At 69.0% G+C, this 57,671-nt stretch carries 43 protein-coding genes, 1 other RNA gene and 4 pseudogenes (2 of these 48 cut by a window edge); 33 read left to right on the top strand and 15 right to left on the bottom strand.

Going from position 1 to position 57,671, the window contains the following annotated elements; translation table 11 throughout:
- The 9 genes from ftsE to dacB form a co-directional block, all read left to right on the top strand.
- Positions 1 to 176: the end of a cell division ATP-binding protein FtsE gene (gene ftsE, locus PBV52_RS17840; protein WP_274239363.1), read on the top strand. The gene continues 514 nt to the left of window position 1, outside the view; only the last 176 of its 690 coding nucleotides appear in the window; its start codon lies off the left edge, out of view; the stop codon is at positions 174 to 176.
- Positions 177 to 212: 36 nt separating this feature from the next.
- Positions 213 to 1,130, top strand: a complete 918-nt coding sequence (gene ftsX, locus PBV52_RS17835; RefSeq protein WP_274239362.1) for a permease-like cell division protein FtsX — start codon at positions 213 to 215, stop codon at positions 1,128 to 1,130.
- 67 nt (positions 1,131 to 1,197) lie between these two features.
- Positions 1,198 to 2,364, top strand: coding sequence for a S41 family peptidase (locus PBV52_RS17830; protein WP_274239361.1), 1,167 nt, complete (start codon positions 1,198 to 1,200; stop codon positions 2,362 to 2,364).
- Between the two features lie 59 nt (positions 2,365 to 2,423).
- Complete coding sequence (gene smpB / locus PBV52_RS17825) at positions 2,424 to 2,966, top strand: SsrA-binding protein SmpB (RefSeq protein WP_274249430.1); 543 nt, start codon at positions 2,424 to 2,426, stop codon at positions 2,964 to 2,966.
- A 118-nt stretch (positions 2,967 to 3,084) separates the two neighbouring features.
- Positions 3,085 to 3,453: a transfer-messenger RNA gene (gene ssrA / locus PBV52_RS17820) on the top strand.
- 110 nt (positions 3,454 to 3,563) lie between these two features.
- Positions 3,564 to 4,871 carry a hypothetical protein gene (locus PBV52_RS17815; protein WP_274239360.1) on the top strand — a complete coding sequence of 436 codons (1,308 nt, stop codon included), beginning with the start codon at positions 3,564 to 3,566 and terminating at the stop codon, positions 4,869 to 4,871.
- Positions 4,872 to 4,938: 67 nt separating this feature from the next.
- Entirely contained in the window at positions 4,939 to 5,961 is a 1,023-nt protein-coding gene (locus PBV52_RS17810; RefSeq protein ID WP_274239359.1) for a DUF4232 domain-containing protein, read from the top strand.
- Between the two features lie 77 nt (positions 5,962 to 6,038).
- Positions 6,039 to 7,022: a PHB depolymerase family esterase gene (locus PBV52_RS17805; protein ID WP_274239358.1), complete on the top strand. Its 984-nt coding sequence runs from the start codon at positions 6,039 to 6,041 to the stop codon at positions 7,020 to 7,022.
- A gap of 49 nt (positions 7,023 to 7,071) precedes the next feature.
- A complete protein-coding gene (gene dacB / locus PBV52_RS17800) occupies positions 7,072 to 8,667 on the top strand; it encodes a D-alanyl-D-alanine carboxypeptidase/D-alanyl-D-alanine-endopeptidase (protein WP_274239357.1) in 1,596 nt (531 codons plus the stop codon).
- Between the two features lie 430 nt (positions 8,668 to 9,097).
- On the opposite strand, the gene PBV52_RS17795 is transcribed toward dacB, so the two are convergent.
- Together PBV52_RS17795 and yicI are read right to left on the bottom strand one after the other, a co-directional pair.
- Complete coding sequence (locus PBV52_RS17795) at positions 9,098 to 10,108, bottom strand: LacI family DNA-binding transcriptional regulator (RefSeq protein WP_274239356.1); 1,011 nt, start codon at positions 10,106 to 10,108, stop codon at positions 9,098 to 9,100.
- Positions 10,108 to 12,360 carry an alpha-xylosidase gene (gene yicI / locus PBV52_RS17790; RefSeq protein ID WP_274239355.1) on the bottom strand — a complete coding sequence of 751 codons (2,253 nt, stop codon included), beginning with the start codon at positions 12,358 to 12,360 and terminating at the stop codon, positions 10,108 to 10,110. The genes PBV52_RS17795 and yicI overlap by 1 nt, the downstream gene beginning before the upstream one ends.
- Positions 12,361 to 12,506: 146 nt before the next feature.
- Here yicI and PBV52_RS17785 point away from each other — a divergent pair, with 146 nt between their 5' ends.
- A complete protein-coding gene (locus tag PBV52_RS17785; RefSeq protein ID WP_274239354.1) occupies positions 12,507 to 13,880 on the top strand; it encodes a cytochrome P450 in 1,374 nt (457 codons plus the stop codon).
- 77 nt (positions 13,881 to 13,957) lie between these two features.
- Here PBV52_RS17785 and PBV52_RS17780 read toward each other — a convergent pair whose 3' ends face one another.
- Entirely contained in the window at positions 13,958 to 15,253 is a 1,296-nt protein-coding gene (locus PBV52_RS17780) for an MFS transporter (RefSeq protein WP_274239353.1), read from the bottom strand.
- A gap of 82 nt (positions 15,254 to 15,335) precedes the next feature.
- Between PBV52_RS17780 and PBV52_RS17775 the strand changes: the two genes are divergently transcribed.
- From PBV52_RS17775 to PBV52_RS17760, 4 genes are all read left to right on the top strand, one after another.
- Positions 15,336 to 16,301, top strand: a complete 966-nt coding sequence (locus PBV52_RS17775) for a LysR family transcriptional regulator (protein WP_274239352.1) — start codon at positions 15,336 to 15,338, stop codon at positions 16,299 to 16,301.
- 525 nt (positions 16,302 to 16,826) lie between these two features.
- Positions 16,827 to 18,752, top strand: coding sequence for a transglycosylase domain-containing protein (locus PBV52_RS17770; RefSeq protein ID WP_373921883.1), 1,926 nt, complete (start codon positions 16,827 to 16,829; stop codon positions 18,750 to 18,752).
- Positions 18,753 to 18,815: 63 nt separating this feature from the next.
- Positions 18,816 to 20,135, top strand: coding sequence for a hypothetical protein (locus PBV52_RS17765; protein ID WP_274239351.1), 1,320 nt, complete (start codon positions 18,816 to 18,818; stop codon positions 20,133 to 20,135).
- 113 nt (positions 20,136 to 20,248) lie between these two features.
- Positions 20,249 to 21,427: an amidase domain-containing protein gene (locus tag PBV52_RS17760; RefSeq protein WP_274239350.1), complete on the top strand. Its 1,179-nt coding sequence runs from the start codon at positions 20,249 to 20,251 to the stop codon at positions 21,425 to 21,427.
- An 87-nt stretch (positions 21,428 to 21,514) separates the two neighbouring features.
- On the opposite strand, the gene PBV52_RS17755 is transcribed toward PBV52_RS17760, so the two are convergent.
- Both PBV52_RS17755 and PBV52_RS17750 read right to left on the bottom strand, forming a co-directional pair.
- Positions 21,515 to 23,923 (bottom strand): proprotein convertase P-domain-containing protein, encoded by a 2,409-nt coding sequence (locus tag PBV52_RS17755; RefSeq protein WP_274239349.1) that lies wholly within the window; start codon positions 23,921 to 23,923, stop codon positions 21,515 to 21,517.
- A 98-nt stretch (positions 23,924 to 24,021) separates the two neighbouring features.
- Positions 24,022 to 25,611: a phospholipase A2 gene (locus PBV52_RS17750; protein ID WP_274239348.1), complete on the bottom strand. Its 1,590-nt coding sequence runs from the start codon at positions 25,609 to 25,611 to the stop codon at positions 24,022 to 24,024.
- Positions 25,612 to 25,830: 219 nt separating this feature from the next.
- On the opposite strand from PBV52_RS17750, the gene PBV52_RS17745 reads away from it, so the two are divergent.
- Positions 25,831 to 26,565, top strand: coding sequence for a hypothetical protein (locus tag PBV52_RS17745; RefSeq protein WP_274239347.1), 735 nt, complete (start codon positions 25,831 to 25,833; stop codon positions 26,563 to 26,565).
- A gap of 256 nt (positions 26,566 to 26,821) precedes the next feature.
- Positions 26,822 to 27,028: a hypothetical protein gene (locus PBV52_RS17740; RefSeq protein ID WP_274239346.1), complete on the top strand. Its 207-nt coding sequence runs from the start codon at positions 26,822 to 26,824 to the stop codon at positions 27,026 to 27,028.
- 48 nt (positions 27,029 to 27,076) lie between these two features.
- On the opposite strand, the pseudogene PBV52_RS17735 reads toward PBV52_RS17740, so the two are convergent.
- Both PBV52_RS17735 and PBV52_RS17730 read right to left on the bottom strand, forming a co-directional pair.
- Positions 27,077 to 27,265, bottom strand: a pseudogene (locus tag PBV52_RS17735) (DUF1048 domain-containing protein); the annotation flags it as partial.
- Between the two features lie 109 nt (positions 27,266 to 27,374).
- Positions 27,375 to 28,070, bottom strand: a complete 696-nt coding sequence (locus PBV52_RS17730; RefSeq protein ID WP_274239345.1) for an SDR family NAD(P)-dependent oxidoreductase — start codon at positions 28,068 to 28,070, stop codon at positions 27,375 to 27,377.
- 102 nt (positions 28,071 to 28,172) lie between these two features.
- Here PBV52_RS17730 and PBV52_RS17725 point away from each other — a divergent pair, with 102 nt between their 5' ends.
- Positions 28,173 to 29,051, top strand: coding sequence for a helix-turn-helix transcriptional regulator (locus tag PBV52_RS17725; protein ID WP_274239344.1), 879 nt, complete (start codon positions 28,173 to 28,175; stop codon positions 29,049 to 29,051).
- Positions 29,052 to 29,297: 246 nt separating this feature from the next.
- On the opposite strand, the gene PBV52_RS17720 is transcribed toward PBV52_RS17725, so the two are convergent.
- Entirely contained in the window at positions 29,298 to 29,903 is a 606-nt protein-coding gene (locus tag PBV52_RS17720; protein ID WP_274239343.1) for a TIGR03086 family metal-binding protein, read from the bottom strand.
- A 232-nt stretch (positions 29,904 to 30,135) separates the two neighbouring features.
- Positions 30,136 to 33,615 (bottom strand): DNRLRE domain-containing protein, encoded by a 3,480-nt coding sequence (locus PBV52_RS17715; RefSeq protein ID WP_274239342.1) that lies wholly within the window; start codon positions 33,613 to 33,615, stop codon positions 30,136 to 30,138.
- 569 nt (positions 33,616 to 34,184) lie between these two features.
- Between PBV52_RS17715 and PBV52_RS17710 the strand changes: the two genes are divergently transcribed.
- Both PBV52_RS17710 and PBV52_RS17705 read left to right on the top strand, forming a co-directional pair.
- A complete protein-coding gene (locus PBV52_RS17710) occupies positions 34,185 to 41,360 on the top strand; it encodes a polymorphic toxin-type HINT domain-containing protein (RefSeq protein WP_373921882.1) in 7,176 nt (2,391 codons plus the stop codon).
- A complete protein-coding gene (locus PBV52_RS17705) occupies positions 41,357 to 41,761 on the top strand; it encodes a hypothetical protein (protein WP_274239341.1) in 405 nt (134 codons plus the stop codon). The genes PBV52_RS17710 and PBV52_RS17705 overlap by 4 nt, the downstream gene beginning before the upstream one ends.
- 133 nt (positions 41,762 to 41,894) lie before the next feature.
- On the opposite strand, the gene PBV52_RS17700 is transcribed toward PBV52_RS17705, so the two are convergent.
- From PBV52_RS17700 to PBV52_RS17690, 3 genes are read right to left on the bottom strand one after another with little or no spacing between them, the layout of a single operon-like run.
- Positions 41,895 to 43,178 carry a site-specific integrase gene (locus PBV52_RS17700; protein WP_274239340.1) on the bottom strand — a complete coding sequence of 428 codons (1,284 nt, stop codon included), beginning with the start codon at positions 43,176 to 43,178 and terminating at the stop codon, positions 41,895 to 41,897.
- Positions 43,178 to 43,366, bottom strand: a complete 189-nt coding sequence (locus tag PBV52_RS17695) for a helix-turn-helix domain-containing protein (protein WP_274239339.1) — start codon at positions 43,364 to 43,366, stop codon at positions 43,178 to 43,180. Before PBV52_RS17695 ends, PBV52_RS17700 begins: the two co-directional genes overlap by 1 nt.
- Positions 43,363 to 45,093 carry a replication initiator gene (locus tag PBV52_RS17690; RefSeq protein ID WP_274239338.1) on the bottom strand — a complete coding sequence of 577 codons (1,731 nt, stop codon included), beginning with the start codon at positions 45,091 to 45,093 and terminating at the stop codon, positions 43,363 to 43,365. Before PBV52_RS17690 ends, PBV52_RS17695 begins: the two co-directional genes overlap by 4 nt.
- Before the next feature lie 310 nt (positions 45,094 to 45,403).
- Here PBV52_RS17690 and PBV52_RS17685 point away from each other — a divergent pair, with 310 nt between their 5' ends.
- The 6 genes and pseudogenes from PBV52_RS17685 to PBV52_RS51745 all read left to right on the top strand — a co-directional run bounded on the left by PBV52_RS17685 (position 45,404) and on the right by PBV52_RS51745 (position 48,396).
- On the top strand, positions 45,404 to 45,844 hold the full coding sequence (locus tag PBV52_RS17685; RefSeq protein WP_274239337.1) for a winged helix-turn-helix domain-containing protein: 441 nt from the start codon (positions 45,404 to 45,406) through the stop codon (positions 45,842 to 45,844).
- A 637-nt stretch (positions 45,845 to 46,481) separates the two neighbouring features.
- Positions 46,482 to 46,865, top strand: a complete 384-nt coding sequence (locus PBV52_RS17680; protein ID WP_274239336.1) for a type II toxin-antitoxin system RelE/ParE family toxin — start codon at positions 46,482 to 46,484, stop codon at positions 46,863 to 46,865.
- A complete protein-coding gene (locus tag PBV52_RS17675; protein ID WP_274239335.1) occupies positions 46,862 to 47,200 on the top strand; it encodes a helix-turn-helix domain-containing protein in 339 nt (112 codons plus the stop codon). The genes PBV52_RS17680 and PBV52_RS17675 overlap by 4 nt, the downstream gene beginning before the upstream one ends.
- Before the next feature lie 29 nt (positions 47,201 to 47,229).
- Positions 47,230 to 47,451, top strand: a pseudogene (locus tag PBV52_RS17670) (helix-turn-helix domain-containing protein); the annotation flags it as partial.
- Positions 47,452 to 47,606: 155 nt separating this feature from the next.
- Positions 47,607 to 48,005 (top strand): annotated as a pseudogene (locus PBV52_RS51750) (hypothetical protein); the annotation flags it as partial.
- The gene (locus PBV52_RS51745; RefSeq protein WP_373921881.1) at positions 47,950 to 48,396 is read left to right on the top strand and encodes a DUF5958 family protein; all 447 of its coding nucleotides are present in this window, start codon (positions 47,950 to 47,952) and stop codon (positions 48,394 to 48,396) included. The pseudogene PBV52_RS51750 and the gene PBV52_RS51745, both read left to right, overlap by 56 nt.
- Before the next feature lie 136 nt (positions 48,397 to 48,532).
- Here PBV52_RS51745 and PBV52_RS17665 read toward each other — a convergent pair.
- The 3 genes and pseudogenes from PBV52_RS17665 to PBV52_RS17655 all read right to left on the bottom strand — a co-directional run.
- Positions 48,533 to 48,784 (bottom strand): annotated as a pseudogene (locus tag PBV52_RS17665) (tyrosine-type recombinase/integrase); the annotation flags it as partial.
- Between the two features lie 343 nt (positions 48,785 to 49,127).
- Positions 49,128 to 49,340, bottom strand: coding sequence for a DUF397 domain-containing protein (locus PBV52_RS17660; protein WP_274239334.1), 213 nt, complete (start codon positions 49,338 to 49,340; stop codon positions 49,128 to 49,130).
- 10 nt (positions 49,341 to 49,350) lie between these two features.
- A complete protein-coding gene (locus PBV52_RS17655; protein WP_274239333.1) occupies positions 49,351 to 50,202 on the bottom strand; it encodes a helix-turn-helix transcriptional regulator in 852 nt (283 codons plus the stop codon).
- Positions 50,203 to 50,441: 239 nt separating this feature from the next.
- On the opposite strand from PBV52_RS17655, the gene PBV52_RS17650 reads away from it, so the two are divergent.
- The 8 genes from PBV52_RS17650 to PBV52_RS17615 form a co-directional block, all read left to right on the top strand.
- Positions 50,442 to 50,912, top strand: a complete 471-nt coding sequence (locus PBV52_RS17650; protein ID WP_274239332.1) for an ATP-binding protein — start codon at positions 50,442 to 50,444, stop codon at positions 50,910 to 50,912.
- Between the two features lie 170 nt (positions 50,913 to 51,082).
- Positions 51,083 to 52,102: a hypothetical protein gene (locus PBV52_RS17645; protein WP_274239331.1), complete on the top strand. Its 1,020-nt coding sequence runs from the start codon at positions 51,083 to 51,085 to the stop codon at positions 52,100 to 52,102.
- 256 nt (positions 52,103 to 52,358) lie between these two features.
- The gene (locus PBV52_RS17640) at positions 52,359 to 53,741 is read left to right on the top strand and encodes a NarK/NasA family nitrate transporter (RefSeq protein WP_274239330.1); all 1,383 of its coding nucleotides are present in this window, start codon (positions 52,359 to 52,361) and stop codon (positions 53,739 to 53,741) included.
- Positions 53,742 to 53,906: 165 nt separating this feature from the next.
- Positions 53,907 to 55,058 carry a uroporphyrinogen-III synthase gene (locus PBV52_RS17635; RefSeq protein ID WP_274239329.1) on the top strand — a complete coding sequence of 384 codons (1,152 nt, stop codon included), beginning with the start codon at positions 53,907 to 53,909 and terminating at the stop codon, positions 55,056 to 55,058.
- Between the two features lie 235 nt (positions 55,059 to 55,293).
- The gene (locus PBV52_RS17630) at positions 55,294 to 55,926 is read left to right on the top strand and encodes a CGNR zinc finger domain-containing protein (protein ID WP_274239328.1); all 633 of its coding nucleotides are present in this window, start codon (positions 55,294 to 55,296) and stop codon (positions 55,924 to 55,926) included.
- 319 nt (positions 55,927 to 56,245) lie between these two features.
- Positions 56,246 to 56,767, top strand: a complete 522-nt coding sequence (locus PBV52_RS17625) for a sigma-70 family RNA polymerase sigma factor (RefSeq protein WP_010039908.1) — start codon at positions 56,246 to 56,248, stop codon at positions 56,765 to 56,767.
- Positions 56,767 to 57,594: a zf-HC2 domain-containing protein gene (locus PBV52_RS17620; RefSeq protein ID WP_274239327.1), complete on the top strand. Its 828-nt coding sequence runs from the start codon at positions 56,767 to 56,769 to the stop codon at positions 57,592 to 57,594. The genes PBV52_RS17625 and PBV52_RS17620 overlap by 1 nt, the downstream gene beginning before the upstream one ends.
- Before the next feature lie 69 nt (positions 57,595 to 57,663).
- Positions 57,664 to 57,671, top strand: the start of a protein-coding gene (locus tag PBV52_RS17615; RefSeq protein WP_274239326.1) for a UvrD-helicase domain-containing protein. It continues 2,305 nt past the right edge of the window; 8 of the gene's 2,313 nt are visible here — the first part of the coding sequence; it begins with the start codon at positions 57,664 to 57,666; its stop codon lies off the right edge, out of view.

Below are 57,671 nucleotides of genomic sequence, written 5' to 3'. Positions count from 1 at the left end.
AGACCTCCGTCGGCATCATGAAGCTGCTCGACCGGATCAACCGGACGGGCACCACTGTGGTGATGGCGACGCACGACCAGAACATCGTGGACCAGATGCGCAAGCGCGTCATCGAGCTGGAGAAGGGCCGCCTCGTCCGCGACCAGGCACGCGGCGTCTACGGCTACCAGCACTGACCGCGACCGTCCACGGAAAGGCCTGAAGAAGACGCCATGCGCGCCCAGTTCGTACTCTCCGAGATCGGTGTCGGTCTCCGCCGCAATCTGACGATGACCTTCGCCGTCGTCGTCTCCGTCGCCCTGTCGCTCGCCCTGTTCGGCGGGTCGCTCCTGATGAGCGACCAGGTCAGCACCATGAAGGGCTACTGGTACGACAAGGTCAACGTCTCGGTCTTCCTCTGCAACAAGAGCGACGCCGAGTCCGACCCCAACTGCGCCAAGGGCGCGGTCACCGACGACCAGAAGAAGGAGATCCTCGCCGACCTGGACAAGATGACGGTCGTCGAGAAGGTGACGTACGAGTCGCAGGACCAGGCGTACAAGCACTACAAGGAGCAGTTCGGCGACTCCCCGCTGGCCGCCTCGCTCACGCCGGACCAGATGCAGGAGTCGTACCGGATCAAGCTGAAGGACCCGGAGAAGTACCAGGTCATCGCGACCGCCTTCGACGGGCGCGACGGCGTGCAGTCGGTGCAGGACCAGAAGGGGATCCTGGACAACCTCTTCGGGCTGCTGAACGGCATGAACTGGGCCGCGCGGGCGATCATGGCGCTCATGCTGGTCGTCGCGCTGATGCTGATCGTCAACACCGTGCGGGTGTCCGCGTTCAGCCGTCGGCGCGAAACCGGGATCATGCGTCTGGTCGGCGCCTCCGGCTTCTACATCCAGGCGCCGTTCATCATGGAGGCCGCGGTCGCCGGGCTCATCGGAGGGACGGTCGCCTGTGCCTTCCTGGTGATGGCGCGGTACTTCATCATCGACCACGGCCTGGCCCTGTCGGAGAAACTGACACTGATCAACTTCATCGGCTGGGACGCGGTGTTGACGAAGCTGCCGCTCATCCTCGCGACGAGCCTGCTGATGCCCGCGATGGCGGCGTTCTTCGCGCTGCGCAAGTATCTGAAGGTGTGACCAACGCCGCGGGGGCCGTGCGGGCAACGCACCGTGCGGCCCCTCACGTTGTCCTAGACTCACCGGCATGTCAGGTCGTGACCTGTTCTGTCAGCCCCGTCGCATGCGCCGCGGGGCCGCCCTGACATTGCTCTTCACGAGCGTGCTCGTCGCGGGCGCCGCGACCGGCTCCCTGCCCGGCCCTGACCGGAAATCCTCGGCCGACGCGGCAGGTTCGGCCGCGCCGGCGGGCCGGCACGTCGATGTCGCCGAGGCCGCCGCCGAGGCCATGGCCGCGGGCGAGTCCCCCATGGAGGCCGCCGAGCGCGCGGTCAGCCGCAGCGGGGACCGCTGGGGTGCCGTCTACTCCCAGGGCGAGTACGAGGAGTTCGAGGAGGCCCTCGACGGCGAGTACACCGGCGTCGGGCTGTGGGCGCGGCGCGAGCGGGACGGCCGTATCGAGGTGACCAAGGTGCGGACGGGGTCGCCCGCGGCGGTCGCCGGGATCCGCGCGGGCGACCGGCTGCGCAGCGTGGACGGCGAGAAGGTCGCCGGGCGCCCGGTCACCGAGGTCGTCTCTTTACTGCGCGGTGACGCGACCGACGCGCCCGCCGGTACGGCGGTGAAGCTCGGGCTGGAGCGCGGCACGCGCGCGTGGGACCTCACTCTGCGCCGGGCCACTCTGTCCACCGACTCGGTCACTGTTCGAAAACTCGCCGACGGCATCACCGTCGTCAGGATCGCCTCCTTCACCAAGGGCTCCGGCGACGCCGTCCGCGCCGCCCTGCGCCAGGCCCCGGCCGGCGTCGGCGTCATCCTCGACCTGCGCGGCAACTCCGGCGGCCTGGTCACCGAGGCCGTCACCGCCGCCTCCGCCTTCCTCGACGGCGGCCTGGTCGCCACCTACGACGTCGACGGCGACCAGCGCGCCCTGCACGCCGAACCCGGCGGCGACACCGGCAGACCCCTGGTCGCGCTCGTCGACGGCGGCACGATGAGCGCGGCCGAGCTGCTCACCGGCGCCCTGCAGGACCGTGGCCGCGCGGTCGTGGTGGGCAGCCGCACCTTCGGCAAGGGCTCGGTCCAGATGCCGAGCCGCCTCCCCGGCGGCTCCGTGGCCGAGCTGACCGTCGGGCACTACCGCACCCCCTCGGGACGAGCCGTCGACGGCAGGGGGATCACCCCTGACCTGGACGCCGACCAGCAGGTCGTGGAGCGGGCCGAGACGGTCCTCAGCGGACTCGGCGATTCGTAAATCGGCTTTCCGCGCACCCCCTTCGTAGTGCGAAAATGGACGGCACTATGAGCAAGGGAATGTACGTACCGAAGGAGTCCCAGCCCAAGCAGGGCGGGACGGCCGCGAAGGCCAGGGACGGCGAGAAGGGCGGCAAGCGCAAGATCGTCGCCCAGAACAAGAAGGCCCGGCACGACTACGCGATCATCGACACCTATGAGGCCGGCCTGGTGCTCATGGGCACCGAGGTCAAGTCGCTGCGTGAGGGACGGACGTCGCTGACCGACGGCTTCGTCCAGATCGACCGGGGTGAGGCGTGGCTGCACAACGCCCACATCCCCGAGTATCACCAGGGCAGCTGGACCAACCACTCCGCGCGCCGCAAGCGCAAGCTCCTCCTGCACCGCGAGGAGATCGACAAGCTGGAGGCCAAGTCCCAGGAGACGGGTCACACGATCGTGCCCCTCGCCCTGTACTTCAAGGACGGCCGCGCGAAGGCCGAGATCGCTCTCGCGCGAGGCAAGAAGGAGTACGACAAGCGCCAGACCCTGCGGGAGAAGCAGGACCGGCGGGAGTCGGACCGGGCGATCGCGGCGGCGAAGCGGCGGCAGCGGGCCCAGTAGGCGGCTGCCGGGAATACGCTGGCATCGTCGTGCGTTGGTCACGTACGATGGCACTGCACCTCACAGAGGGTGCGCGCGCCTCGCCGGATCTTTCCGGTGGGGATTGAAAAAAGCACATGGGGATGATCGGTTTCGACAGCGGCTGTTCAAGCAGGGGAAGCGTGTCGAGGAAGCGGCAATGATCTCGTAAACCATATGTCGCAAAAAATAATCGCCAACACCAAGCGCGATTCCTTCGCCCTCGCTGCCTAAGTAGCGACTTGCGAAGTGTCAGCCCGGGGCTGTTCCCGACCCGGATCCTGGCATCAGCTAGGGAACTAAACCTTGATCCCGGTCACGGGGTGAAGAGGGAAATCTAACAGTGACTGGGCCCGTCGGCGACTTGTTCGCGTGATCGCCGGGGCCGAGAAAATCACAGCGAACTGCACACGGAGAAGCCCTGATTCTGCACCGTTGGACGCGGGTTCGATTCCCGCCATCTCCACGATCGGGAGGTTTCCGAACCTCCCAACCCATGTGGGCAAAGGCCTCGCCGCCTCCGGGCAGCGGGGCCTTTGTCATGCCGGTATCGCGAAAGACGGGGGAGCGAAGACGGGGATGACTACGCAGCCGGACGAGCCGTACTACGTGATGTACGACGAGGACTTCGGGCTCAGCGGCCTCGCCGGGAGATCCGGGGCCGCCCCACCCCCACCCCTGCCCTTGCCCGAGGGCGGGATGGAGGGGGACGAGCAGGTCGGGGAGGATGCCCGGCGCCTGCTGGAGTCGTCCCTGCCGGATGACATGATCCGCACGCTGTGGCTGGCCGCCGACCGGGAGCGGTTCGATCCGGTCGCCCGGGGCGCGACCGTGCGTTCCTGGCTGCACGGCTGGTCGCAGGCGTATCCGGCGCGGCCGCCGAAGCGACCGAAGACCTTTGTGAAGTACCGGAGCACCATGTCCGCCGAACCCCGTCGGCCCGTGCTGGTGGAGGAGGAGATGCGGGACGCCGTACTCGCCGAGATCGGGGGTGTCGAGGCGGATGTGGCGCGGGCCGTGCCGCTGCCGGACGTCGTCCCGGTCCTGCGGCGGGCCGTCGTCGAGGCGGGTGCGGACCTCGGATTCCGGTTGCTGCTGCGGATCCTGAAGGCGCACTCCGTGCGGGTCGACAAGGCGCGTTACGGCCGGTTCATCGAGCTCAGCGAGCCTTTCGAGTACTGCTTCGCGGTCGTCCACGACGACCTGGAGGTCGACTGGCCACCCGTCGACCCGGCCCGGCGCGATGCCGACTGGGACTTCGGGCTCTCGGAGCTCGCCGGGCGGTTCGCGCACTGGTACGACGGCACGGCGGATGAGCGCCTGCGCGATGCGGTCGCCGCCGACGACGTCCGGCAGTCGCCGGGCAGCGCCGCCGCCGTTCTGCTGGAGGACGTGACGCGGCTGCTCGCCTCACCGCTGTCCGACGACACGCTCACCACGTTGTGGCTGGCCGCGTGCGACTGCGGCTTGCGGCCCGACCGTCTCGGCATCGACGTACGGCGGTGGCTGGAGCAGATCGCCGAGGTCTGCCGGGAGCGGCTGCGGGAGATCTCGCCGGCCTACCGCCCCGGCCCGGCGCAGGTGCGGGCGGACCTCGCGGACGAGGTGCTGCGCGAACTGCAGGACCTGGAAGCCGAGTTGGCGTCCAGGACCATCCAGCCCCACGGGCAGGGCATACCGGGTGCGGCCGCGGCGCGGGCGCTGGAGCAGGTCGTCGCCCAGGTCGATCCCGACCTCGGCTTCCGTCTGTTCCTGCGGGTCCTGCTCGCGCTGTGGATGCCCCTCACCGAGGAGCAGTACGCCCGCTACCAGGCGCTCGGGGAGCGGTTCGGCTATGGCGAGTTCCACGTATCCCTGGTCGATCAGTTCATCCAGAGTGATCTGTGACACTGCTGTGACCGGAGGTGTGGGTTCCACCACAGCCAGTGCGACCGGATCTTGGTGGGGTGGGCCGATGCCTACCGCCCGCCGTGCCGTTCCCGCCGTCCTCGCCGGTGTCCTGCTGCTCGCCGCGTGTGGTTCCGAGAGCGCCTCGCCGGGCGGTGACGGCCGGGTCGGCGTCGAGGCGTCGTGTCCGTCGGACTTCTCGCCGTACGGCAGTGCGCCGCCGACCGCCGGGCCGCCCGACGGCAGTGGCCGCTCCGGTACGCCGACGCCGCTTCCCCTGCCCTCGCCCGACGGGACGGCCGAGGGCGACGTGGCGGTCACCGGGCTGTACGCCTGGGGGAACGGGAGCGGCTGCGAGGCCGATTTCTCCGCCGACTTCGAGGTCACCAACAGCGGGACGCAGAAGGCCGCTTACACCGTCACCCTCGGGTTCTTCTCGTCGTCCGGAACCATCGTCGACCACGTGGAGCGGACCGTCGCGCCGGTCGGGCCGGGGCGGACCGTGAAGGGCAGCGCCGGCCTGGGGGCGTCGCTCGGGGACGCGTCCGATGTGTCGAACGTCAAGGTGGAGAAGGTGCGCAGCGTTCCCGTCGCCGAGGCGTCGTCCGCCTCGGGGCCGTGCCCCGCGTCCGGGGTGCGCCTCTACGCGGACGAGGGGGACGCCGCCATGGGGCTGCGCGTCGTCGGCCTGCATCTCGTCAACTGCGGCACCCGGACCTACCGGCTCAACGGCTACCCGGAGCTCGAAATCCTCGACGAGGACCACGCCATCGTGGACAGCGTACGGATCCTCCACGGGACCGACCGGATCAGCACCGGTACCGGTGGGAGTGGCAGCCCGCAACCCGTCGTCCTGCGTCCGGGGGAGGCCGCCGAGGCCGGGCTGGCATGGCGCAACACCACCGGCGCCGGCGACCCGGTGAACGCGCCGTATGTCCGCGTGCGGGCGAAGCCCGGGGCCCGCCCCGTGATGGTGGTGCCGGAACTCGACCTCGGGACGACGGGGCAGCTCGGCGTCGGACCGTGGAAGAAGGACGAGACGTACCGGGACCCCGCCGCCACCGCCCCCACCCAGCAGCACACTCAATAAGCCCCTATGACGGACGCGCCCGTTGTGTTGTCCCACCCCATATCGACGGGTCGTTCACGCTTCTACGGTCCCTCCCCATGACCCAGACCAGAGCCGCAAGCCGTCGTATCCCCGTCCTGGCGACCCTTCTCGTCGCCCTGATCGCCGCCATCCTCACGCCCGGCCGGGCCGAGGCGGCCGCCCTCCAGGAAGTCACCGGGTTCGGGTCGAACCCCGGTGCCCTGCGCATGTTCCGGTACGTTCCCGACGGGCTGCCCGCAGGCCGGCCCGTGGTCGTCGCGCTGCACGGCTGCACACAGAACGCCTCCGGCTACGGCACCGGCAGCGGATGGCTCCAGCTCGCCGACCGCTGGGGCTTCTCCGTCGTCCTGCCGCAGCAGCAGACCGCCAACAACGCCTCGTCCTGCTTCAACTGGTTCCAGAGCGGCGACATCGCCCGCGGCCAGGGCGAGGCCGCGTCCGTCGCGCAGATGGTGGACTGGCAGCTCGCGGACGTCTCCGGTGACGCGTCGCGCGTGTATGTCACCGGGCTGTCCGCCGGGGGCGGGATGAGCGCCGTGATGATGGCGGCGTATCCGGAGAGGTTCGCGGCGGGCGGAATCGTCGCCGGGCTGCCGTACGGGTGCGCGCAGGCCGCCGGGTCACCGTACGTGTGCATGTACGTCGGTGCCACGCAGACCCCGCGGCAGTGGGGCGACCGGGTCCGTGCCGCCCGGCCGGGGTACACCGGTCCCTGGCCCACGCTGATCGCCTTCCAGGGCACGGCCGACTACACCGTGAAGCCCGTCAACATGACCGACCTGATGCGGCAGTGGACCGAGGTGCAGGGGGCCGATCAGGCGGCCGACGTGAGTGACACCGTCGCCGGCTATCCGCATCAGGTCTTCCGGGACGCGGGCGGACGTGCCGTCGTGGAGACGTACAGCATCACCGGGATGGGGCACGGGCAGCCCGTCGATCCGGGGAGCGGGAGTGAGCAGTGCGGGAGCGCCGGGGCGTATGTCCTCGACGTGAACCTGTGTGCCGCGTACCGGATGGGGCGGGCCTGGGGGCTGGGCTGAGCCGACGTGCTCTGTCGCCGTGGGCGGTTGTCCGGGATGCTGCTGAAACATGAGCAGACCCGTGAGCGATTCCGGGAGAGGCATCAACTCCCGTAGAAGATTATGGATTTGGCCCGTCGCCGTGGCGCTCGTCGCCGCCGTCCTCGGCCCCGGCGCGCAGGCCGGTGCGGATGCCGACCGAAGTGGCCTGCCGGAGGCCATCGACACCGTCCTGGGCGATGCGCGGATGGAGGGCGGCGTGGCGAGCGTCGTGGTCGCGGATGCCCGCACCGGTGAGCTCCTCTACCAGCACCTGCCCTCCACCCGCCTGATGCCCGCCTCCAACACCAAGCTCCCCACGTCGGCCGCCGCGATGGAGATCCTCGGCCCCGAGTACCGGTTCACGACGGACGTGCTGTCGACCGGCCGACGGCAGGGCTCCGTGCTGTACGGCGACCTCTACCTGCGCGGCACCGGCGATCCGACTCTGCTCGACAAGGACTACGACCGGCTCGCCGCCGACGTCGCCGCGTCCGGCGTCACCCGCGTCGCCGGGCGGCTGGTCGCCGACGACACCCGGTTCGACGACCAGCGTCTCGGCCGTTCCTGGGCCGCCGACGACGAGTCCTCCTACTACTCGGCCCAGATCAGCGCCCTCAGCGTGGCCCCGGACACCGACTACGACACCGGGACCGTGATCGTCACGGTCGCGCCGGGGGAGGAGGCCGGTGACGAACCGGTCGTCACGGTCACGCCCGACACCGACTACGTCGACCTCGACGTGCGGGCCACGACCGTCGCCGCCGGCGGGGCGAACGACCTCACCGTGGAGCGGGAGCACGGCACGAACACCATCGTCGTCAGCGGGACGACACCCGTCGGCGGGGCAGGCACGAAGGAGTGGGCCACCGTCTGGGAGCCCACCGGATACGCCGCCGCCGTCTTCCGGGACGCGCTCGCGGAGCACGGCGTCAAGGTCACCGGCCCGACCCGCCTGGGCCGCCAGACCCCGGCGACCGCAAGGGAGTTGGCCTCGCACGACTCCATGCCCCTCAAGGACCTGCTCGTCCCGTTCATGAAGCTCTCCAACAACATGCACGCCGAGATCCTCACCAAGGCCATGGGCTACGAGGCGTCGAAGCAGGGGAGTTGGAGCGCCGGGCTGGCTGCCGTCAGCGGCTACCTCAAGGGCATCGGCGTCGACTCCGGCAAGGTGCGGCAGGTCGACGGCTCCGGGCTCTCGCGGATGAACAACTTCCCGGCCGGACAGCTCGTCGAGCTCCTCCTCGCCGTGCGCGCCGAGCCCTGGTACGCCGACTGGTACCGGTCGCTGCCGGTCGCCTGCGCCCCGGACCGGTTCGTCGGGGGCACATTGCGGTCGCGGATGTGCGGTACGGCTGCGGCGCTCAACGCCCGTGCGAAGACCGGGTCGTTGACGGGAGCGTCGGGACTGTCCGGGTACGTCACGGATGCCGGGGGACGGGAACTCGTCTACGGCATCGTCCTCAACAACTATCTGGCCTCGTCCGTGAAGCCGTTGGAGGACGCGATCGTGGTGACGTTGGCCAAGTCGACTGCCGAGGCGGCCGGTTCGGCCTCGATCCGCAGAGCAGCCGGGACGAACACCGGCGTCGAGTGCAGTTGGCGTAAGCCGGAGACTTGCTGATTACGCACCGCAAGGGATCAGTGACCGACAGTCTGGCCCCGTGACGCACCCGATGGGTGCGTCCTCCCTTCACTCCGGGCCCCTCCTCTTCGGGGCCCGGCCCGACGAGAGCGGTCCCGGGAGCCTGTAAGGCCGCCTCACGTCGAAGGGAGGACGCCCCCATATGGGCTGTCACGAGGAGCAGAAACCGACTCTCGTCATGCGGCTGATCCGGCTCTTGCCGGAGCGCGCGGCAAAGCACGCGAGGAGGTGGCTGCTCTGGTGGCTCAGCAGGAGCCTGTCGGATATCCCCATAAGGCGTGGGGATATCCGACAGGCTCCTGCTGAGCTCGGGCCTCCGCCTGAGTAAAGCATTCCCGGCCCAGACGGCGCCCTCTGCATCCAAGTACAGCACACGAGCCCCCCACCCGGCAGCACGATCAGCCACCGTTCACGCAACCGCCCGCCGCCCCGTACTCCCCCTCTCCGTCATCCTCGGCGCCAGCAACGTCGCCTCCGATACGCCCTTCCCGTCCAGCTTCTTCACCAGCAGCTCCACCGCCCGCGCCCCCACCTCCGCGGCAGGCAGCGCGATCGACGTCACCGGCACCCGCAGCGACTCGGCCAGCTCATCCGGGCAGATCGCGGTGACCGACAGATCGCCCGGCACCCGCAGCCCGAGCTGCTCGAAGGCATCGATCAGCGGCTCCAGGATCGCCTCGTTGTGGACGACGACCCCCGTCAACGCCGGCTGCTCCCGCAGCAGTTGCTCGGCGACCGCACGTGCCGCCGCGGGCGACGCCTCGCACGGATGTACGGCGGAGGCGAGCCGCCCCCGATCCGCGGCGGACGTGAACCCCTGCACCACCCGATGAGCGAACGCCGTCCCCCGCACATACACCTCCGGCGGCGACCCCACCAGCGCCACCACCCGGTGCCCCAGCCGCGCCAGATGCTCCACGCAGGCTTCACCCGCCGCCATGAAGTCGAGGTCGATGCAGGTCAGCCCCTCGGACGCGGCCGGGAACCCGATCATCACGGACGGCCGGTCCAGGCCCCGCAGCAGAGGCAGCCTCGGATCGTTCAGCTGCACGTCCATGACGATCAGCGCGTCCACCAACGCCGTGTCCACGACCCGCCGCAGTCCCTCCTCGCCCTCCTCCTGGGTCAGCAGCAGCACGTCATGGTCGTACTGGCGAGCCGTGGTCACCACCGACACCGCGAACTGCATCACCACCGGCACATTGATCCCGGCCCGCAGCGGCACCATCAGCGCCAGCACGTTCGATCTTCTGCCGGCCAGTGCGCGGGCGCCGGCGTGCGGGCGGTAGCCCAGTTCGCGGATGGACTCCTCGACACGGCGCCGGGTCTCCTCGGAGATCGGGCGCTTGCCGCTGACGACATACGAGACCGTGCTGGGGGAGACCCCGGCATGCCGCGCCACATCCGTGATCTTCACCATCAGCCCAGCTCCAGGGAGAGGAACCCGTTCCCCGCCTGCGCCCGCACCTCGCGCTCGCCCGCCGCCAGCCCCCAGGGCGCGGCCGGGTCGCTGCACGACGCCCGCAGCGTGTCCCCTTCCCGTACGACCGTGAAGGCCACCTCCCCGACCCGCACCGCCACCTGCGCGCCCCGCTCCAGCCCGAACGCCCGCAGAGTCACCCCGTCGGCATGGTCGTAGTCGGGCCGGTCGTCCACCGCGCCCACCGGGATCACCGCGCCCGGCCGCACCAGCAGCGGCACGCTCTGGAAGCCGTGCTGCTCGCGCACCCAGCGCGGGCCGGTCACCGTCCGTCCGCTCAGGAGGTGGGTCCAGGTGCCCTCGGGGACGTAGTACGAGACGTCCCCCTCGTCGCTGAAGACGGGGGCCACCAGCAGGTCGGACCCGAGCATGTACTGCCGTTCCAGATGCGCGCACCCGGGATCGTCCGGGAACTCCAGCACCATCGCCCGCATCATCGGCACGCCCTCGGTGTGGGCGGTGCGGGCGGCCTCGTACAGGTAGGGCATGAGCCGCAGCTTCAGGTTGATGAAGTGCCGGGCCACGTCCACGGACTCCTCGTCGAAGAGCCACGGGACGCGGTACGAGGACGATCCGTGCAGGCGGCTGTGCGAGGACAGCAGGCCGAACGCCAGCCACCGCTTGAACAGCGCGGGCGACGGCGTGCCCTCGAAGCCGCCGATGTCGTGGCTCCAGTACCCGAAGCCGGACAGGCCGAGCGAGAGACCTCCGCGCAGCGACTCCGCCATCGACTCGTACGTCGCCTCGCAGTCGCCGCCCCAGTGCACGGGGAACTGCTGGCTGCCCGCCGTCGCCGACCGCGCGAAGACCACCGCCTCCTCCTCGCCCCGGTGCTTGCGCAGCACGTCGAAGACGGTGCGGTTGTAGAGGTACGTGTAGTAGTTGTGCATCCGCTCCGGGTCGGAGCCGTCGGACCAGGCCACGTCGACCGGGACGCGCTCGCCGAAGTCGGTCTTGAAGCAGTCGACGCCCTGTGCGAGCAGCGCCTCCAGCTTGGTGGCGTACCAGTCGCGGGCGGCGGGGGAGGTGAAGTCGACCAGTGCCATGCCCGGCTGCCACAGGTCCCACTGCCAGACGCTCCCGTCCGGCCGCTTCAGCAGGTGCCCCAGCGCCTTGCCCTCCGCGAACAGGGGCGAGCGCTGAGCGATGTACGGGTTGATCCAGACGCAGACCCGCAGGTCCTTCGCCTTCAGCCGGGCCAGCATCCCCTCCGGGTCCGGGAAGACCCGCGGGTCCCACTGGAAGTCGCACCAGTTGAACTCGCGCATCCAGAAGCAGTCGAAGTGGAAGACGGAGAGCGGCAGTTCACGCTCGCGCATGCCGTCCACGAACGACGTCACCGTCTCCTCGTCGTACGACGTCGTGAAGGACGTCGACAGCCACAGGCCGAAGGACCAGGCGGGCGGGAGAGCGGGGCGGCCCGTCAGTGCCGTGTACTTGCGGAGGATGTCCTTCGGGGTCGGACCGTGGATGACGTAGTACGTCAGCTCCTGCGTCTCCGCGCTGAACTGCACCCGGGACACGACCTCCGAGGCCACCTCGAAGGAGACCTTGCCCGGGTGGTCGACGAAGACGCCGTAGCCCGCGTCGGTGAGGAAGAACGGGACGTTCTTGTACGCCTGCTCGCTGCACGTGCCGCCGTCCGCCTGCCAGATGTCGACGACCTGCCCGTTCTTGACCAGCGGGCCGAAGCGCTCGCCGAGGCCGTAGACGGACGTGCCGACGCCGAGGCGCAGCTGCTCGCGCAGGTAGTGCGCCCCGGTTGCGTCCCGCATGATGCCCATGTTCTTGGCGCCACTGGAGGTGAGGGTGCGGCCGCCGGCCAGGAACTCGACCTGCCAGGGGCCGGTGCGGGCGACCCGGACCGACAGGGCACCGGAGGTGAGGGTCGCGTGCTCGTCGTCGTAGGAGATCTGCGGGGTGGTCTCCTCCGAGTCGGCGAGCTCGAACTCGGGGCCGCGGGGCTGCTCGCCGCTGAAGTGGGTGAGGGTGATGCCGATGACGTCGGGCATCGGGGTGTGGGCGTTGATCGTCATGACGGGTCCCGTCATCAGGTCGCCGCGTGTGCGGATGGGCCGGGTCGGCGCGTGGATCTCCAGCGCGCCGTCCGACTCGGTGACGTCGAGGACTTCGGTGGGGTGATCCGCGGTGACTCCCTCGCGCAGGAGCCAGTAGCCGTCCGTGAACTTCATGTGGGGGTCCTTACTCGACTGCGCCTACGGTGATGCCCCGCTCCGTTCGTCGAAACGGTTCGACTAGTGCTATCGAAGCGCTTCGACAGTCGAAGGTATGTACAGGCTGAGGGTGCGTCAATGGCTTATGCGGGAATGGGGGGACCATGACGATGACGACGACGGCCGCCCAGGCGCCGATCGTGACGGGAAGTCCCTTGCTCGGCTCGATGAGCGACCTCCTGAACGATCCCCTCGCCGCGTACCTACGAGCGCGCCGGGACCACGGCGACGTGGTGCGCTTCCGGGCCGGGCCACCGGGGCTGCGGTCGGACATCTACGCCGTGTTCTCGGCCGAGGGCGCACAGCAGGTGCTGGCGGCGCAGGCCGCCAACTTCCGCAAGGACAACGTCTTCTACGAGGAGTTGCGCCAGTCGGTCGGCAACGGGCTGCTGACCAGCCAGGACGACGCCTATCTCCGCCAGCGCAGGCTGGTGCAGCCGCTGTTCACCCGGCGCCGGGTGAACGGCTATGCCTCCCAGGTGGCCGAGGAGGCGGCCTCGTTGGCCGCGGTGTGGCGTCAGGCGCCGGACGGCACCGTGGAACTGGTCGGTGAAATGCACCGGTTCGCGCTGCATGTCGTCGGCCGCATTCTGTTCGGGACCGACGTGAAGCAGGCGTTCGGGGTGGTCGAGCGCACCCTGCCCCCGCTCCAGGAGTACTCCCTCAAGCGCGGCTTCTCCCCGCTCAAGGCGCCGCGCACCTGGCCCACCCCCGCCAACCGCCGCGCCGGACGCCTCCAGGCGGAGCTGCGCGCGCTGTGCGACGGGATCATCGACAGCCGCCGGGACCGGGAGGACCGGGACGACCTGGTCACCCTCCTCGTCCACGCCGAGAACGCCGAGGACGGCAGCCTGGATGCCGACGAACTCCGTGAGCAGGTGCTGATCTTCCTGCTGGCCGGCCATGAGACGACCGCCACCGCACTCGCCTTCGGCCTGCACCTTCTCGCCCGGCACCCCGAGGAGCAGCGGCGTGTGCGGGAGGAGGTGGACCGGGTGCTCGGCGGGCCCGGGGGGCGGGCGCCCACCGCCGAGGACATGGAAGCGCTGCCGTATCTGACGATGGTGCTGAAGGAGGCCATGCGGCTGTATCCCTCCGCACCCGTCATCGGCCGCCGCTCGGTCGCCGACGCGGAGGTGGAGGGCGTACGGATACCGGCCGGCGCCGACATCCTGGTCAGCCCCTGGGTCACCCAGCGCCACCCCGACTACTGGCCGGACCCGGAGCGCTTCGACCCCTCCCGCTTCACGCCGGAGGCGGAGGCGGGGCGTCCGCGCTATGCCTGGTTCCCGTTCGGCGGCGGGCCGCGTGCCTGTATCGGGCAGCACCTGTCGATGCTGGAGTCGGTGCTCGGGCTGGCGGTGCTGCTGCGGGAGTTCGAGTTCGCGGACGCGGAGGCGGGGGAGGTGCCGCTCGGGGCGGGGATCACGTTGATGGCGAAGGGGCCGGCGCGGGCGCGGGTCGCTGCGCGGGGCTGAGCGGTCGGGGAGTGCCGCGATGGGTTGTTCGTTGTGTGCGGCGCCGTCGTGGTTGGTCGCGCAGTTCCCCACGCCCCTTAGGGCACTGCTGCGAGGGCGACCAGAAGTGCCACCGTCGCTGCCGTGATCGGTAGCCCGTAGCCCGCTGCCGGGGACGCATGCTCCGCCAGCCAGCCGCCGAGCGCGCTGCCGCACGCGATGCCGCCGAGCAATGCCGTCACCGTGAGGGTCATGCCCTCGTTGAGGCGGCCGTCCGGGGTGCGCTGCTGGACCAGGGCCATGTTGGTGATCATGGTCGGGGCCGTGGCCATGCCGGAGATCAGCAGGGCGACGGACAGCAGTACGAGCGAACCGGTGAGGGACGCGGCGAGCAGAGGCAGCGTCAGCAGGGTCGTCATCGCCGCTATGCACCACGGGTAGCGGTACTCGGCGGGGCCCGAGAGCCTGAGCCGGCCGTACCACAGGCCCGCCGCGCAGGAGCCCGCCGCCTGGAGTGCGAGCATCGCGCCCGCCGCCGTGCGGTGGCCCTGCGCGTCCGCGAACGCGAGGGTGACGACCTCCGTCGAGCCGAACACCGCGCCCATGGCGAGGCAGACGGCCAGCAGTGCGGGCATGCCCGGGGCGCGCAGGGGTGACGCGGCCGTCGTGCCGGCTGGGTCGGCCGTACGGCTCCGAGGCGGTGGCTCCGTCGACCGCTGGGCCGCGAAGGCCAGCACGCCCGTCACCAGGAACACCACTGCGATCAGCGTCCCCGCCTCCGGGAAGAACGTCCCGCACAGAAAGGCCGCGAGGACCGGGCCCAGCATGAAGCACAGCTCGTCGGCGGCCTGTTCGAAGGAGTTCGCCGTGTGCAGGGACTCGGCGTCGTCCTTGAGCAGATGGGCCCAGCGGGCGCGGGACATGCCGCCGGTGTTGGGGGTGGTCGCGGTGGCGGCGTACGCGGCGAAGAGGGTCCAGGCCGGGGCGTCGTAGCGCACGCACAGCAGCAGAGCGAGGCTGCCCAGCGCTGCGAAGAGCGTGGCGGGTACGGCGACGCGGGCCTGGCCGTACCGGTCGACCAGTCGCGCGGTCCAGGGGGCGACCAGCGCGGTCGCCCCGAGGCCGGTCGCGGTGACGGCGCCGGCGAGGGCGTACGACCCCCGGGCGCCGGCGATCATCACGACCGCGCTCACGCTGAACATGCCCATGGGCAGGCGGGCGATGAGGTTCCCGAGGGTGAAGGCGCGGGTGCCGGGGCGCCGGAAGAGGCGGCGGTACGGCCCCGGCGGGCGGTTGCGTCCACGGGGCGTGAGGTCGACGGCCATGAGCATGTCGCCGGTGACAGTGAGGAGCGGGGCTGTCCGGCGGGCTTTCCGAGGAGCGGGTTGCGGCATGGCTCAACCGTCGCCGTCACGGATCAAGGGGTCCAACACCTCTTCGGTACCGATTCACGCACCTGTGTTGTAAGTTCACCGGATGCCCGCCCACCTCGACCCCCGCCTCCTGCGCGCCTTCCTCACCGTGGCCGAGGAACTGCACTTCACGCGCGCCGCGGCCCGCCTGTACGTCGCCCAGCAGGCGCTCAGCCGGGACGTACGGCGGCTGGAGCGGGAGTTGGGTGCCCAGCTGTTCGTGCGGACGACCCGGCAGGTCACGCTGACGGCCGACGGCGAGCGGTTGGTGCCGCACGCCCGCCGCGCCCTCCAGGCCCAGGACGAGCTGCTCGCCGCCTTCGGCCACGCCCGCCCCCTGCTGGTGGACCTGAACGCGCCGGGCCTGGTCACCGGCCGCAGGATCCTGCACCGGGCCCGCGAACTCGCCCCCGAACACGAGCTGATGGCCCGCTACGAGAGCGGCCTGACGGGCGCGGCCGGCGAGCTGGTCGCAGGGCGGCTGGACGCGTCCTTCGGGCGGTTCGCGGGCCTGGATCCGGCGCTGCGGGCAGGCCTCGACCACCAGCCGGTCCGCTACGAGCCGATGGCGGTCCTGCTGCCCGACGACCACCCGCTGGCAGAGCTGCCGGAGGTGCCGCTGGCCGTGCTGGCCGGGGAGACCGTGTACGCCGGTGCCGGGAACCCCCGTACGCCGGAGTGGACCGACCTCGCGCGCCGGCTGTTCGACGGGCGGGGCATCGAGGTCGCCCCGCCGGCGCCGCTCGCCGTCGGTGACGAGGAGTTCCAGCGGATCATGGCCAAGATGCGCAACCCCGTGCTCGCCGTCATCGACTTTCCAGCCATGCCTCGGACGGTGCTGCGCCCCCTGGTCGACCCCGTGCCCCTGTCGCCGGTGTCACTGGTGTGGCGAAAGGGCCTGGTGCACCCCGCATGTGACGCCCTTCGACGGGCGGCGGCCCAGCTCGCCGCCGAGGAGGGGTGGCTGCTGAGGCCCTCCGGGGGATGGATTCCGGCCATCGATTCGGCCGCCATGGGCGTACGCGATTGACGCGACGTCGAAGCGCTTCGAGCAGAGGGACGCATGCGGGGGCGGAGAGGGTGGCAATGGGTGATGTCCCGTATGGCCGCCTGTGTTCTGTCACACGGCTTTCACGTGTGGAGGGAATGTGAAGACCGCTGGTAATTTATAGGTGACTCAAGGGGAAAGGGGGGCGCTGTGACGCTGATGGGGCATGGGGAGGAGCCTCAGGAGCGGGACGTCACCATGCAGTTGAAAGTGCCCGGCTCATTCAAGGCGGACGAGACCGTTCAACTGCGGGTGCCGCAGCAACGCATATCCGGCACCGAACAGGAATCAACGGAATCCGAAATATCCCACCCTTCCGGGGTGGACTCATCGCATCGAATACGTGACGACAACACAGCCGATCAACTGAATCGCCGCAGAAATCGGAACCCTCGCAAAGCCCCTCGACCATCCCTCTTTTCCCGCCTGGTCGCCGTTCTCCACCTGGCGCCCCTGCTGAGCGTCCTCGCCACGCAGGCCGCCCGCCTCGCGCCCTACGCCCGCCGTATGCGGCCGCAGTACCCCCGGCCAGGACGCACCGGCCTGCGCCGATGGCTGCCCTCCTGGCGGCAGTGGCTCGGCGCCTCGTTCACCGGCGTGGGCCTCAGCGGCCTCTTCCTCGTCATCGCCTACGCGGCCACCGACATCCCGGACAACCTCAACTCGTACGCCACCCAGCAGGACAACGTGTACCTCTGGGCCGACGGGACCCCCATGGCCCGTACCGGCTGGGTGCAGCGGCAGGCGATGCCGCTCAAGGACATCCCCGCGGACGTCCGGTGGGCGGTCCTCGCCGCGGAGAACGAGAGCTTCTACAGCGACCCCGGCATCTCCTTCCAGGGCATAACCCGTGCCCTGTTCCGCACGCTCGGCAACGGTGACACCCAGGGCGGCTCGACCATCACCCAGCAGTACGTCAAGAACGTCTACCTGAACCAGGACCAGACGGTCGGCCGCAAGTTCACCGAGGCGATGATCGCTCTCAAGCTCGACGACCGGATGAGCAAGGACGAGATCCTCGAGAACTACCTCAACACGAGCTGGTTCGGCCGCGGCACCTACGGAATCCAGCGCGCCGCCCAGGCCTACTACGGCAAGGACGTCAGCGAACTCAACGCCAGCGAGGCCGCGTTCCTGGCCGCCCTGCTCAAGGGCGCCGGCCTGTACGACCCGACCCTGAGCAGCGCCAACCGCGCCCGGGCCGTGGAGCGCTGGTCCTGGACCCTCGACCGGATGGTCGACATCGGCAAGCTCTCCAAGGCCGAGCGGGCCACGTACAAGAAGTTTCCCGAGCCGCTGAAGCGCAACCCGTTGTACGACACCGGTGAGCAGACCGATTACCTGGTCGAACTCGCTTCCCAGAACGCCAAGAAGGCCGCGAAGATCTCCGACAAGGATTTCGACCTCGGCGGCTACCAGATCTACACGACCTTCGACAAGAAGAGGGAGGACCAGCTCACCGGCGCCGTCACCAAGGCGCGCAAGAAGGCCCTGAAGGACCACCCGAAGACCGCCGAGACCGCGCACTACGGCGCGGCCTCCGTGGCCGCCGACGGCCGGATCGTCGCCGTCTACGGTGGCCCCGACCACCGTAAGCAGGGCTACAACGAGTCCAACGCCACCACCGTCCCGGCCGGTACAGCCTTTACGCCGTTCGTCTACGCGGCCGGTCTGGAGCACGGCGTCCGCAAGACCCGCGACGCAGAGGCGACCCCGGTCACCGGGGAGTCCCTTTACAACGGCGACGACGACGTGCCGGTGACCACGCCGGAGGGGCCGTACTGGGACCGCAGCGGCCGCAAGGTGGCCGCCAGTAACGACGGGGACAGGTCCTACGGGCAGATCTCCCTGCACCGGGCGATGGAGCTGTCGGTGAACACGCCGTTCATGCAGCTTGGTATGGACACCGGCCTGGACAAGGTGCGCGCCACCGCCGAGGCCTCGGGGCTGCTGCCCTCCAGCATCGGGGCCCAGGTGCCCGCGCTGTCGATGGGCAGCTCCACACCCAGCGCCATCCGCATGGCCAGCGGCTACTCCACGTTCGCCGCGGCCGGCAAGCACACCGAGCCGTACTCGGTGCGCCGGATCACCCACAACGGCACCAAGGTCCGCCTGGACCTGCCCAGCTCGCGCCGGGCGGTCGGCGCCGACGTGGCGCAGGAGGTCGACTCCGCGCTCACGGACGCCTTCCACGCCGCCCACCCCGACGGCGCCCCCGCCACCGCGAAGGTGGCCGGGAAGACCGGGACAACGCAGAAGGACACCGCCGCCTGGTACGTCGGCACGTCAAAGTCCGTCTCCACGGCGGTCGTCGTCTACCGCATCGACCTCGCCAAGAGCCTCGAACCACTGCCGCTGAAGGGGATCGCCGGCACGCCCGCGCCCGACGTCCCCTATGGCATCTGGGCCGGCGCCATGAGCCCGCTCGGCTGACCCCGAGCGCTCCAGCCCCGCAGCCCCGCAGCATCGCCACCCCCTTCGCAGAATGAGCCGCACATGAAGCCGAAGCCGGCCACCGGCCACCGCCGCAGAGCCCGCGCATCCCGTCACCGAGCAGGGGAGCCCCTGGTTTCCGTGCGCCTGGGAGCACTGATGGTGGCGGCCCTCCTCTTTGCCCTGGTGATACCCGTGGCCTACCAGAGCCTGACCGGCTCGGACAGCACCACGCCGATCGCGTCCGCCGACGACCGGGGCGGCTCCGACGCCGAGGACGCACCCTCCAGACCGCCCAAAGAGCCCAAGTGGGACGGGAAGACCAAGGTGCTCGGCGACGGCTCGACGTCGTACACCGGGCCGCAGAAGGGCACGTTGAAGCCGAAGCGGCTCAAACCCGGTGAGAAACCACCTCAGTTCGTGGTCTTCTCCTGGGACGGCGCCCTGGCGGGCGACGACCAGCTCTTCGAGCACTACCGGGAGTTGGCCAAGGAGTACGACGCCCACATGACGTTCTTCCTCACCGGCATCTACTTGCTGCCCAAGGGCGAGGCGAAGCTCTACGCCCCCCCGCAGCACGACCCTGGAGCCGCGGCCATCAGCTACCCCACCGACGAGCACATCCGCACCACGCTGGAGCAGCTCGGCAAGGCGTGGCAGGACGGGCACGAGATCGGCTCGCACTTCAACGGCCACTTCTGCGGCGCCCTCGGCGGCGGCTACTGGAGCGTCGACGAATGGAAGAGCGAGATCGACCAGTTCTACTCGTTCCTGCAGAACTGGAAGACCAACACCGGTTACAAGGACATCGCTCCCCTGCCCTTCGACGCCGAGCGCGAGATCACGGGCGGTCGCGCGCCCTGCCTGGAAGGGCAGAAGAATCTGCTCAAGGCCGTCAAGAGCTACGGCTGGCGCTATGACGCGAGCTCAGCCGGCGACTTCCAGATCTGGCCCGCCAAGAAGGCCGGCATCTGGGACTTCCCGCTGCAGATGCTCCCGTACGAGGGCGGCGACTACCAGGGTCTGTCCATGGACTTCAACTTCCTCTACAACCAGTCCGACGGCGAGACCGAGGGCGACCCGGCCAAGTACCCCCAGTGGCAGGAGGAGACCGTCCAGTCGTACATGAACGGATTCAACCGCGTGTACTACGGCAGCCGGGCACCGCTGTTCATCGGCAACCACTTCGAGCAGTGGAACGGCGGCACCTACATGCGGGCCGTCGACGAGGTGGTCAAGAACGTGTGCACGAAGAAGGACGTGCGCTGTGTGTCCTTCCGCGAACTCGCGGACTGGCTCGACGCGCAGAAGCCGGAGACCCTGGAGCGGCTGCGCACCCTGGACCCGGCCCAGTCGCCGGACTGGTCGACCGTCGTTCAGTGACGGTCCCGTAACTCCCTTGACTCCCGGGCGCACCCCTCTTCACAAGAGCCACACAAGTCATGCAAAGATGCGCTGCCCGGCATCCCTCCGCCGGGGCAAGAGGGGAACTGACAGTGAAGTCAAGGAAATTGAGCCGTACGCGGCGTCGCGCCACCATACTCGGGGCAGCCGCCGCCTCGGTCATCGCCGGAGCAGCGATGCTTCCCAACTGGAGCGCGGGCGCCGCGGTCGCCGACGACCCCACGGTGGATGCCAGGACCAAGGCCACCTTCCAGCGGCTGGCGGACGCGGTCTTCACCGACCGTACGAACGCTTTGGTCGACGGCACGCAGGGTGACCGGGAGGAGCCGCTGACCGACGGCCTCTCCGGGGACGTCCGGCTGTCCTTTGGCCTGGCCCGCAGCGAGGACGCCGCGCTGTCCACGCTGGATCAGCGCGGGGACAGGCTCGCCGAGCTGGGCGAGAAGTACACCAAGGGCAGCACGACCGTCACTGTGGACGGCACGCGCGTGAAGGGCCGCAAGGCCAAGGTCGCGGTCACCGAGACCACGACCCTCACCTACGCGGGCGCCCGCGGCGGCCAACCGAGGACCACCGGGTTCCAGGCCCACCACGAGCTGACGTTCAGCGCCGACCGGCGGGGCGACTGGCAGCTGACCGGAATCCGCGCGACCGACGAGGGGTACCTCGCGGTGAACCAGACGGCCAGGCCGGCCGTCGCACCCATGGCCGCGAAGGCCGGCACCACCACGCCCTCGGCGCCCAAGGCTTCGACCTCGTACCCCGGCCCGGTCAACCCGAAGAACTTCACCGCCAGCGGCCTGGACTACCCGGCGATGGCCGCCTACGCGAAGCAGTACTGGTCCGGCTACAACCCGGCCTACCCGGACTTCAACGGGCAGGGCGCGGGCGGCGACTGCACCAACTTCGTCAGCCAGGCCCTGAAGGCGGGCGGCTGGAAGCACGTCCCCGGCTATGTGTACGACTACACCAAGTGGTTCGGCAACGCCGACATCCAGTCGTACTCGTTCGTCGGCGTCAACGAGTGGTCCTGGTTCGCGCAGAACTCGAAGCGGACGACCAGCCTCGCCAACGTCTACCAGATGGACGTCGGCGATGTGCTCCAGATGGACTTCGACAAGGACGGCTCGAAGGACCACACCATGATCGTCACGTCCCGCAGCCGGGGCGTTCCGTATCTGACGTACCACTCCACCAACACCTACAGCCGGTCGGTGTCGAGCATTATCGCGTCGTACCCGAACGCCCTGTACTACGCCTACCGCACCTGATCCGACCAGGGGCACGCACGAGCGCCTTCGGCGGGCGCGGGGCGGCCCCCGGCGGGGTATGCCGGGGGCCGCGCGTGGAGAGGTGGCTCAGAGCGTGAGCGTCCAGCCGTTGAGGGTGCCGGTGGCGCCGGAGGAGGCGTCCTCGACGCGGAGCTTCCAGGTGCCGTTGGCCGGGGAGGCGCTGGCGTCCACGGTGTAGACCTGCTGGAGGGTGCCGCCGGTCTCCGTCTCGGACGTCGACTTGAGCGCGTACGTCGTGCCGTTCGGAGCGACCAGGCTGATTTCCAGGTCACCGAGCCATTCGTGGGTGGCGTCCACGTACACCTGCAGGTCCTGTGGAGCGGAGCCGGTGAGCCCGCTGACGGTGATCGGCGACTCCACGGTGCCGGGGTCGGGGACGGCATGGCCGGTCTGGTTCTCGTACGAGGCGGGGAACGTCAGCGCCCAGCCGTTGAGGGTGCCGTCGGCGCCCGCGGAGGCGTCCTTGACGCGGAGCTTCCAGGTGCCGTTGGCCGGGGAGGCACTGGCGTCGACGGTGTAGAGCTGGCGGATGGTGCCGCCGGTCTCCGTCGAGGACGTCGACTTGAGCGCGTACGTCTTGTTGTCCGGGGCGACCAGGCTGATTTCCAGGTCACCGAGCCATTCGTGGGTGGCGTCCACGTACGCCTGCAGCGCCTGCGGGGCGGAGCCGGTGAGCCCGCTGACGGTGATCGGCGACTCCACGGTGCCGGGGTCGGGGATGGTGAAGTCGGTCTGGTTCTCGTGCGAGGGGAACGTCAGCGACCACTTGTCGAGGGTGCCGTCGGCGCCCGCGGACTTGTCCTGGACCTGGAGCTTCCAGGTGCCGTTGGCCGGGGACGTACTTGCGTCGACCGTGTAGGTCTTGCTGAGCGTGCCGCCGGGGTCCGTGCCGTTCGTCGTCTTCACGGCGTACGACTTGCCGTCCGGGTCGACCAGGTCGATTTTCACCTCGCCGAGCCATTCGTGCGTGAGGTTCACCGTGACCTGGAGCGCGCCGGGGGCGTTGCCGGTGAATCCACTGACCTTGATCGGCGACTCCACGGTGCCGGGGTCGGGAATGACCTGGTCCGTGTCATTGATGATCCGGGAGGGCAGCGGCTTGGTGCCCGGCTCGGGCTCGGGCTCCGGCTCGGCCGCGCCGACCGCCTTGCCGACGTCGATGCGGGGGATGGTGACGCCCCCATCGGCAGTGATGGGCGTCCCGGTCGACTTCAGCAGCGACTCGAGATCCGTGATGCTCTTGTCCGGGTGGGTCTGCTTGAGGACGGCGAGGGCGCCCGCCACGTGCGGGGCGGCCATGGAGGTGCCGTTCTTGGAAGCGTAGGTGCCGCCGGGCACGGAGGAGACGATGGAGGTGCCGGGGGCGAACAGGTCCAGCAGCGGGCCACGGTTGGTGAACGTGGAGAGCTGGTCGTCGTCGGTGGTGGAGCCGACGGTGACGGCGGATTCCACGCAGCCGGGGGCGTTGACGGCGTCGGTGTAGCCGTTGTTGCCGGCGGCGACGACGGTGGCGACGTTCTCGGTGCGCAGGCTGTCGATGATGGCCTTGCGGGGGTCGCTGGCGCAGGCTGCGGTCCAGCGTCCGGCGCCCAGGCTCATATTGGCGGCGACGATGTTGGTTCCGGCCTTCTTCAGCGCCAGGACCTTTTCCAGCCCCTTGATCTGGGAGCTGGTGAAGCTGAGCACGCACGGGCTGTTCCCGGCTCCGCAGTAGTTGTCGGAGTCGAACTTGGAGAACACCTGGATGGAGACGAGATCGGCACCAGGAGCGACACCGCGCGTAGGTGCTCCCGAGATTCCGGTGCCGTCACCGGCGGCGATTCCGGCGACGTGGGTTCCGTGGGAGCAGGCCGTGCCGAGGGTGGCGCAGGGGCCGGTGTCGGCGTCGGCGACTCCTGTGCCTTCCTGCTGGGCGGTGCCGTTGGGACACAGGCTGGTGGAGCCGTAGGTGGCGTCGTTGACGGAGAAGCACGCCTGGGCCTTGACGCGGCCGGTGAGGAAGGGGTGCTGCGCGGCGATGCCGGTGTCGAGGACCGCGACAGTGACGCCGCTGCCGGTCTTGCCGGCGGCGACGGCCTTGTCGCTGCCGATCTTGACGGTGGATTCGTTCAGGGTGGGCGGGACGGCGATGTCTTCGCTGACGGCGACGACGCCGGGCTTGGACTGGAGTTCCGTCAGGCCCGCGCTGTCCACGCGCAGGGTGATCAGGGGGAGGGTGTCGTAGGAGACGAGGGACTCGCCTGCTTCGGCCACTCCGGAGAGGTCGGCGCGCTGGTCGGTGACGACGTTGACGCGGATGGTCGAGCCGTCGGAGGTCTTGTCGAACAGGGCGGGGGGGACGGGGTCGCCTTCGGCGGCGGAGACGGGGCTGGTTCCCGTGAGCGGGTTGAGGTGGGTGGGGAGGGCGGAGAACACCATGGCTGCCGCCGTGGCGGCTACCAAGGCCCATACGGGTCTCTTCACGAACTGCTCCATCGGGGAAGGGTGTTGGGCACACGAAAAGGAGGGCGGGCAACGAGGGGTTCTCGCTGCCCGCCCCCCTTCGCAGTCAACGGGGCGGTGCAGCCGGTGGATCAGGTGGCGTTGGCGCCATTCTTCGGCTTGCCGAAGAGGTACACGGCCATGTAGTAGCTGTAGGCCGTGGTGCGGCAGGCGGTTTTACGCGCGTAGGCCGGGCACGTGTAGGAGTACAGGGTGGTGTAGAAGACGGAGTCGGCCTGGAGGCCCTTGCCCTTGTCCAGGTACCACTTGTAGCCCTTGTAGGCGTTGCCGATGGTGCCGTAGCCGTAGTCGTGCGCGTCGCAGGCGGCACGGAAGTCCCAGCCGGCCGGCTTGTCCGCGGCGGAGGTGCAGTGGTCGTGGTTGATGCCGACGACCCAGTATCCGGTGGGGGTCTGCTTCCAGTACGGGTTGTGCCAGCCGTAGTGGGCGACCTTGGTGGCGCAGCCGCTGTACACGTACCACATCCAGTGGACGGCGTGGTAGCAGTAACTCGGGTTGGCCTGCGGTTCGTTGATCTCCGAGCCGGTGAAGTCCTCGGCAGCGGGGGTGACGCCCTCTCCCTGCTGGATGCTGGGGGCGCCTGCGAAGGTGCTGCCGCCGTCGGGGACGGTGCCGGTGGTCTCCGTCGCGGCCGGGGTGGCGGAGTCACCCGAGTAGGCCAGTTGCCACTTGGCTCCGGCGTCGGAGGTGGCGGTGGCGACGCGGTCGGACGCGTCGTAGGTGTAGGCGTTGAGGTCGCTGCCCTCGGCGGGGTTGGCGACCTTGCGCAGCAGGCCGGAGCCGTCGTAGGAGTAGCGGGCCAGCGTCTGGACGGTGCTGCCGGAGGTGAGGGTGATCTCCTTCACCTGACCGGCCACGTCGCCAAGTGTCGAGCCGGAGGCGGTGGTGGCGGAGGAGTAGGTCACCTTGAGCGACTGCGCCGGGTTTTCGCCCCCGGCGGGGTTGCTCACGGTCGAGACACGGCCCTGGGCGTCGTAGGAGACGGTGGAGGAATTGAACGCCTTGCTGCCGACGGCGGTGACCCGCCAGGTGTCGCCGCTGCCGCCGACCTGCTTCCAGGTGTAGGTGGGCTTGGTGTCGGCGGCCGGGATGGGGTTGCCGGAGGCGTCCTCGAAGCCGGTGTCGCCTTCGCCTGCCTGGCTGAGGTCGACGTTGACGGTTTCGGTGACGGTGGTCTTCAGGTCACCCGCCAGGTCGTCCCAGGTGATGTTCTCGACGAGGGTCGAGCCGTCGGTGGCCGTGTAGGTGTTGATGCTGCCGCCGTCGGGGCCTGCGATGGAGTCGGTCAGGTCGTAGCGGATGGTTTCGCTGCTGGCCAGGTCGGTGACGGTGATCCGCCCGGAGCTTGGCGCGAGCTTGCGGTTGAGCTGGCCGCCGAGGAATTCGGCTTCCCAGCTCGGTCCGAACACTCCGAGGTCGGAACGGTCGGCGGGAGCGTCCTGGGCTTGGGCGGCGCCGGAGGCCTGGCCGGTGACGGCGTGGGAGCGGCCCATCAGTCCGGCTGGGACGTCGTTCTCGACGATCTCGTAGGTGTCGTTGGATGACGTGTAGAGGCCGGGGCCGATGGGCTGGATCTGGCCTGCGTCGAGTGGCGGGGTGGGCGGTTCGGCTGCCGTAGCGGACTGCTGCGGCAGCAGCATGGCTATGGATGCTGCGGTCACCACAGGGAGTGCGGCGAATCTTCGCAAGATGGTCCCCCTCATTCTCTTCACGATCGTGGAGATCGCGATTGATCGTGGACCTTAAGCGGGGCGAACGCATGTGCGCAAGAGATGTAAAGCGGAGTCAAAACCCCCAGTTCCAGGGGGTGTTGACGTCGCGTTGGAGATGAGTACGAGTACTCATACACACCGCGAAAATCGCGCGGCATGATGTCGCGCATGAGATCCCTATCCCTCCCCAAGCCCATCGTGCTGGCCGCGCTCGGCTGCCTAGTGCTCACTGCCTGCGGCACGCAGGGCGGGGGCAGCGACTCGTCCCCGGCGGGCAACACGGTCTCCACCGCCAGCCCTTCGGGCGGCGCATCCGAGGTGCGCTTTCTCAAGCTGATGAACCGCATCGCGCAGCAGTGCACCCCCGATGCCCCGAGCGACGAAGGAGACGGCAGCGCTCCCCGGCCGGAAGACCTGCCGGGCGCCGAGGGCATAACCGCCCCGCCGGCCTACGGGCCGGGGGAGACTCCGCCGGGCACCCCGAACGGCGAGGGGGAGATCCCGGTTCCGGTGGAGGACGGCCAGTCCACGCCTGCCCCGGACGCCCCGGCTCCCGCTGAGGTGAAGGAAGTACCGCTGTCGGGCGTGGAGAAGTGCAGCGGAGATGAGCACATCAAGCGCATCAGCGAGAAGTTCACAGGCACCGACGTCACCAGCCATACGGCGATGCGCAGGACGCTGATCGGCCTGGGCTACCCGGCGACACGGATCCACCGGATGCCGGATCACGCGGGCGCGCCCCGCGCGCGGCTGGACCTGCGGGCACTGGGCAGCCACCTGGCTCTTGAGGTCACCGGCACGGGTACCGGCGTGATCGCCGAGGCGTTCGGCGCTCCGGATGACGAGGGCGTGAACGTCCTGGACGTGGAGCGCAAGCCGAACCTGGACGCGCCCACGTCCTGACGGCCGACGGCACTGAACCCTTCTGGGCGGGAGGAAGGGCGGGTGCCGAATCCACCGGAGCGGCTGCCGGTGACGCTCGACGAACTTGATGACGTGAGGCTGCTGCTGGGGCTGTACCGCATCGTCCTCAACAACGGGGGACCCACGAGTGGGACGAGCTCGCCCGGTTCTGCGATGGACCGAACTCCGCCTTCAGGTCGGTGTGCCGCTGGGTGAGCGCGTTGCGGGGACTTGGGCCTCGAGCGCGAGAGCGACGATGGTCAGGCTGCGCCAGCAGGTCCGGCGGCTCAAGGAGCTCAGGGCAGCCGACGCAAAGGAGATCACCCAGCTCAAAGCTGATGTCGAGGCACTGGTGGGTGCGCTGCACCAGGCCACGGTGGAGAACAGCCACCTGCACCGGCAGCTCGCCGACCGGCGTGCACATGCGATTGTGCGCGTGCTGCCGACGCAGACGACGCCATGAACCCCGCCGTGGTGGAACCGGCAGTGTCGCGAACCGGTCCGGCGGCTGTCACTTCCTGGCCGCGCCGGGTTTCCCGCTCATGGACTCGTGGTGGGCATCCGCGTAGGCGGGAGAGTCCTTGATCAGGTCGTCGCAGAACGCGGCGGCATCGGTGCCGATGAGTTCCAAAACTCCCTCGCCCGCGGCGACGCCCTCCTCGAAGAAGTCGACGATCCCAGGGGAGGAGGGGCCCGGCGGGCAGGCTGACGACCCTGGGGGCCATGCCCGCCGAGATGAAGTATCTCGGCACGAGTTCGCCACTCTGGAACCCTCGTCCGTGCCGGGCACGCCCGAATTCAGGGGTGGATCACCAGGCCATCTCACCGTGACGGTCGCGGAAGGTTCCCGTGGGTCCGTCCGCCCCGATGGCGGCGAGTTCGACGATCGCGTCGGTCCCCTCGGTCACTGTCTGCGGGCCGCTGTGCCCGTTGAAGTCGGTCGCGGTGTAGCCCGGGTCGGCCGCGTTCACCTTCACGTCCGGCCAGGACTTCGCGTACTGCGTGGTCAGCATGGTCACGGCAGCCTTCGACGCCGTGTAGAGCGGCGCGAGGTTCCTCGACTCGACGCGCTCTGCGTCGTGGGTGGCCGCGAACGATCCCATACCGCTGGACACATTGACGATGACCGGGTGCGCGGACTTGCGCAGCAAAGGCAGGAACACGTGCGTCACCCGGACGATCCCGACGACATTGACGTCGAACACCTCACTGGCGTCAGCGGCCGTGATCTGGTCGGCGGGGCTGTGCGTCCCGAAGACGCCTGCGTTGTTGATCAGGACGTCGATGCCGCCCTCGCGGGCCTCGATATCGGCGGCGGCCGCAGCCACCGACGCGTCATCCGTCACATCGATCTGGACGAAACGGGCACCGAGTGCGTCGGCGGCCGCCCGGCCGCGCTCCGGATCACGCGCACCGATGAGGACGGTGTGGCCGGCCTCGATCAAGCGGCGGGCGGTCTCATACCCGAGGGACTTGTTGGCTCCGGTGATGAATGTTGTAGTCATGCGTCCACTCTCGGCCCGTGACGAGAGGACAACCAGTGCTCTCCGCGACGGTAGGACAGCCAGTACCAGGCACGACGACGGCCCGGCAGACACAATGGCCGAGTGGACGAGACCCTGGGCACGGCACTGCACCGCTGGCGCGACCGCCTGTCTCCCGCCGACGTCGGACTGACCTCACGGCCCGGACGACGCGCGGTGGGGCTGCGACGCGAGGAACTGGCAGAACTCGCCGGGCTGTCGGTCGACTACGTGGTCCGCCTGGAACAGGGACGCGCCAAAAGCCCATCGGCACAGGTCGTCGCGAGCCTGACCAGGGCACTGCAACTGCAGCCCATGGAGCGCGATCACGCCTACCGGCTGGCGGGCCTCCTGCCTCCCCAGGAGGGAACGGTCTCCACGCATGTTCCGGCCGGGGTCCAACGGATGCTGGCCCGCCTCGGGGAGTTCCCCGTGGGCGTGTTCAGCGCCGACTGGACCTTGCTGTCCTGGACCCCCGCATGGTCAGTACTGATCGGCGACCCCAGCGCACGGACACACGACGAGCGCAACCTGGCACGAGCGGTCTTCGCCACAGGGCCCAGCCGGCTCGCGTCCTGGCCCGTGCTCCAGGACGACGACGCCCTGAAACTTGCCCTCGTCGCCGACCTGCGCACAGCTCTCATCGACTACCCCCGCGACCGCGGCCTGACCGACCTCGTCGAGGAACTGCGTTCGACCAGCGCGGAGTTCGCCCGTCTGTGGGACGAGGGCACGGTCGGCCCGCACGTCTCGGCCCGCAAGACCGTGGTACACCCCCAGGTGGGTGAGGTGATCTGCGACTGCGACGTGCTCACCGTCCCAGGCTGCGACATCCGCCTCGTCGTCTACACGGTGGCCGCGGGTTCCGCCGATGCGGAAAAGCTGGAGTTCCTGCGGGTCACCAACGGCGTCCGGGCCGAGGGCTCCTCGCCTCCGGGGCCCGGTCTGTTCTCTACGCCGTAACGATCGGGCCGGCCGGATCTCGTCCAGCAAGCAGAGGTCAGGTCCGTCAGTGAGAACGACCGCTCACGGCTCTCATCATGGACGTGCGCCGACGCGAGCGACGCGGTTGATCGGCGGTGGCCGGCCCGATACCGGCAAGGCGCCTGCGGTGGTCTCGCGCTCTGGCGAGTGCAGGCACCTCTGCTGCACTCATCAGGTCCCTCCGCCGCAGTCACCGTCGCGGCAACGTGATCGACCGGACAGCTCCTACGAGGCGCTCCAGCGGGGGTCGCGGCCGAGGTAACGCAGGAGGACCGCCACGTCGTCGTCGCCCTGCTCGGGGACCAGGGCGGCGACGTACGCGCCGCGGGGGCGCAGCGGCTCGACGATCTCCCTGGCGACCTTGAGGAGGGGGCGGGCCAGCTCGGGTGTGAGCGGCGACGGCCGGCCCGTCGCCATGGCGATGTCCCAGGCGTGGACCGCTGCCTCCAGCCCGCACGCCGCCGAGCCGGACCACGGGGACATCTTGTGCGGCGGCACCGGCGTGGGCACCTCGGCGGCGTCCCGGTCGACCCCCGCCCACGCCCTCGCCGCGCGTGCCAGGGCGTCCTCCAGGAACACCGCCGGGTCCACCCCCGCCATCTCGCCCGACGGGTCGAACGGGTTGAAGTCGGGGCCGGGTTCGCCGGTCAGCGCGGCGGCGTAGCCGATCTGGTCGCCGACGGCGTGCTGGAAGACCTGGGCAACGGTCCAGCCCGCGCAGGGCGTCGGCAGGTGCCAGCCGTCGGCGGGGACGGCGCGGACCGCCGTGCGCAGTGCTTCGTGGGAGGCGTCCAGGACGTCCCAACCGCTGGAGACCATGCCATCGCTCATCGGAGAGCCCCCTTTCGTGGTGCCCTCACAGTGATGAATGTTGTTGTCATGCGTCCGCTCTCGGCCCGTGACGACTGCGTGACGTCGTTGCGGTTTCCGCCGGCCAGCGTCGTACAGACCGATCGTTCGGCGAGGCACCGGGTTCCGTCGAACGCCGCAGCCCGCTCATCGGTTGAGCTGACGGGTCGGCCGTTTCACGTCAACATGCTGAACTTGACAGAGAAGACTGGCGTCACCCGATGGCGATGCGTGTCTTCCAGTAACTCGCCGGCGTGATGATCTCCGTGCCGGACCCTGGCACGACGGCGGTTCGGCCGCCCGCGTAGAGCCGTACGGATCCGTCTGACCGCACGCCCCAAATGTCGGGGACGGCGTCGCTGTTGGCGTCGGGGGTGCCCATCAGCAGCGGAAAGTTACTGACCGCCCAGCCCGAGGCGCCGTACTCGCTGTCCTCACCCCCGGCCGAACTTCCGGCGCTGCCCAGGGAGGCGAGGCTGACCCCGCCTCCGGAGGCAGCGATGCCCTTGCGGAGCAGGAGCTTGCCCGACGTGTCGGATCGATAGAGGAGGTCGGTGACGCCGTCGCCGCTGATGTCCAGCGCGGTGACGATGTCCCGGCTGGTCCAGCCCGAGGCCGACAGCCGGGTCGCCTGGTCGATGGTCGCTCCGTGGTAGCCGGTGAAGACCCACAACTCGTCGCCGATGGTGGCGAAGAAGTCGGTCTGGCCGTCCCCCGTGGCGTCGCCCGCCGACACGAACTGGGTCAGGGCGGCGGGGCTGGGGGCGCCGTCGGGGAGGAGGATCTCGCGGCGCTTGTCGATGTTGACCGCGCCATAGCCGTCACCGGGGTACACCCACAGCTTCCCTCCGACGCGGACGACCAGGTCCTGGAGGCCGTCGCCGCCGTAGATGTCGCCGTTGTGGGTGATCAGGGCGCCCTTGAAGTGGCCGTTGGGCGCGGGAACATAGGGCGGCAGGTCGTCGCCGTTGGGGTCCTTGTCGGGGTTGTCCCGGTAGGCGCCGGGCATCGAGTAGTTCAGGTCGCCGGTGCCCTTGTTGAGGTCGGTGGTGGCCTGCGAGGGATACATGGCCAGGTTGCCGGCCTCGGTGACGACCATCATGTCGGGCAGCTTGTCGCCGGTGAAATCGCCGGGGGAGTCAGCCTGGTCGCGGGGCGTGACGTAGAAGAAGTACTTCGTCGGCTCCGAGGGGTTGCCCGCGCTGTCCACCGCCCTGACGTAGAGCACGTTGGGCCCGGCCGTCGGCGGTTTGGCGTTGGAGATCGTCGCACTGACGCTGGTGGCCGTGTTGGCGGTGCGGGGGAGGCTGCTGGAGTAGGTGGGCGAGTTGAAGCCGTACTCATAGCGCACGACGTCGGTGTTCAGGGCGCGGAAGGTGAAGGAGCCGGGTGTGCCGAACTTCTTGGCGGACCAGTTGGCGTCCTCGGCGTCGTTGCCGAAGCCGTTCTCGCTGCCGTCGGCGTTGGGGAAGTCCGTGGAGCTGACCTTGGGCGGCCTGGGCGCGGTGGTGTCGAGGACGAAGCGGCACGGCGTCTTGGCCGGTGCGTAGCCCGAGCCGGCACCGGCGTCGTCGAGGGCGCGTACCCGCCACGAGTAGGTGGTCCCGTTGGCGAGTTTGCTGGTGGAGAAGCCCGTCGTCGTGCGCAACGCGGTGTCCTTGTCACCGCCGACGGAGACCTTGCCGGTGGAGCCCAGCAGATCGCCTGTCGTCTGCCACTTTTCGTGCGGCCACAGGTCGAAATCGAGGTGGTCGAGGTTGCTGTCCTTGTCGGACGCCCGCGCAGTGAACGTCAGGTCACCCGAGCCCATACGGACGTACGGCTTGGTGGTGGTGCACTTGGCGTCCGGGCCGAGATCGAGCGACTTGGAGTCGACTGTGGGTCTGCGGTTGTAGACGAGCTCCAGTACGGGCGCGTTGTCCCCGTTGGCCTGGAACTTCTTCCATGCGTACTGCGCGTGCTCGTCCCGTGCCCGCAGCCCGAAGGTGATGGTGTCCTTGCCCTGGTCCGCCTGCTTCTGAGCCGCCTTCTTCACGTCGAACGTCTCGTACGCGTCCCGGCAGCCGGACTTGTATCCGTGCGCGAAGCTCTTGGTCGCGAACCTGTTGCCGTCGTGGAGCTTCGGGGCGTTCTTCCAGTTGGTCTTCCCGTTGACCGGGCCGGTGAGGTGCACACTCATCGAACGGGCGCTGCACGACCAGGAGTAGGTCTCCAGCATGCGCAGCTTCGCACTGGTGATCTTCGTGCCCTTGAGGTCCTTGTCGTAGGCGATGTTGAAGTACGAGCGCGAGGTGCCCCAGGTGTCCGACTCGAAGCCGACGCGGGCCTCGTGCGTACCGCCCTTGTTGAAGCCCTTGCCGTTGTAGAAGGTGGCGTTGGGGTGGCGGCTGTAGGCGGTGGTCCAGTTCTGCGTGTGCTTCTTCACCGACGGGTCGATGAAGACCGGGTACGTGGTGGTCGGGTCGTCGAAGAAGGCCAGGTCGGGGGTGAGTACCCAGTTCGCCCCGCTCAGGCTGGGCTCGACCAGCTCGCCGCGCGAGTCGGGCGAGGGCCCGTCGAGCCCGGGGAGGCTGAGCGTGGCCGCCGAGCCGCTCTGCGAGGGTGCGGGCGTCGGCTCAGCCGGGGCGGACGGCAGGGGGGACTCGGACACCGAGGGCTCCGGGCCGTCGGTGGCCGCCGGCAGAGTCTCGGGGGCGGTGTCCGCCTGCTCGTCGGTCTCGATGAGCTCGTCGGTGGGGCTCGGGCTCTCGCTCGGTCCGTCGGTGGCCGACTCGGTCGGTGCGGGGCTCTCCGACGTGGTCGGCTGGGCGGTGGCGCCGACCGATCCGTCGGTGACGGCCGGCCGGCCGCTGCTGTCCCACAGCAGCGGGGTCGGCGACATCGCGACCTCGTTGGCGAAGGCATCCTCGGCGGTGAGGACGCCGGTGACCGGGTCCAGCCGGAAGTTCAGCGTTGCGGAGGTGATGCCGTACGAGATCTGCCGGGCCCGCGGATCGGCCGCGGCCTGCCGGTTCTTGAGGACCAGCAACTGGGCGAACCCGTCGTCGTCGGCCGTCAGCACCAGGTCGGCGCCCGGGAAGATCTCGGGGTACAGGGCGCGTGAGCCGTCGATGATCGGGGCCGGTACCGTGCCCGGCCAGGTGAGCTGGATCTCGTGGCCGTCGACGGTCAGGGTGACCAGAGGGCTCGCGGTCTCGTCAGCGGCGGCGCTCTTCAGCCCTTGGACCAGGGCGACCCGGCGCACGGTGGAGCGCGAGGCCCGCTGTTTCGTGTCACTTGACCCGGAGCCGGCCGAGAACACCATCCGCGTGTTCGTGGCCCGGGGCTCCCAACCGGCCTTCGTTCGCTGGAGGTCGTAGTCGATGTCCCTCCATTCGCCGCCCACCTTGGCCCGGATCGGTGACGAGTACAGGTTCTTGGCCATCAGACCGTCGGGCCGCACCCACGTGGTGGAGTGCGCGGTGCGCAGCGCGGTGACCTCGACGGACTTGCCGGTCTTCGCCGCCCGCGCGATTGCGGCCGCCTCGGTCACGGGCTTCGCCTTCGCCTCCCGGTCTGACCCGTCGCGCGAACCCGGGTCGTTCAGGCCGAGGCCGATGAAGGTGATACCGGTAGCGACGAGCGCCGCGGTCAGTACGGCGGCGGTGGTCCGACGTCCGGGCACACGGCGCCAGTTGCGCGTCTTGCGCGTCATCGGTCGAGCTCCCCTTCCCCCCTTGGAACCGGCGCGCGACAGGGCGCGGCCGGGCGAGCCGATGATGACCCATGAGCGGGCTGTCGTCACCCTTCGCATGCGGGCGACGGAGCTGAGTCGATCGACCACGCGAGCCGTAAAGGTGGTTGTGCGCGCACGTCCACAACGGGTCGGAGCAGCGTTGACCGCGGGAGCAAATCACCGCGAACCACCACTCAAGTCCCGAAGTCTCCGGGCTATTTGCCTGTGGAACTGGCGAAATGGGTGAATGATCGTGGAGAGGCGGGCGCTTCCGTTAGCTCGGGAAAGCGCTGCCTGGGCCTCACGTACTGCTATGGAGCGTTACGCACCGTGATGGTCATCGCATCCCCACAGCTGATCTAGCAGAACTCCACGGAGCCATCACAGAATGTGCATCATCTGATACAGCATCACGCGTGGTCCGATCCCGGTCCCGCTCAGTGGTCCGGGGGGACTTCGCCGTGTTCGGTCGCTCTTCGCATGTCCGTCGCCGTTGTCTGCGTCGTCTGCACAGGGCCGTCATACCTGCCCTCGGCGCCGTCCTGCTCGTGGGCCTCCTGCCCGCGCAGTCGTTGGCGCTGCCGCCCGACCCGGCAGTCGAGGAGAAGGGTCGCGAGACCCTGGACCTGGAGGCGCTCGACCAGGACGAGCCGGTCGCCGGCGAGACCTTCGAGCGGGACCTGGAGACCCTGAAGGTCGAGGTCCCGCAGGACCAGGATGCGGCTCCTGCGGGCACGGCCACCGCGCCGACCGCCGACTCCGGGACGATCAGCTTCGGCTCGACGGCGTCGGCCACCACCCAGGCCTCGGCCCGCACGGGCACGACCGCCCGGCAGGTCGCCGTGACCCCTGTCGACGATCTCCCCGTCAGTCTCGGCCAGGCCCCGGAGCAGCCGGCCCCCACCGGCACCTGGTCCGTCCAGGTCTTCGACCGAGCGGCGCCCGTCTCCCAGGGTGTGGACGGCGCCCTCGTCAAGGTTCAGGCCCCCGACACCGGCTCGGTCCCCATCTCGGTCAGGCTCGGCTACGCCAAGTTCAAGAACCTGTACGGCGCCGACTGGGCCTCCCGCCTACGCTTCGTCCAGTTCCCCGAGTGCTACCTGACCACGCCGGACGTCGAGGCGTGCCAGGTGTACGAGGAACTGGAGACGACCAACGACACCAAGACTCAGTCGATCACGGCGACGGTCGACACGGCAGCCGACGGCACCGTGACCCCGGCCTCGGCGACGACCACCGACTCCGACGGCCCGTCCATCGCCCAGGCCGCCTACCGCACATCGGCCACCCCGGCCGCCGCGACCGGAGACGCCGCGGTCATCGGCGCGGTCGACTCGGGCGGCGGCGCGGGCGGCACCTTCAAGGCCACGCCCCTGGTCTCCAACGGCAAGTGGCAGGCGGGCGGTTCCTCTGGCGCGTTCACGTGGTCGTACCCGCTGATGGTGCCCGCGGCTCCGGCGGGCCCGGCCCCCACCATCTCCCTCAACTACAACTCCCAGACGGTGGACGGCCGTGTCGCGGTGTCCTCTCCCCAGTCCTCCTGGATAGGAGAGGGCTGGGACTACGACCCCGGCCACATCGAGCGCCGTTACCGCACCTGCCAGGACGACCGCAAGGCGCTGAAGTCCGGCACACCCAACAACACGGCCAAGAAGGACAAGACGTCCGACCTGTGCTGGGTGTCGTACAACGCGGTGATGTCGCTGGGCGGCCGGAGCGTAGAGCTGGTGCGAGACGCGCCGACGGGCAGCAACCCCGAGACCGACACCGAGATCTACCGCCCCCAGAGCGACGACGGCACTCGCGTCGAGCGCCGCACCGGCGGCGCCAACGGCGACAACAACGGCGAGTACTGGATCGTCACGACCCGGGACGGCACCAAGTACTACTTCGGCCTCAACCAGGTGGGCGGCGGCCACGCCGACACGGACTCCGTCTCAGCCGTCCCCGTCTTCGGCAACCACCCCGGAGAACCCTGCCACGCCACCTCCTTCGCCGACTCTCGCTGTGGCGCCGGCAAGAAGCAGGCCTGGCGCTGGGGCCTGGACAAGGTCGTCGACGTGCACGGCAACGCGATGGTCGTCAACTGGAAGCAGGAGACGAACTACTACGCCGTAAAGAAGAAGTTCACGTCCCCAGAGCAGTACGACCGTTACGCCTACCCGAGGTCCATCGAGTACGGCATGCGCTCGGACCTGACCAAGCCGTCCGCCATCGCCGAGTTCGGCGTCAAGCAGCGCTGCCTGAAGTCGGAGACGGCCTGCGACCCCGCCAACTTCGCCAAGACGGACGACCCGGGCGCGTACCGCCCCTGGTGGGACACCCCCGGCAACCTCAACTGCAAGTCCACGTCGAAGCTGTGCCCGTCGTTCCCGTCCTTCTGGACGCAGATGCGCCTGGACACGGTGACGACGAAGGCCGCCCGCGCCGGCCAGACCGGCCTCGGCAAGGTGGACACCTACCAGCTCCACCAGTCCTTCCCTGAGGACTGGTACGACACGGCCCCCGGCCTATGGCTCAACTCGATCACCCGTCGCGGTTTCGCCCCCGGCGACACCACCGGCACCCTCCAGCACAAGGACGGCGTCAGCTTCGCCGAGTACTCGGTCGGCTCCACCTCGCCCCTGCACGACCGCCTGAAGGACCGCCAGCTGCCGAACCTGGTGCCGAGCGGCCCGAACGACCAGCGCCCCGCCTTCACGCGCCCCCGTATCGGCACGGTCGCCACGGAGCACGGCGGTGACATCGAGGTCGAGTACAAGGGCGGCTGCGCCACCGAGCCGTCCGAGGACAAGGGCGAGCGGAACGGCACCTGTTACCCCGTCCGCTGGTCGCCCGACGGTGACGAGAAGACACCCGCGAAGTCCTGGTTCAACAAGTACGTCGTCCACTCGGTGACCGAGACCGACAAGGTCACCTCTCACGGCAAGCCCGTCCACACGACGTACCAGTACATGGACTCCGCCTGGGCCAAGAGCGATGACGAGTTCACCCGCCCGTCCCTGCGCACGTACAGCGTCTGGCGCGGCTACCGCCAGGTGGCCGTCACCAAGGGCAGCAGAACCAGCAACCAGCTGAACTTCCCGCAGGCCCAGTCGTACTCCGAGACCCGGTACTTCCAGGGCGTGGGCGGGACGGTCAAGGACTCCACGCAGACGCACACGCTGCTCGCCGACGACGCACCGCAGTACGCGGGCATGACGGCGGAGACCATCACCTACCGGGACGCCGACAAGCGGATCCACAAGCGCACGCTCAACTACCCCTGGTCGAAGCAGACCGCCTCCCGCTCGCGGGAGGCCGAGAACGGCACGGACATGGATCCGCTGCTCGCACATCGCAGCGGGATCGAGCGCACGGAGGAGATCCAGCCGGTCGGCAGCAGTTGGCGGGCGATCCGGACGCTGACGACGGCAGACGACACATACGGCCTGCCGATCCAGGTGGAGACCGCCGTGGTCAAGCCGAACGGCAGCACCGGTGAGACCCTCTCCGACCAGACCTGCACCAAGACGTCGTATGTGCACAACACGTCCGCGTGGCTGATCGGTCTGCCGAAGGAGCAGCGCAGCACGGGCACGTCCTGTGCGGCCCACGACACGGCGGACCCGGCGACCAAGCTCATCAAGGCGGTGCGGAACACCTACGACGGTCTGGGGTACGGCGAGACGCCGACGAAGGGGCTGGTCACCTCCGCTGCCGGGGTCAACGGCGCGGGAACCTCGTACTCGGTCGTCACCAAGACCACGTACGACCCACTGGGCCGCATCCGCACCATCACGAAGCCGGAGGTCGGCACCACAGAGACGCAGTACACGCCTGCGGATGCGGGCGGGCCGGTCACCTCGGTGAAGACGATCAACGCCAAGGGTCATGCCGTCACAACGACCTTCGACCCGGGCCGCAGCCTGGCGCTGACGGCCACCGATGCCAACGGCCGGGTCACGCGCTACGAGTACGACGCCCTCGGCCGCCTGGTGAAGGGCTGGTCGCCTTCGCGTTCCTCGGGCGGCAAGTCCCCGGACGTGGAGATCGCGTATCAGGCGGCGGTGGCCACCTCCGCCGAGACCAGGCCCGCCGCTGTCACCACGAAGACGCTGAAGGACGACGGTACGTACAGCCGTCAGGTGACGATCTACGACGGCCTGATGCGCCAGGTCCAGACCCAGTCCGAGGCGCACGGCCCCGGCCGGATCATCACCGACACGAAGTACGACGACCATGGCCTGGTCCGTGAGCAGACGAGTGGCTACCTCGCGAAGGACGAGCCGGCGGCCGCGTTGTTCGCGCCGAGATCGAAAGCGCTGATCCCGAACTGGGCCACGTACGACTACGACGGTCTGGAGCGGCCGTCGATCCAGCTGACGTACCACGGCGATGCCTACCGGTACGCGGCGTACACCTTTCACACGGACACCAGCGCCTTCACGGACCCGGTGGGTTCGACCGCCCCGCAGACGCGCACGTACACCGACGCCCTCGGCCGGGTCACCGCGATCCGCCACTACAAGGACAACGCGGCCACCACGAACTGGGAACCCGCCACCGCCGAGAACAGCGGCCGCAAGACGACGTACGAGTACGACGCCCGCGGCTACCGCACGAAGGTCATCGACCCGGCAGGCAACACCTGGACCTGTACGTACGACGCCCGGGGCCGCGTGACGTCGACCACCGACCCGGACACCGGCAGGACGGAGACCTGGTACGACGACGCCGACCGCCCGGTCAAGGTGACGGACGCCAAGTCGCGGACGACGTACACGGAATACGACGAGCTCGACCGGGTCACGTTCGTCCGTGAGGGCTCGGCAACCGCCGCCCCGGTCAAGTCCTTCACGTACGACTCCCTGCCGGGCGCGCTGGGCCAGCCGGTTGCCTCGACCCGGCACACGTCGGGCGGCGACTACATCAACCGGGTCACTGGCTACGACACCGACTACCGGCCCACAGGCAGTGAGACGGTGATCCCGCCGAACACGCTGACAACGGGCCTGGGGGGCACGTACGCGTACGCGTACACCTACACCCAGACCGGCAAGCCGCTGTCGGTCACCTTGCCTGCCGTGGGCGGACTGGCGAAGGAGAAGGTCGCCACCCGCTACAACGGCGACGGCCTGGCCGAGTCGACCTCCGGCCTCGCCTGGTACACGTCCGATGCGACGTACTCGCCGTACGGCGAGGTCCTGCGGACGGTGTCCAGCTCCCAGCCCTATCGGGTTTGGACCACCAACTTCGTCGACCCGCACACCGGTAGCCTCCAGCGCACGGTCACGGACCGCGAGACCTCCGGACCGCACCGCATCACGGACAGCTACTACTCGTACGACGCGTCCGGCACCATCACGTCGAACGCCCGCAAGCTGTCGGAGGCTTCGGGCGCCACGTGGGACACCCAGTGCTTCACGTACGACGTGATGGGCGAGCTGGTGAACGCCTGGACCTCGAACATCACCCCGGCCGGCAACGCCACCGGATGCAAGGCGTCGAACGGCACGACGTGGGGCCATCGCACCGACTACCGGACCTCCTCCGGCCCGGTGGCCCACGCCCCGGACACGGCGAGCGACGAGTCGAGTCCGGACGCTTCCTTGTCGTCGACCCTGGCGGCCGGGGCTCCCGACGCGACGACCGTGGCCACGGGCGCGACGGCGTACCACCAGTCGTTCACCTTCGACTGGCTGGGCAACCGCGCCACGCAGACGGAACACGACCCGGCGGACGCGACCAAGAACGTCACCTACACGTATGGCTACGGCACCACCGCGCAGCCGCACACGATGAAGTGGATCAGCTCCAACCCGTCGGGCAAGGGCAGCAGTTACAGCTACGACGCGGCGGGCAACACCGAGACCCGTGACCTGCCCGCCACTTCGCAGACCCTGACCTGGACGCCGGAAAACAAGCTCGACACGATCACCGACGACGGCAAGAAGACGACGTACGTCTACGACGCCGCCGGCAACCGCATCGTGGAGAACTCACCGTCGGGCTCGACGCTCTACCTGGGCGAGACGGAGGTGACGACGAACTCCACGGGCGCGATCACCAGGGCTTCCCGCTCCTACGCCCAACCCGGCGCACCCACGGTCACCCGGACCACGAGCAACGGCGCGACGACGGGCCACAAGCTGAACGTGCTGCTCGCGGACCACCTCGGCACGGCGAACACAACTGTGGAAGTGTCGAACGGCCAGCCCGTAACCCGCCGCGCCTTCAAGCCGTACGGCGAGGCCCGTGGCACCAAGCCGACCAACTGGCCCAACAAGCGCGGCTACCTGGGCGTGGGCATCGACGACGCGGCCACCGGCCTGACCCACATCGGTGCCCGCGAGTACGACCAGAACTCGGGCCGCTTCCTGTCCGTGGACCCGATTATCGACATTGCAGATCCGTTGCAGATGAACGGGTACGCCTACTCCAACAACAGCCCTGTCAGTTTCAGCGACCCCTCGGGTTTGTGCAGGCGAGACATCTGCGGAGACGGCTATCCCGTCGCGGGGGATGGGGAACGCGCGGGCTACACGGGACAGCGCAGCGGGGAGAAGCCGTGCACGTCGTGCAACGGACCGGCCACCAGCTACAACTACGACCCCACAGAGATATTTCCGGGCGTCAGCATCTCGAAGAAGTGGAAGGGGCGCGACGAGTTCGTTGACCGCTTCTACGCATATGTGCACACCGTCAGCTCCACTAACGGTGTTCTTCCAGGCTATTTGACAGATGGGACAAATCCGGAAGCAGCGCAGCAGCAACTCGGCCATTGGGGGGTGCAGGTCTGTTGGGCTATGAAGTCGTGTCCACGAGCCGTGATGACCAACTTCCGGAACATGTCGATGGGATTTGCGGGAGCGGTCAGCGCAATTGCCGGCCCATGGGACGGGGCGGGCGCAGGGCGATTGGCGGTGGGCGGCAAACCAGGCAAGGGGGCAGGAGGCTGCACCCAATGCTTCCTGGCCGGCACCGATGTCCTCATGGCCGTCGGTAATACCAAGGACATCGAGGACATCAGAGTCGGTGACGAGGTCAAGGCTACGGATCCCCGCACAGGTGAGTCCGGCCCCAGAAAAGTCACACGCCTCATCGTCACTGAGGACGACAAGCACTTCAACGAGCTGTCCATCGCAACAGCGGACGGCATCGAGAAGCTGACGGCCACGTACGAGCACCCGTTCTGGTCTCCGTCGGAGCGAGAGTGGGTCGAAGCGCGGAACCTCAGGCCGGGCATGACCCTACTCACCGACGAAGGCGACACCGTCATCGTCACCGCCAACCGTTCCTTCACCAAGCATGCCCGCACGTATAACCTCACGGTTGACGATCTGCATACGTACTATGTGCTGGCGGGGCAGACGCCAGTCCTCGTTCACAATTCGAATGGAATTTGTGGAAGTGCGGATGCGCACAGCTTCAGGCGTACGGAGGCTCTGTCAGGAAACGCGTCCAAGAGGAACGTCGATTCGCTGACTGCTTCAATGAAGGAGAATGGCTGGCAGGGTGATCCGATATCCGTGGCGAAGATCGGGGATGACCTGTACGTCCTGGACGGCCACCACCGTGTTGCTGCGGCGAAGCGTGCAGGGATTGACGTGCCGTATCGGGTGCTTTCGGATGCTGACATTCGTGCCAGATATCCCGGGGGTGCCGATGACATCACAACTGCTTGGGCTGAGGTAGGGCCGGACCGCCTAGTGAACAAGTACAAGAGACCGGGGTATCGATGACAGGCCAGCCTTTGAGGGAAGTCGAGGCGTACTTGCAGGCCCTCTCCCGGGTGCGCAGCGCTGTTCAGCGCTGTCACCCGGGTGGTCAGGGGCTGGCTAGCATCCTCCACCTGTATCGGTCGCGATCCCTGGAGAAGGCCGGGCGCATCCAGGAAAGTGTTGAATACAACGTCCATGGTTCTGGATGCCTTTTCGTTGAGGCCAGTGGAGCCGAGGTTGACGTGGACTTCCTAGAGGAAGGGACGGAAGTCTTTGATGCCTGGAGGATCAGGAGGCTTTCGGTAAGTCTCGGCGAGGAATCCTCGGAAAGCCTGGACGAAATCGTTGCCGCGTGCAGAAAACTGGTTTCGCTTGGACGTTTGTCTGAGCCGCACAGCGGATGGTTTTCGGCAGTTGAGTAGCGCTATCCCCTGGTTTTCCTGAAGGTCGACTCCATTCTTGTCCGGTGTCGAAGTGAAATGACGAGGCCCCCTCTTCCTGTAGCTCTTGGAGAGGGGGCCTCGCGATGCCTTGACGGCAACGCTGACGGCAACGTCAGCGGACGGATGCTGTGACGGGCGGGTCGTCGGGGCGGTCGTTGATCCCACCGAGCGCGCCGTTGAGGCTGTCGATGGCTTGGCGCTGGAGGCGGAGTCGGACGTGGGCGTAGACGCCGGCCGTCACGCCGATGTGGGCGTGGCCGAGCAGCTCCTTGATCACGACGAGGTCGATGCCCTGCTCCAGGAGGAGGGTGGCGGTGGAGTGCCTGAGGTCGTGGAAGCGGATGGTCCGGAGTCCGGCGCTGTGGAGGAGGCTGCGGAAGCGGCGGGTGAGGTTGCCGGGGTCGAGCGCCTTGCCGTTCGGGGTGGTGAAGACAAGCCCGTTGTCCGTCCAGCCCGATCCGGCTGCCAGACGCTCTGCCCGCTGCTGTTCCTGGTGGATCTTGAGGGAGTTGAGGCATTCGGTGGGTAGGGCAATGCGGCGTTCGGAGGCGAGGGTCTTGGTATGCAGGATGGTCAGGCCCTGGCTGCGGGTGCGCTGGAGGGAGCGGTGGATGGTGGCGGTGCCGCCGTCGGGGTCGAGGTCTTCCCAGTGGAGGCCGAGGAGTTCGCCCTTGCGGAGCCCGGTGCGCAGGGCGAGTTCGTACAGCGCGTGCAGACGATCATCGGCGGCCGACTGGAGGAACTGTCGGGCTTCGGTCGCGGTGAGGGGCTGGAAGCGTCGGGGGCGGGGCGTGGTCGTCTTGACGTTCCTGGCGACGTTGCGCGGCAGCTCGTCCTCGCGGACGGCGTGTTCCAGGGCGGACTTGAGGACTGCGTGGACGTACGTCACGGTCAGCGGCGACAGCTGCTTCTTACAGCACTGGCCGATGGCGCAGCAGCGTCGCCGGTCCGTGTCCCGTTCCTGGGCGCAGCACTGGCAGGCGGTGCGGAGCCCGTCGAGGAAGGTCCGGACGTCGCGGGTGGTGAGCCGGGCGAGCTTCTTGCTGCCGAGACCGGGGTTGAGGTGGAGGCGGATGGCGGCGGCATAGCGCGTGGTGGTGTTCTCCCGCAGGTGGTGGACAGCGACGCCGTTCAGCCAGTACGTGAGGTAGGCGCTCACGGTGCTGTCAGCCGTTGCGACGGGGAGGCCGCGGTTGCTGGCGGCGATCTTCTCGGTGAGCTTGGTCATCGCGTCCTTGCGGGTGGTTCCGTAGACGCGTACGCGCTTGCGGGTGTTGCCGGGGGCGAGGACGTATCCGGCGGCTTCCCAGCGTCCGTCCTTGCGCTGGTAGACGGTCCCGTCGCCGTTCGCACGGGTACGGGAGCGGCGGGACGGAGTAGGGCGGGGCATGGTCATCAGGCGGTGTCCTGTTCGAGGCGGGCGCGGATGAAGTCGGTGAGGGCGTGGGTGGGGATGCGGCGGGCGCGGCCGAGGGTGATCGAGGCGAGCTGGTGGGTGCGGAGCAGGTCGTAGACGGCGGAGCGGCCGAGTTGGAGGCGTTCCATGACCTGGGGGACGGTGAGGAGTTCCGTGCTGGCGGTCACGCGACTGCCCCCGGCTGGACAGCACCGGTTAGCCGACCAGTGGAGTGACCGACCAAGTGACCGGCGGAGTGACCGGCGCGGTCACCGGAGCGCTTCGAGCGTCGGGTTCGGGTCGGTTGCTCGGGTCGGGTCTGTCGTGTTGCGGCCAGGAGGTCGGCGAGGTGTTCGAGTTCGGGCAGGAGGCCGGTTCCGGCGTACTGCCAGTGGGAGATGACCAGGGTCGTGTCCGAGTCCGCGCGCTGACCGGAACGGTGACCGGCGGGCAGGTCGGTGGAGTGTCCGGCGCGGTCGCCGATCGGACTGCCGTCCGTCTGGCCGGCCTGCGTCTGAGCCGACGCTGGGGCTGGGGTCTGGGTGTCGGGTTGGCGGGTTTGCCAGGCGGTGCGTTCGGCTCGGAGGTGGGCGAGGGTGGTGGAGTAGTGGCGGGTGCGGGTGGAGAAGTGGCCTCGGAAGCCGAGCATGTGGGCCCATTGGCGCAGGCGTAGGTGGGCGTGCCGGCGGTTGGTGGCGAGGTGCCAGGCTGTGTGGATCATGCGGCGGGCGTGGTCGGTGATGTCGTACTTGTGTAGCTCGGCGAGGAGGCGGAGTCGGCGGTCGAGGGTGCCGGTGGTGGTCTCGGCGCCCTTGGTGGCGTACTTGGCGATGTAGGCGGCGACATGCCGGTCGGTGACCGGGCCGCCGCCGGTGAAGTCCTTACTGCGGATGGCCCGGACGTCGATCTGCCGCCCGAACCGGAACACCAATCGCCCCGCCCCATCTGAGCCTTGGGGCTGGAACGCGTGGACGTCACCGGCGGGCTGCGGTTGCTTCGGCGGTTTGCCCTCGTGGTGGACGCGGGTACGTGCGGCGGCGGCGCGGACGGCGTGGTCGAGGAGTTGGGTGGTGGCCCAGGCGGGCGGGGTGCTGCCGGGGCCGGTGGGTCCGTCGAGTCGGATGACGGCGTGGAAGTGGACCTGACCGCGCTTCTGGTACTCGGCGACCTTCGCGTACGAGAGCGTGGCGTGGTGCCGCAGCGCGCGCTGAGTGAGGTCAGCGGCCTTGGCGATCTCCCGACGTAGGTGGGTGGTGAAGCGTGCCCACAGGGCCGGGGCGTGCGCGTTCCACAGCACCGCGCTGGTGTAGTCGTAGCGGTCGGGGTCGAGCGGGGTGCCGAGGAGCGGGTCGTCGTCGGGGTGGACCTGACGGCAGTGGCAGCGGCCGGTGTCGGGCTGGTTGTGGACGGGCCCGAAGCCGGGGGCGGTGAGGGTGGCGAACACGCGCGGGTGCGCGGCGACGCTGGTGGGGACGGTCTTGCCGCCGCGCAGTCCGGCGGCGATGAGTTGGTAGGTGTCGTAGCGGTAGACGGTGGAGCAGGCGGGGCAGCGGGTGGCGCGGCGGTTGCCGCAGCGGACCAGCAGTTCGCCCGCCGGGAGCCGGCCGGAGTCGAAGTGGTCAAGGATCTCGCCGGTCGCACTGTTCAGACGGGTGCGGTGTCCGGTGAGGCGGATCGGGTGCGCGCAGCCGCCGAGCGTGCTGATCTGTCGTGCGAGGGGCGCGAGTTGGCCGGTGGCGGCGAGCTTCGCCAGCTTGGCGGTGAGCCTGGCGCGGCGCTCCAGCGCCGACCGCCCTGCAGCCGTCGAGGCTGTGGCGGTGGCGTCTGCCGGGCAGGTCGGCGTCGTGAACGCCACCGACGGGAACGAGGTGGCTGGAATGGTCGTGAGGCAAGGGAGTCGAAGCTGTGCGGACATGCGGAAAGAGGCCTTTCGGCGAGAGCGCGGAAGGGGTATGGCGCGGGGCGGCGTGGGCAGGCCGAAGTGATCGGCTCACAAGGGAACGGGGGCGCCTCGAAGTTGGGCGCGGGGGCCGGACCAATGGGCTGGTCGGCGTGGGCTCGGTGGTGATCACCGGCGGGTGCGTGACGTTAACATCGCCTCACAGGCGCATTCAAGTGCATCTCTCCTGATTCCTTTCTGGTGGGTGGTGGGGCGCGGGTAGTGTGGGGCCGGTTTCCCGGTTTGGGCGGGCCGGATTTTGCTGGTAGACGGGGTGGAAAGCGGGGTGACCGGCGTGGTGGTGGGGCGGCGCGGGCGCAGGCCGGCGGGCGGCGGGGTGCAGCTGACGTTCGAGGTGATCGCTGAGTCCCTGCGGGAGCAGATCCGCGCTGGTGGGCTGCGGCCGGGTGACGCGTTGCCGACGCAGGCCGTGCTGATGCGGGAGTTCGGGGCGGCGAGCCTGACCGTGCAGAAGGCCATGGCCCTGCTGAAGCAGGAGGGGTGGGCGGTCTCCCGCCCCGGTAAGGGAGCCTTCGTCGCCCACCGAGACCACGCCGCCGACGACGCTGATGACCTCGACAGCCCGGACACGACCATGTCCATCGGTGGGACAACGGTCCGCGTCGAGGCGCTGGAACTGGCGCTGGCCGACGCCGTTCAGCAGATCGCAGACCTTCGTGGCCGCGTCGAGGCACTGGAGACGGGCAGCGGCAAGCGGGGCCGCTAACCCGCCGTGCCAGGCAGCCCGGGGCGGCCCGGGGGCGTGCGTCCAGATATTCACTACGAGGTTCAAGGCGGCGCCCGCCCGCCAGAGCTGGCCACCATCGCCGACCGACCCGCCGTCGGGCGAGCAGCCGACGCCCGCGCGAGGCGCAGGCAGACGGCCAGACGCGGGCGCGAGCGGGAGCTGACTTGGTGCCGCCGGGCGCAAGTTGTGGGCGCTGGAGCCCTTGCGTGTCGCACAGCAAGTTGTCGCCCACGACCGTCCTACGGCCGGATCGCAGGCACAGGGCCGACCAGGGGGCCGACCCTCACGCCCGCCGCCCGGACTCGCCGAGCCCGGTGGTCGGCGTTGCCTCCGCCGGTGGCCGACTCTTCCCGTCCCGGCCCCGCGCCGCCAGAGTGGGCGATGCACCAGCCCGGCCGTACGCTGCCTCTCCCGCTCAGGCCCGATCCCGCCGAAAGAAGCCGACCCTGCGCCGCCTCGGCAGGTTGCCGCTGGTTTGCGGGCGGCGCTGTGGCATCAGGACGAAGGGGGGAGTATGGGGGTGTGCGACGCTGGAAAGGCTGCGGTCGCGGCGACGGCACGCGACCTGAACTACGTATTCGCGCTCTCGCACCCCGTGCCATATATCATCGGCGATATGGACAGTGGGCGGTACTCGATCGAGATCGAGCCGGAGGTGCGGCTGTGGCTGGAGAACCTTCCCGCCCATCACTACAAGCAGGCCGAACGCGTCGCCGACCTGCTCGCCGAGCAGCCCACCACCCTCGACGAACCGCACTCCCGCCACCTGGGCGGCAAGCTCCGCGAGCTGCGCTTCCGCCTGGGCGATGCCCATCAGCGGATCACCTACTGGCTGGCGCCCGGCCGACGTGTCGTGCTGCTCACCGTGTTCCGCAAGACCAAGATGCGCGAGCAGGCCGAAGTGGACCGCGCACACGCCGCACAGCGATTGTGCGAGGCAGAGCATGAAGCCGCCGCCGAGCACGACCTCTACAGCCGCAACCTCAAGGAGAACCGATGAACCACAGCGAATGGAGGACCCGTCGCCACCGCCAGCTGCTGGGCGAACACCTGGACGCTGACCCCGAGTACGACCGGGTCTACGAAGAGGCCGGCCTCGCCATGACGTTGGGCAAGGCCGTCTACGACCGGCGTAAGCAGCTGGGCCTGAGCGAGGCCGAACTCGCCGAGCGCATGCACGTCGACGTCGATGACATCGAGGGCATCGAGACGGCCACCGAGCTGCCGCCCATCGCGGTCATCATGCGCCTGGCCCGCGCACTGGACCTCACGGTGGACGTGCACCTCGCCGGCGGAGACGAGCCCACCGTCACCATCGTCGCCCCAGCGGCCTGAGGCGGGGAGGAACCATGCAGGACCCGCCTTCCGAGCTCGCCCGTGAGCTCGGGCAACTCGTCCACGACCGGCGCATCGAGCTCGGGCTGTCCCAGGCCGAGCTGGCCGAGCGGTGCGGGATGAAGCAGCCGCAGATCTCCCGCTTCGAAGGCGGCGGGACCGTGCCCACGCTTCCCCTCCTGCGCCGCCTGGCTCAGGCTCTCGGCGCCGACCTGACCATCAGCCTCACCCCGCACGACAAAGCCGCTTGACACGCCTGCGGAATTCCTGGAATTCCCCAGGCGGTGTTGACCACTGACGGCAGCAGTGACGGCAACACCAGCAGACTCCAGCGCACGAGCACGAACATCCGGCGACTGTCAAATTGCCCGCTGACCAGCAAATTTGCAGGTAGGAGCGGCCTGGCCTGCACACGTACTATGTGCTGGCGGGCGAGACTCCGGTCTTGGTGCACAATTCCGGTGGGTGGTGTGGCCCTGGCCTTAGAACGGCATCGGAAGCCGGTATCAGCCCGAATGATGCCAAGCGAATTCAGAATGCCGCTGATAAAGCTGGGCAGCCAATCATTGTGGTCGGGAGCCGTGCGAACGGAACGCCCAACCCGACATCGGACTGGGATTACATCCTGTCCGGTCCGTCCAGAACTCGTCACAGCGTCAAGAATTCACTGCCGAGGGGTACGGGTGACGGTGAAGGGAGTGGGCGCGGTAGGGACTTCTGGCAGAACTACAATCCGAACCGCCCAGACTATGCGGAGCTGGACCCAAGCAGGCCATACGTTGTATTCGAGCCCGGGAGCAGGTGAGCACTTGCGAGCATCAGAGCGGATCATCAACGAGGTTGCCCAAGAACTCCGTAGTCTGGAGGACGCAGAGGCCTGGTTCTCTTCGCTAGATCAGGTTGAGCAGGGGGCAGTACTGCACGAGGTTGTTCGTTACGCCATGCAGGCCCATGCGACAGTGAACGACGCGCGTGATGGGCTGCTGCGATCAGGCGTCAAGCCGACCATGACCCCGGCAGTGTTGATTGTTCGAGAACCGATTCTCGAACAAATGGGGAAGATCATAAATCTGCCCCCCGGTGAGTACGCGAAGTCTTTCCGTGTCCTCTTGTCCACATTCGCTGTGGCTGACCAGCGGCGAAGGGAAATGGAGTGCCGAGGAACTTGTAGCCATGCCTGGCACAACCTGTCGTAGGCGCCGACGTCCCCGGCGCGTCAGAGAGGGCGTAGCCGGGGATTTCTGAGTTCGTTCGGACGCACACAGGGAGCCCCTGCCGAGTCGGTACTCGGCGGGGGCTCCTGGGCATTTGACGGCAACGCTGACGGCAATGTCAGCGGACGAGCGCTGCGGCAGGTGGGTCGTCAGGCGGCTCCTCGGTGCCGTTCAGGGCGTTGTTGAGGCAGTCGATGGCTTGGCGTTGCAGGCGGAGTCGGACGTGGGCGTAGACGCCGGCGGTTACGCCGGTGTGGGCGTGGCCGAGTAGTTCCTTGATCACGACGAGGTCGACGCCCTGTTCCAGGAGGGGGGTGGCGGTCGAGTGGCGGAGGTCGTGGAAGCGGATGCGGCGGAGGCCAGCCCGGTCATGGCGACCCACTGGCGCGGGTCGCTGCGCAGCACGGCCGCCGACCCGGCCCGCTCTCGGCTCCACCACCGCGGGCCGGGCAGCGACCAGGTCGCGCGCAGATGGCGCAGCGCCCACCAGAAGCGCGGAGGAAACCTGGATGCGCCCACGCGGCGGCACGGCGAGCGTCGGGCCGACGGCGAGGCATCGATGGGAGTCGGCCCGGCGAAGGCCGGCGGAGGGGTGGTCGGCTCCGTGTGCTTTACCCACCTCCCCAGGCTGGAGCTCGCGTCGGACAAGGCCAGGGGGGGGCTGCCCATGTCTGTCGAGCAGTCCGTTGCCGCGCCTGAGCGTGAGTTGTTGCTCAGGCGTGCCTCCGTGTCTCTGGGGTGTGGGCAAACGGATCGGCTTTGAGGGCGGATATCAGTGCGCCGAGTTGTCGGGAGCCGGTGGTCAGGATCGTCTCCGGCTCATCGCTTTCGCGTAGGAGGACTGCTCCGGTGGGAGTGGCAGCGGCGTAGACGCAGTTCGCGGCCTCAGCGCTGTATGTGGACTTCTGCCAGGACAGTTCGGGCATGGTGTGTTCCTCACATCTCTCGGGCGATTCCCTGGATGAGGTCTCGAGATTTCGGTTCGGGGAGAGCACGCGATTCCATGCGGTCCAGCACCGAGCGGTAGCGGTTCAACTGGGCTTCCGCATCGAGGAATTCGCAGCCGTGGTCCGTGTCCAGGACGACTGTGTCCAGTTGGGGGACCTGGCCGACCGCGTAGGTGATGGGCTGCCCCGAAGCGGGGAAGCCGGTCTGTCCGAAGGGGAGCACCCGAATTGTGATGTTGGCTTGCTCGCTCATCTCTAGGAGGTGGTCGAGCTGCGCGCGGGTGACGTCTGGTCCACCGAAACCCATGCGCAGAGCCGCCTCGTGAATGGTGGCTGCGTGGGGGGTGAGGGTGTCCTCGAACAGCACGGCCTGGCGCTTCACGCGGTACGACACGCGGTGCTCGATCTCGTGGGGGCGCAAGGGCGGCACGGCCTCACGCATGGTCGCTCGGGCATGCTCCGGCGTCTGCAGCAGGCCCGGCATGTGAACTGTGACGGCTACGCGCAATGCGGTGGCGTGGTGTTCGAGTTCGGCCAGGTCGAGGAGACCGGGCGAGAGTATGTCGCGGTATTCCTCCCACCATCCGCGCTTGCGGCCGCCCGTCATCGTGGCGAGGGCGTCGACGTACGTCTCGTCGGCGCAGCTGTAGTTGCGTGCCAGCGTGCGTACGCGGTCGGCACTCACGGCGTATCGCCCGGCTTCGATGTTGCTGATGCGTGCCTGCGGGCCGCCAAGGAGTGCGGCGGCCGCGGTCGAGGTGAGTCCCGCGCGTTCGCGGAGTTTTCGCAGTTCGGCGCCGAGCCGTTGCTGGCGCAGGGTAGCGGTGGGGGCGGGTGGCATCGTGAGTCGTTTCTTCCTGGGCAGAGGCTTGCGGCGTCACTCACATGGGTGGCTGTTGGTAGATCTTCCTGGATTCGATGGAAGAACTTACATTCCTGTCGCTACGTTGTCGGACGTGAGTTGCTCAACTGGCCCCGTCCGTAAGTCGGAAGCGCACCAACCCAGGCAATGCCACTGCAGGACACGGCGGTTGAACAAGTGATCCAAAGGTCCCCTTCCTCTTCCTTCAGGAGCCCGTCATGGCCACCGTAGCCCCGCCCGACACCTGGGCGTACGCCCTCCGCCTCCCGCATGACCCCCGCGCTGCACGCGTCGCACGTATGACCGCACGAGCCGCCCTCAACGGCCACGGCAGGGTCGAAATCCTGGACGTCGTTGAGCTGTTGACGTCCGAGTTGGTCACCAATGCCTACCGGCACACCAGAGGCCCCGCGTCGCTTCGCCTGACCGCCCTGAACGACGGGCGGTTGCGCGTGGGCGTCTGGGACACGAGTTCTCACATCCCAGCTCCCTTCGACAAGCCGCCCGGCAACCTTGTTCGGCCTGCTCCGGCAGACGCCGTCAGCGGACGCGGGCTGCTCCTCGTCCAGGAGTACGCCGACTGCTGGGGTGGCTGGCCCCTTGGTGATGGTCTCGACCGGAGTGCGGGGAAACTCCTGTGGTTCGAGGTGGGTGGGAGGCGGGAGCGGGTGCGGGAGGTGGCCGCATGACCCCCAGACCGACACATCATCCCCACGGCAAGGTTCCACCAAGATCCCGTGAAGCACGCCCACCCAGGTTCTGAATGTCAGACCCCCGTGGAACACTGACGATGTTGCGCAAGTGAACGGGGTGCCCAAGGGGCCGAGTGGTCCAGGTGGCCGGTGGGGAGCGGACGGCGATGAGCAAGCGGCAAGTGCAGAAGATGCTGCAGCTGATGGCGAGCGGGGGGCCCGTCGAGCTCACCAGTCCCATGGCCTCCGTGAAGAAGCTCGCCAGGCTCGCCTTCATCGCCCAGCAGTTCGGGTACGAGTACCTGGACGTACGTCAGAGCACCGGACGCAACGGCGCGCTCGTCATGATGATCGCGCCCGACCCCAGCCCCCAGGCCCGCGCCCGCGCCCTGCAGAACTGGGCGCAGTACCCGAACGCCGGCGACGGGGTCTCCGTACCGCCACTCGTGCCGGACGCCTTCGAGCTCCTGAAGGCCCGCATCAACTTCGACCTCACCGGTAAGAACGCCGAGAAGCGGGCGGGCTACGCGGCCGTGGGCGTCACCATCGGCGCCGGGCTCCTGGGGGTGCGGCTCGGCGCGGATGCCTCTGCCTGGATCGCCGCCCTGCTCACGTGGGCGTTCTTCATGGCGATCCTCGGCGTGGTCTTCGTCGTCAACCGCAAGCGCAACGCCAAGTTCGCGGCCCGGCTGCAGGCTGCCGGGTTCGCGCCGATCACCGACGAGACCGAGCGGGTGCGCTATCTGCCGCCCGGCGGGCAGCTGCCGGGGCACGGCAACCCGTTCGCGGCCGGTCCCTACGGCAACCAAGCCCCGGTCCCCGGGCCGTACGGCCAGCCCGCGGCGCCGGGTGCGTACCCTGCTCAGCCTGCCGCGCCGGGTGCCTACCCTGCACAGCCTCCCGCGCCGGGCGCCTACCCCGCGCAGCCCGCCGCCCCGGCCCCCGGCCCCTACGGCAACCAGCCCGCCCCGGGTCCCTACGGCGCTCCCCAGCCCCAGGCCCCGTACGCCACGCAGCCGCAGCCGCAGCCGCAGCCGCAGCCCCAGCCGCCGTACGGCCAGCCGCAAGCGCAGCCCCCGTACGGCCAGCCCCAGCCCTACCCCCAGCAGCAGAGCCCCCAGCCGCCCCAATCGCCTCAGCCGCCCCACCCCCAGCAGAACCCCCACTGGCAGCCCCCGCAGCGCTGACAGAGAGGGGTGCTCTTCGCCCCCTATATCCTCTATATCCACACCCCGGTGTGGCCGTGCACCCCGTCCCCCATCCCGCCCCCATATCTCGCCCTTATATAGGGACGACCAACACAACCTCTCATCCGCCCTCCCCGCCGGGTGAGAGCAAAGTTCCTTTCCGGTCACTCGGTGCCACAGGCCGGAAACGCGCCCTCCCTACCTTCGGGACCAGCCACTCAAAGCGCGACCGAGCCCCGAAGACCGTGGAGGCGTCATGACAGCCCCTAGCACAGCCCCCGCCGAGAGCAGGGGAGGCCGCTGGATCGACCACTGGGACCCCGAGAACGAGACCTTCTGGAACGAGAAGGGGGAGAAGATCGCCCGGCGGAACCTGCTCTTCTCCGTCCTCTCCGAGCACATCGGGTTCTCGATCTGGACCCTGTGGTCCGTGATGGTGCTCTTCATGGGGCCGGAGTACGGGCTCACTCCCGCGGACAAGTTCTTCCTCGTCGCCATGGCGACCCTGGTCGGCTCGATCGTGCGCGTGCCGTACACCTTCGCTGTCGCCCGCTTCGGCGGCCGGAACTGGACCATCATCGCGGCGAGCGCACTGCTCATCCCCACCATCGCCGCGTACCTCGTGATGGAGCCGAGCACCTCGTACTCCACCTTCATGATCTGTGCGGTGCTCGCGGGCGTCGGCGGCGGCAACTTCGCCTCCTCCATGACCAACATCAACTCCTTCTTCCCCCTGCGGAAGAAGGGCTGGGCCCTCGGCCTCAACGCCGGCGGCGGCAACATCGGCGTGCCCGTCGTGCAGCTCATCGGCCTCGCTGTCATCGGAGCGAACGGCGGCCCGCGCCTGCTGCTCGGGATCTACATTCCCTTCATCATCGTCTCCGCCGTCTGCGCCGTCCTCTTCATGGACAACATCTCGTCCGTGAAGAACGACACCGGCGCCGCCAAGGAGGCCGTGAAGGACGCGCACACCTGGATCATGTCCTTCCTCTACATCGGCACCTTCGGTTCCTTCATCGGCTACAGCTTCGCCTTCGGCCTCGTCCTGCAGACCCAGTTCGGCCGTACGCCGCTGCAGGCGGCCTCGATCACCTTTATCGGCCCGCTGCTGGGCTCCCTGATCCGGCCCGTCGGCGGCTGGCTCGCCGACCGCTACGGCGGCGCGAAGATCACGCTGTGGAACTTCGTCGGCATGGCCGCCGCGACCTCGGTCATCATCGTGGCCTCGATGCAGAAGTCGCTGCCGCTGTTCACCACCGCGTTCATCGCCCTCTTCGTGCTGACCGGCCTCGGCAACGGCTCGACGTACAAGATGATCCCCGGCATCTTCCAGGCGAAGGCCGCCGCCAAGGGGCTCACCGGTGAGGAGGCCGCGTCCTACGGCCGCCGCCTCTCCGGTGCCTCCATGGGCCTCATCGGCGCGGTGGGCGCGCTCGGCGGCCTCGGCATCAACCTCGCCTTCCGCCAGTCCTTCCTCACCGTGGGCTCCGGCACCGGCGCCTTCATCGCCTTCCTCGCCTTCTACGGCGCCTGCTTCGCGGTCACCTGGGCCGTATACCTTCGCCGCCCGGCCGCCTCGGAGACGAACGCCACAGCGACCTCGGAGGCAAAGCCGCAGCTCAGCTACGCGGAGGTGTGACGTAACACCGCTGACATGAAGCCGAACCGAGCCTGTCACGCACCGTTGACAGGCTCGATCGGCATGCAGGTGTACCCACCAAGGGTGCGATCAGGAGCCGCTCCCGGCCAACCCCGGTGGAACCACCTGGCGCAGGCACCACAACTCGAGTGCGGGACGAGAGTTATGTACGACGAACAGCAGCAATCCGACCATGGGCCCCTCGCGGGGTTCACCGTGGGCGTGACCGCCGCGCGCCGCGCCGACGAGCTCGGGGCCTTGCTCCAGCGGCGCGGCGCCGCCGTGCTGCACGCCCCTGCCCTGCGCATCGTGCCACTGGCCGACGACAGCGAGCTGCTCGCCGCCACCAAGGAGATCATCCAGCGGACGCCGGACATCGTGGTCGCCACGACCGCGATCGGCTTCCGGGGCTGGATCGAGGCCGCCGACGGATGGGGGCTGGGCGAGGATCTGCTGGAACGGCTGCGCGGGGTGGAGATCCTCGCGCGCGGACCGAAGGTCAAGGGCGCGGTACGGGCCGCCGGGCTGACGGAGGACTGGTCGCCGTCCAGCGAGTCCATGGCCGAGGTACTGGACCGGCTGCTGGAGGAGGGCGTCGACGGGCGACGGGTCGCCATCCAGTTGCACGGTGAGCCGCTGCCCGGGTTCGTGGAGGCGCTGCGGGCCGCGGGAGCGGAGGTGCTCGGGGTCCCCGTCTACCGGTGGCTCCCGCCGGAGGACATCGGCCCGGTCGACCGCCTGCTGGACGCGACGGTCTCCCGCGGCCTGGACGCCCTCACCTTCACCAGCGCCCCGGCCGCGGCGTCCCTGCTGTCGCGGGCCGAGGAGCGCGGGCTGCTTCCCGAAGTGCTCGCCGCCCTCTACCACGACGTCCTCCCGGCCTGCGTCGGCCCGGTCACCGCGCTGCCCCTGCAGGCACTCGGCGTCGACACGGTCCAGCCCGAGCGGTTCCGGCTCGGTCCGCTGGTCCAGCTGCTGTGCCAGGAGCTGCCCGGCCGGGCCCGGTCGCTGCCGATCGCCGGGCACCGGGTGGAGATCCGCGGGCACGCGGTCCTGGTCGACGGCGCACTGCGCCCCGTGCCGCCCGCGGGCATGTCCCTGCTGCGCGCCCTGTCCCGCCGACCGGGCTGGGTGGTACCCCGCGCGGAGCTGCTGCGCGCGCTGCCGGGAGCGGGGCGGGACGAGCATGCCGTGGAGACGGCGATGGCGCGGCTTCGTACGGCCCTGGGGGCGCCGAAGCTGATCCAGACGGTGGTGAAGCGGGGGTACCGGCTGGCGCTGGATCCGGCGGCGGACACGAAGTACGCGGACGTGTGAGCCGTCCGCGGCGGAATCCGCCCGCGGCGGAACCGCTGATCGATGCGGCCGCCCCCGCCGCCCAGACGGGCTGAGTGACGCCAACCGCCGGTACGAGGGGTTCCGGCTCCGCCACCGGGCAGGCACTGTTAGAGGGAATGCTTCTCCAGCTCTTCTCCAAGCTCTTCTCCCAGCCCTCTCACAGCACCTCACCGACCCCTGATGACCGGGGTGACCCCTAGGCGGTGACAGGCACATGGCACTGGGTACGGTCACGGACGCGTACGAACTGCGGTTCGACGCCGGGCGGACCTGTCTGGATCTCCTCGCGACCACGCACCCCGAGGAACGGTTCGACTCCGTCGAGGTGTTGCGCGCCTGGATCATCGGCGCCGGGCTCGTCCCGCCGGGCACCCCGCTGTCCCACGCCGACGGCTCCTGGCTCGTCGAGTTCCGCGAACTGCGTGGACGTATCGGACAGTTGGTGCGATGGGGGTCCCCCCGCTCGAGCGCAGCCGAGAGTGGGGGAGGACTCGCCCCCGCGCCCTGGCCGTCGTACGACATCGCGCTCGGCCGCGTGAACGACACCGCCCGCACCGCGCCTCCGGCCCCCCGTGCCGTACGGGGTGAAGACGGCACCCTCGTGAGGGAGTTGGATCATCCGCCCGAGTGCGCCGCGCTGCTCGGCGCCCTCGCGCGGGACGCCGTGGAACTGCTCACCGATCCGGTCGCGCGGGCCGGGCTGAGGGAGTGCGAGGGCGACAACTGCCCGATCGTTTATCTCGATTCGTCCCGGGGGCGCAGGAGGCGCTGGTGCTCCAGTGAGGTCTGCGGGAATCGGGAAAGGGTCGCCCGGCACCGTCGTCGCGCGGCCCTCGCCCGCGCCTGACGGTCCGTTATGTCGCTTCTATGGAGCGGCCATCGAAGTGATTTCGATTACATGTCGTTTACCTACGGACCCGTAGGGAAGCGTCGACTCGATCTTGCCAATGTGGTGGAAATGTAAAGATCGCACGGTGGGAATGTGCTGTCATGTCCCGCTCGTCACGTCACTCCGAAGAAATCTGTCGCCTCGCTTTGAACACGCAACGGGCGCCTTCCGTACGGGTAGTCGAGCGACCGACTGGGGGAACCCCCGGACATCGGAGGTGGGCGTGCGCAAGGATTCCGTCGTGGCCAATGAACGTGGATCGAGGGCCCGACATCGCATGTCCCAGCCCTCGGAACCTGATGAGGAGCTGATGCGTGCGCTGTACAGAGAGCATGCCGGACCCCTCCTTGCGTATGTCCTTCGACTGGTCGCCGGTGATCGGCAACGAGCAGAGGACGTCGTGCAGGAGACGCTCATCCGTGCCTGGAAGAACGCCGGACAGCTCAATCGAGCGACCGGATCGGTACGCCCCTGGCTGGTGACGGTCGCCCGGCGCATCGTCATCGACGGCCACCGCAGCCGGCAGGCCCGGCCGCAGGAGGTCGATCCGTCGCCGCTGGAGGTCATCCCCGCGGAGGACGAGATCGACAAGGCGCTGTGGCTGATGACGCTGTCGGACGCACTCGACGACCTGACCCCCGCCCACCGGGAGGTCCTCGTGGAGACGTACTTCAAGGGGCGTACCGTCAATGAGGCGGCCGAGACGCTGGGCATACCCAGTGGCACCGTTCGCTCACGGGTCTTCTATGCCCTGCGGTCGATGAAGCTGGCTCTGGAGGAGCGGGGGGTGACGGCGTGATGAGTGTTTACGGGGGAAACCAGGGATTCGGGATGGGCGGTTCGGGTATGTCTGGACCCATGCAGGGACATCCGGTTCCGAGCGAGCACGAGACCGTCGGTGCCTACGCCCTCGGGATTCTCGACGACGCCGAGGCAACCGCTTTCGAAGCCCACCTCGCGACCTGCGAATGGTGCGCCCAGCAGCTGGACGAGCTCGCCGGAATGGAGCCGATGCTGGCCGCGCTCGCGGACCTGCCCGGTGCCGGTACGCCCGCGATCGGCGACTCCCTGTCGGCGAAGCCCAGCCCGCGTCTGGTGAACAAGCTCGTCGACGAGGTCGCCGAGCGACGCGCCCAGAAGCGCCGGCGCAGCTTCTACATGGTGGCCGCGGCGGCCGCGCTGATCGTCGGCGGTCCGTTCGCCGCGGTGGCGGCGAGCGGCGGCGACTCCGAGAGCGGCGGCACCAGCCAGACCCTCGCGGCGAACCCCGCCAAGGATCTGTTCAAGAGCATCGAGGACAAGGTCACGGGCACCGACCCGTCGAGCAAGGTCACCGCGACCGTCGCCATGCAGGAGAAGGCGTGGGGCACCGAGACGGCCCTTGAGCTCGGTGGCGTCAAGGGTCCGCTCAAGTGCTCCATGATCTTCGTCAGCAAGGACGGCGAGCGCGAGACGGCGGCCTCCTGGTCCGTCCCGAAGTGGGGCTACGGCATCCCGGACGCCAAGACCGAGCAGGCCAGGAACCCTCTCTACGTCAGCGGCGGCGTCTCCATGGCCCCCGACGACGTCGACCACATCGAGATCATGACTTTCGACGGAAAGAAGCTGGCCGACGTCGACGTGTAGTCGCCGTAGCTTTTACGGGTCCCCTTCGCGTACGGTTGACGGCTGCCCAGCACGTCAGAAGGGGGCCCGGTGGCCGC

It is taken from the genome of Streptomyces sp. T12, assembly GCF_028736035.1.
In the GTDB taxonomy this organism is placed as follows: Bacteria; Actinomycetota; Actinomycetes; order Streptomycetales; family Streptomycetaceae; genus Streptomyces.
The sequence above is the reverse complement of the archived record's forward strand: the minus strand, read 5'-3'. Positions and strand labels throughout refer to the sequence as shown.

Bases quoted from the DNA above. Each gene is read 5' to 3' on its own strand.
- ftsX (WP_274239362.1), top strand. From the start codon at position 213: ATGCGCGCCCAGTTCGTACTCTCCGAGATCGGTGTCGGTCTCCGCCGC.
- PBV52_RS17830 (WP_274239361.1), top strand. From the start codon at position 1,198: ATGTCAGGTCGTGACCTGTTCTGTCAGCCCCGTCGCATGCGCCGCGGG.
- smpB (WP_274249430.1), top strand. From the start codon at position 2,424: ATGTACGTACCGAAGGAGTCCCAGCCCAAGCAGGGCGGGACGGCCGCG.
- PBV52_RS17815 (WP_274239360.1), top strand. From the start codon at position 3,564: ATGACTACGCAGCCGGACGAGCCGTACTACGTGATGTACGACGAGGAC.
- PBV52_RS17810 (WP_274239359.1), top strand. From the start codon at position 4,939: ATGCCTACCGCCCGCCGTGCCGTTCCCGCCGTCCTCGCCGGTGTCCTG.
- PBV52_RS17805 (WP_274239358.1), top strand. From the start codon at position 6,039: ATGACCCAGACCAGAGCCGCAAGCCGTCGTATCCCCGTCCTGGCGACC.
- dacB (WP_274239357.1), top strand. From the start codon at position 7,072: ATGAGCAGACCCGTGAGCGATTCCGGGAGAGGCATCAACTCCCGTAGA.
- PBV52_RS17795 (WP_274239356.1), bottom strand. From the start codon at position 10,108: ATGGTGAAGATCACGGATGTGGCGCGGCATGCCGGGGTCTCCCCCAGC.
- yicI (WP_274239355.1), bottom strand. From the start codon at position 12,360: ATGAAGTTCACGGACGGCTACTGGCTCCTGCGCGAGGGAGTCACCGCG.
- PBV52_RS17785 (WP_274239354.1), top strand. From the start codon at position 12,507: ATGACGATGACGACGACGGCCGCCCAGGCGCCGATCGTGACGGGAAGT.
- PBV52_RS17780 (WP_274239353.1), bottom strand. From the start codon at position 15,253: ATGCCGCAACCCGCTCCTCGGAAAGCCCGCCGGACAGCCCCGCTCCTC.
- PBV52_RS17775 (WP_274239352.1), top strand. From the start codon at position 15,336: ATGCCCGCCCACCTCGACCCCCGCCTCCTGCGCGCCTTCCTCACCGTG.
- PBV52_RS17770 (WP_373921883.1), top strand. From the start codon at position 16,827: ATGCGGCCGCAGTACCCCCGGCCAGGACGCACCGGCCTGCGCCGATGG.
- PBV52_RS17765 (WP_274239351.1), top strand. From the start codon at position 18,816: ATGAAGCCGAAGCCGGCCACCGGCCACCGCCGCAGAGCCCGCGCATCC.
- PBV52_RS17755 (WP_274239349.1), bottom strand. From the start codon at position 23,923: ATGGAGCAGTTCGTGAAGAGACCCGTATGGGCCTTGGTAGCCGCCACG.
- PBV52_RS17745 (WP_274239347.1), top strand. From the start codon at position 25,831: ATGAGATCCCTATCCCTCCCCAAGCCCATCGTGCTGGCCGCGCTCGGC.
- PBV52_RS17740 (WP_274239346.1), top strand. From the start codon at position 26,822: ATGGTCAGGCTGCGCCAGCAGGTCCGGCGGCTCAAGGAGCTCAGGGCA.
- PBV52_RS17730 (WP_274239345.1), bottom strand. From the start codon at position 28,070: ATGACTACAACATTCATCACCGGAGCCAACAAGTCCCTCGGGTATGAG.
- PBV52_RS17720 (WP_274239343.1), bottom strand. From the start codon at position 29,903: ATGAGCGATGGCATGGTCTCCAGCGGTTGGGACGTCCTGGACGCCTCC.
- PBV52_RS17715 (WP_274239342.1), bottom strand. From the start codon at position 33,615: ATGACGCGCAAGACGCGCAACTGGCGCCGTGTGCCCGGACGTCGGACC.
- PBV52_RS17705 (WP_274239341.1), top strand. From the start codon at position 41,357: ATGACAGGCCAGCCTTTGAGGGAAGTCGAGGCGTACTTGCAGGCCCTC.
- PBV52_RS17700 (WP_274239340.1), bottom strand. From the start codon at position 43,178: ATGACCATGCCCCGCCCTACTCCGTCCCGCCGCTCCCGTACCCGTGCG.
- PBV52_RS17690 (WP_274239338.1), bottom strand. From the start codon at position 45,093: ATGTCCGCACAGCTTCGACTCCCTTGCCTCACGACCATTCCAGCCACC.
- PBV52_RS17680 (WP_274239336.1), top strand. From the start codon at position 46,482: ATGGACAGTGGGCGGTACTCGATCGAGATCGAGCCGGAGGTGCGGCTG.
- PBV52_RS17675 (WP_274239335.1), top strand. From the start codon at position 46,862: ATGAACCACAGCGAATGGAGGACCCGTCGCCACCGCCAGCTGCTGGGC.
- PBV52_RS51745 (WP_373921881.1), top strand. From the start codon at position 47,950: ATGCGGAGCTGGACCCAAGCAGGCCATACGTTGTATTCGAGCCCGGGA.
- PBV52_RS17660 (WP_274239334.1), bottom strand. From the start codon at position 49,340: ATGCCCGAACTGTCCTGGCAGAAGTCCACATACAGCGCTGAGGCCGCG.
- PBV52_RS17655 (WP_274239333.1), bottom strand. From the start codon at position 50,202: ATGCCACCCGCCCCCACCGCTACCCTGCGCCAGCAACGGCTCGGCGCC.
- PBV52_RS17650 (WP_274239332.1), top strand. From the start codon at position 50,442: ATGGCCACCGTAGCCCCGCCCGACACCTGGGCGTACGCCCTCCGCCTC.
- PBV52_RS17645 (WP_274239331.1), top strand. From the start codon at position 51,083: ATGAGCAAGCGGCAAGTGCAGAAGATGCTGCAGCTGATGGCGAGCGGG.
- PBV52_RS17640 (WP_274239330.1), top strand. From the start codon at position 52,359: ATGACAGCCCCTAGCACAGCCCCCGCCGAGAGCAGGGGAGGCCGCTGG.
- PBV52_RS17635 (WP_274239329.1), top strand. From the start codon at position 53,907: ATGTACGACGAACAGCAGCAATCCGACCATGGGCCCCTCGCGGGGTTC.
- PBV52_RS17630 (WP_274239328.1), top strand. From the start codon at position 55,294: ATGGCACTGGGTACGGTCACGGACGCGTACGAACTGCGGTTCGACGCC.
- PBV52_RS17625 (WP_010039908.1), top strand. From the start codon at position 56,246: ATGTCCCAGCCCTCGGAACCTGATGAGGAGCTGATGCGTGCGCTGTAC.
- PBV52_RS17620 (WP_274239327.1), top strand. From the start codon at position 56,767: ATGAGTGTTTACGGGGGAAACCAGGGATTCGGGATGGGCGGTTCGGGT.